The sequence below is a fragment of the Streptomyces sp. NPDC047061 genome, assembly GCF_040643955.1.
Taxonomy (GTDB): domain Bacteria; phylum Actinomycetota; class Actinomycetes; order Streptomycetales; family Streptomycetaceae; genus Streptomyces.
Genome location: NZ_JBEYVI010000034.1, coordinates 87,237 through 133,216 on the forward strand (window position 1 = coordinate 87,237; position 45,980 = coordinate 133,216).

Consider the following 45,980-nt stretch of genomic DNA (forward strand, 5'->3'; position numbering starts at 1 on the left):
CCGTGCCGCCGCCGGCGGTCGTCGTGGTGGTGGCGCCCGTTGTCGTGGCGCCGGTCGTGCTGGTGGCGCCCGTTGTCGTGGTGGTGGCGCCGGTGGTGGTGGCGCCGGTGCTGCCTCCGCCGCCCGTGGTTCCTCCGGTACCGCCTCCGACTCCGAAATTGCAGAACTTCGAGCTCACCTGTTTCCCGGTCTTCACGTCCACCACGACGAGCTTGCCGTCCCGTATGACAACTCTGCAGAGCAAGGCCGGCGCAAGATTCGGTGACACTGCTGGAGCATTCGCTGCCTCTGGTGTCGTCCCGACGGCCATCACGCCGGCCGTTCCGACGAGGGCAGCCGCCAGATACGTGGCCCCGATGACCCGCGGTACATGCCTCCACTTGCGCGCAGCCATGATCCCTCCTCAAGACTCGGTTCAGTGCCTTCCCCCAACCTGGCGCAGCCGCCATGACCGTGGCGTTGATCCGGCGTGACCCCGGCGTGACGGCAGCACCCCATTCAGTCGAACAGAAGAACCTGTTCGGCAATACGAGTGCTTAGGCTGGCCTCGAAATACTTCACCCACAGCAAGTCATTCACCCGCGCGGCTGCCGCATGTCCAAAACGCCAGACCAGAGGAGCATCGTGGAGCCAGAAAAGGCTGCGGACGAGCCTGCCCTGGAAGATGCGCCAACCCGGGGAAAGCCCTCGACCGACGTGCTGCCCTCCGGGCCGAACGGGCCCTTGTCGCTGCCCTCGCGCCTTGTCCTCGCGGTGGTGGTCGTGGTGGTGACCATGACGGTCGCAGTCCACCTGCTCCTGGTATTCCTCTACCTGGCCCCGTCGAACACCATCAGCAACCGGCACCGGGAACTGGTCAACGGCTATATATACCCGGAGTTCGACCAGAATTGGAAACTGTTCGCCCCGAATCCCCTCCAGGGGAACATCACCGTACACGCGCGCGCGGACGTGCTGTTGGCAAACGGCTCTCAGCACATAACGAACTGGGTGTCCCTGACCGCGCAGGACATCGCGAGAATCCAGGACAATCCGGCACCCAGCCATGCCTACCAGAACCTGCTGCGCCAGGCCTGGGACTTCTACACCAGAACACATGACGACAAAGGCATGGCCATCGGTTTGCAGGGCCAACTGTCGGAGATCTACGTTCGTCGCATCGCGGCAAGCCGCCTGGGCTCCGGGCGGTTCGGACAGTTCGGCGGCCAGGTGGTCCGGGTGCAGATCTCCGCGAAGTACACCCCCATCACTCCACCCAGATGGAGCGACGAGATCGCCGATACGAAGACCACCGACCAGACGCTGCCGTGGTGGCCGGTCTCCAAGGAGGACTTCCGTTGACCGTCGACACGGAAACAGCCCCGGCCCCATCACCTTTCAAAGGCATAGGCAAGAAACTCGACACAGAGATCGTCAGATCTCTGAACAACATTACCGGCAGGGCACTTTTTCCCTACCAGGCGGCAGTGGTCAGGATCGGCTTCTCGCTGACCTTCATGCTCTACCTCGTCCGTGAGTGGCCGCACCGGCTGGAACTCTATGGCACCACCAGCCCGTGGTCCTTCGATCTCGCCCAGCGTCTGATCGCCTGGAACGGGGCGTTCACCGTACTGACCTGGTCGGACAGCAGGCTGTGGTTCGAACTCGTCTACCACGGTGCGATCGCCGCGAGTCTGGGGATGCTCCTGGGATGGCACACGCGCACCATGTCCCTGCTGTTCATGGTCGGTGTGCTGTCGCTGTTGAACCGGAACGTGCTCCTGGGGGACGGCGGCGACACCCTCATGCATCTGATCGCCAGCTACCTTGTGTTCACCCGGTGCGGGAAGGTCTGGTCCCTGGACGCCCGGCACAGCGACCGCTCGGCTGCCCCGAACCCGCGTGCGGGCGATCCCGTGGCCGTCGGCCTCTGGGTGTTTCTCGGCGTGGCCCTCGCCGTCGCACAGGCCACCGGATTCGGGCGGCTTTCCTGGGGCTGGGCGCTGTTCCTCTGGGGAATGTGGTGTACCCAGGCCATCTGGTTCTGGACAGGGCGGCGAGGTGATTCCGAGGTGCGGACCCTGCTGGACACGACGGCCAACCTGGTCCACAACGCGGCGATGCTGGTCATCGCCGCGCAGGTGTGCATCCTTTACGCGGCGGCGGGCTGGTACAAGATCCAGGGGCCACGCTGGCAGGATGGAACCGCCCTGCACTACCCCCTCAATCTGGCTTACTTCAGGCCGTGGGCCCCGCTCTCCCAGGTCCTCGACAGCAGCGGGCTGATGGTGACGGCCATCACCTACGGCACAGTGATCCTGCAGGTCGCCTTCCCCTTCACACTCCTCAACCGCCGGGTGAAGAACGTGCTGCTCCCCGTTCTGATGGCGGAGCACGTATCGATCGCGGTGATCTGCGGCCTGCCGTTCTTCTCGTTGGCCATGGTGTTCGCCGATGCTGTTTTCCTGCCCACGAGCTTCCTGCGATGGGTGGGCTCGAAGACTTTCACGGCATGGGCCGCTGCATGGCGGCCACGAGCTTGAGCAGGCGCCGGGAGGGACGCAGGCCCAGGTCGTCGCGAAGGCGTTGAGCATAGCTGTCGAAGTGGTGCACGGCCTCGGACCGGTTGCCCTCCGCCAAGTAGGCCCGGATCAGAGTCGCTTGACCGCTCTCCCGCAGAGGATCTGCCTGAACGGCCGCCTGGGCGGCGGAGACTGCCCCGGCGAACTCCCTGGTCGCGATGAACGCCTCCGATAGGGCCTCCAGAGCGTGGAGTCGCAACTGTCGCCAGTGCTCCGCTTCTTGCACCACCCATTCCTCGTACCAGCCGGGCAGCAGGTCCGCGGACAACTGGTCGACGGTCGCCGTGCTGACGTGCAGCGACTCGTGCGGTACACACGGGTCGAGGATGCGCTGGGCCAGGGACCGGGCCTGGTAGAAGTCCACCGCGACGTCACGTGCGAGGCGCACCTCGGCAGGAGAGACGTCAAGGGCCCTCCTGCCGAGGCCGCGCAGCCGGGACAACGCCGCTCGCAGGTTCGTGTACGCGCACTGTTCCGAGGCCCTGGACCAGAGACTGCCTGCAATGAGAGCGCGCGGAACGGAGGCGCGGCAATTGAGGGCGATGAATGCCAGGAGTCGCTTCGAACCCACCGGAACCAGTACCGGAGTGTCGTTCACCACGAGGTCGAAGCCGCCCAGAAGGGCGATGTGCACGGAAGCTGTGGTCTTCACGTTCGGGGATTTGAAGGCGAGATCAGGTGCGGTCATATCTGCCTCAACGCTTGGGTGGATCAGTCGCGTCAACGGTCGGCCGACTGCGCTGTCGTTGCCCAGAGGCCCACATTGTGCAAGATCCCTCTGGAACCATGCTGCTTGGCCGTCCGAGGTTTGTCGAATCAGACGCATCTCGTTGAATGCCGGAAGGCACGGCCCTTCGTGCCGACGCCGCCGCACCGGTCTGCCGACGTCGCTTCGAACACCACCGAACATCCGGGAATATCGCCCGCAGATCGGCCACACCCCTTGGCTCCGCCCGCCGCGTGCCCAACACTGAGCCGATGACGCAGCGTGTGGAGCTCGCGACCGTGATGGACCGGCTGGCCGTGGACGAGGTGGTCACCGAGTACGCGGCGGCCGTCGACGACGGCGACTGGACGGCGTACCGGGAGCTGTTCGCGGCGGGCGGACGGGCCGACTACCGCTCCGCCGGCGGGATCGAGGGCGATGCCGGGCAGGTGGCCGGGTGGCTCGCGGAGAACCTGACGCTCTTCTCGATGCGGCAGCATCTGATCGTCAACCGCCGGGTGCGGTTCGGGATCCTGGACCACGACACCGGCGACACCGCCCACCTGCGGGCCGACTACGTCAACCCGATGCGTTTCGCCGGCGGCGACGGCACCTCCACCGCCCCGGACTTCGTGTGCGGCGGCCGCTACTCCTTTGCGTTCCTGCGCACCCGGGACGGCTGGCGGCTGCGCCAGGTGGTCGTCGAGGAGAGGTGGCGCCGACTGCCGGACCCGCGTGCGGTGGCCGTCCCCGACTGAGCCCGCTCCCGTACCCCCTGTCGGAGATCCCGCCCGGTCCCGCACACTGGAAGGACCCGCGGGCAGGAGGCGATGGATGAGGACCGTCGAACGCTGGCTCACCTCCCCGTGGCGGCGTTCCTGCGTCGGGGCGCTGGCCGGCGCCCTGCCGGTGCTGGCCTTCCCGGCGCCGTCGCTGTGGTGGCTCGCCTATGTCGCGCTGGTCCCCTGGCTGCTGCTGGCACGCTCGGCGCCGACCGGGCGGCGGGCGGCGTTCGACGGCTGGTGCGGCGGGTTCGGGTTCATGGTCGCCGTGCACCACTGGCTGCTGCCGAGCCTGCACGTCTTCATCTTCCTGATCGCCGGGCTGCTGAGCGTGCTCTGGGCGCCCTGGGGCTGGGTGACCCGCCGGCTGCTGGGCGGGGTGCCGTCGCCGGGGCGGGCCGCGGTCGCGGTGCTTGTGCTGCCGTCGGGCTGGCTGATGGTGGAGCTGGCGCGGTCCTGGCAGGGGCTCGGCGGGCCGTGGGGCATGCTCGGCGCGACTCAATGGCAGGTGACGCCGGCGCTGCGGCTGGCCTCGGTCGGCGGGGTGTGGCTGCTGAGCTTCCTGGTGGTGGCCGTCAATGTCGCGATCGCCGTGCTCATATCCGTGCGGGAGGCACGCATGCCCGCGGTGGCCTCGCTGGTGGCCACGGCCGCCGCGACCTCCGCGGCCTGGGTGTGGTCGCCGCGCCCGGACGTCGACGGCCACGTCCGGATCGCGATCGTGCAACCCGGCATCGTCGACGGCGGCGACAGCGGCGACCGGCGCTTCGACCGGGAGGAGCAGCTGACCCGGCAGCTGGCCGGCCAGCATCCGGACCTGATCGTCTGGGGCGAGAGCAGCGTGGGGTACGACCTCGGGGACCGGCCCGATCTCGCGCGGCGGATCGCCGCCCTCTCCCGGGAGACCGGCGCGGACATCCTGGTCAACGTCGACGCCCGGCGCTCCGACCGGCCCGGCATCTACAAGAGCTCCCTCCTGGTGGGCGCCGACGGCCCGACCGGGCAGCGGTACGACAAGATGCGCCTGGTCCCGTTCGGCGAGTACATACCGGCCCGCTCCCTGCTCGGCTGGGCCACCTCGGTCGGCAAGGCGGCCGGCGAGGACCGGCGGCGCGGCACCGAGCAGGTGGTGATGGACGTCGGCCACGGCCTGCGGGTCGGCCCGATGGTCTGCTTCGAGACGGCGTTCCCCGACATGAGCCGGCATCTCGCCCAGGACGGTGCGCAGGTGCTGATCGGCCAGTCGTCGACCTCCACCTTCCAGGACAGCTGGGCCCCCGAGCAGCACGCCTCGCTGGCCGCGCTCCGGGCCGCCGAGACCGGCCGCACCATGGTCCACGCCACGCTCACCGGGGTCTCCGCCGTCTACGGCCCGGGCGGCGAGCGCATCGGGCCCTGGCTCGGCACCGACGCGAGCACCGCCCGGGTCTACGAGGTGCCGGTCGCCCGCGGTGTCACCCCGTTCGTGCGGTACGGCGACTGGCCGGTGGACGGCGCGCTGCTGGTGCTGGCCGCCTACTGCCTGACCGAGGGGCTGCGGACGGTCAGGCTGCGCCGGGGTGCCGGAGAACCTCTCGTACCACCTGCTCGCACAGCTCATGGGTCGCCAGTGCGTCCCGGGCGCTGAGCACCTTCCCGGCGCGGGCAGCGTCGAGGAAGGCGAGGACGGCCTGCTCGATGCCGCGCTGCCGGGCGACCGGCACCCAGTCGCCGCGCCGCCGCACCGTCGGCTGCCCCCTGTGGTCGATCACCTCGGCGAGGTTGAGGACCTGGCGCTTGGTGTCCTGCCCGGAGACCTCCAGGATCTCCTCGGCCGAGCCGCTGAGCCTGTTCATCACGCCGAGCGCGGTGAAGCCGTCCCCGGCGAGCTGGAGCACCACGTGGTGCAGCAGTCCGTCGACGACCCGGGCGCGGACGGTCACGTCCTCGACCGGGCCGGGGGCGAGGAAGCGCAGGGTGTCGACGACGTGGATGAAGTCGTCGAGGATCATCGTGCGGGGTTCCTCGGGCAGCCCGATGCGGTTCTTCTGCATCAGGATCAGCTCGCGCGGGTGGTCGGCGCACTGCACGTAGCCGGGGGCGTGGCGCCGGTTGAAGCCGACGGACAGCGACACGTTCCGCGCCTCGGCCAGGGTCACGAGGCGCGCGGAGTCTTCCAGTCGGTAGGCGAGGGGCTTGTCGACGTACGTCGGTACGCCCGCCTCCAGCAGCCGGGTGACGATCTCGGGGTGGGCGACGGTGGCCGCGTGCACGAAGGCGGCGTCGAGATCCTGGGCGAGGAGGTCGTCGAGGGTCGCGTGCCGGTGGCCGGCGGGCAGGCGGAGGCTGTCGGCGACCCTGGCGAGGGTGGCGGGGGTACGGGTCTGCAGGTGGAGTTCGAGTCCCGGCTGGGTGGCCAGCACCGGCAGGTACGCCTTCTGCGCGATGTCGCCGAGTCCGATGCAGCCGACCTTCACTGGCGCTCCCCTAGCGGTTGCCTACGCGTGCCTGTGCGGAAGCATACGGGCCGATAATCCGTGGTGGGATCGGCCGGGGTGGGCCAGGATGCCGGGCATGACGACCGAACGCCGTGCACCCGACGTCTACGCCGACGAACGCACCATGCTGGAGGGCTGGTTGGAGTTCCACCGGCAGACCCTGGCGGTGAAGTGCGAGGGCCTGACCGACGCCCAGCTGCGGACCGCCTCCGTGGAGCCCTCCCCGCTGTCCCTGATGGGGCTGGTGCGGCACATGGCGGACGTGGAGCGGCACTGGTACCGCAGGATCCTCTCCGGTGAGGAGGCGCCGCCGCGCTACTGGAGCGACGAGGACCCGGACGGCGATTTCCACCTCGCCGAGGCGGACACCTGGCAGGAGGCGTACGCGGCCTGGCAGGCCGAGATCGAGACCGCCCGGCGCGCCGCGGCCGGCTTCGGTCTCGACGACCTCTCCAAGGGTCGCCACCGCCGTACCGGCGAGCAGTTCAACCTGCGCTGGATCCACACCCACCTGATCGAGGAGTACGCCCGGCACAACGGCCACGCCGATCTGATCCGGGAGCGGATCGACGGCGCGACCGGCGACTGACGTCAGCCTCGCACCCGCCTGCCCCTCGTACGGGGCACGAGATCACCCGTGCGGGGCACCAAAGTCCTGTCAACAGTGTCAACGCCCGCGCCGAGCCAGCAGAGTTGCGCGGGTGCATCGAACGACGACCACCGCAGCGCTCCTGGTCACCGTGACCGTCTCGGCCCTCTCCGGCTGCGTGACGGTCCAGCGTCCGGCGGCGCCCGGCCCGCCTCCGGGTGCGGCGCCCTCGCTGCCGTCGGTGCCCCGCCCGGACGGCAGCTCCGAGCCGCGGGTGGTGCAGGCGCCGGCCAAGGAGGCCCTGGAGATGGTCGGCCCGTCCCGGCCGGCCCACCAGGCCGCACCGGCCGCTCCGCATGCCCCCGCGCCCCCTCCCCCGGCCCAGCACCGCGCCCCGGCGGGCCCACGCGCCGCCACCCCGCACCAGCACAGCGCACAGCGGCCGCACCGTTCGGAGAGCGGCCTCCCCGACCTCTCCCACTCCGTCCCGAAGGCCCCGGACGTGTGCGCCCTCGGCAAGCAGTACGGCGGCTGGACCGCGGACAGCCCGCAGGCCCGGATCTGCGAACAGACGTACGGGCGGTGAGACACCGGCCGGGGCGGACCGGTTGTCCGGGCCGGACCGCCTCCTACTCCCGCTCCTACTCCGGGCGCTGTCGCGGCGGGCCCCAGGATTCGCCGCCCGGACCGCCCGGACCGCCCGGACCGCCCGCGTCACCCCCGTCGTCGCCGAGTCGCAGTTCCAGGCGGCTGATCGCGGCCCGGACCCCGTCGCCGTACCCGTCGTCGCCGAGTGCGGCGGCCGCGCCGCGGGCCCGCCGCAGATGGCTGCGGGCGGCCTCGGTGCGGCCGAGCTTCACGTAGTCGGCGGCGAGGTTCAGATGCAGCGAGGGGTAGAAGCCGCGCAGACCCACGGCTCCCTCCGCCTCGTCGGCCGCCGACAACGCCCTCAGGTCCCAGGCGAGTTCGTCGGACGGGTCGTCCTGGGTGTCGGCCAGGTAGTGGGCCAGGGTGCAGCGGTGCAGCGGCCGGCCGTGCTCGCCGATCTCCGTCCACAGGTCGAGCAGGCGCCGGCGGGCCTCCTCACGGTCCCCGGCGTGGTGCAGCATCACGACCTGCCCGATCCGCGTGAGCACGGCATCGGGCGCCGTACGCTCCTGTCGCTCCGCCACGGGGCCCTCCGGGCTGTAAGCCGTTGTGTGGTGCCGACGCTAGACGGCGCCGCCGGATTTCCTCGTCAGGCGGCGCCGTGGGACCACGGGCCGGCGGCGGACCGCCGGCCGGTGGGGGCTGGTGGCGCCCTCTGTATGTGCTCAGCCCAGGTCGGGGATCGTCCAGTCGATCGCCTCGTGGCCCTGTGCCGCGACCGCCTCGTTGATCTTGGTGAACGGACGGGTGCCGAAGAACTTCGCGGCGGAGAGCGGGGACGGGTGCGCGCTCTGGATGACCACGTGCCGGGTCTCGTCGATCAGCCGGGCCTTCTTCTGCGCGTAGCCGCCCCAGAGGACGAAGACCGCCGGGTCGGGCCGCTCGGCGACGGCGCGGATCACCGCGTCCGTGAACTTCTCCCAGCCCTTGTTCTTGTGCGAGTTGGCCTCACCGGCGCGGACCGTGAGGACCGCGTTGAGCAGCAGCACGCCCTGCCTGGCCCACGGCATCAGGTAGCCGTTGTCGGGCGCCTTCTCCCAGCCCAGCTCCTCGCGCATCTCCTTGTAGATGTTCCGCAGGGACGGCGGGATCTTCACCCCGGGGCGAACGGAGAAGCACAGGCCGTGGCCCTGGCCCTCGCCGTGGTAGGGGTCCTGGCCGAGGATGAACACCTTGACCTGGTCGTACGGCGTGGCCTCCAGCGCGGCGAAGACCTCCTCGCGCGGCGGGTAGACGGGGCCCTTCGCCCGCTCCTCCTCGACGAACTCGGTCAGCTCCTTGAAGTAGGGCTGCTGCAGCTCGTCGCCCAGAACCCCGCGCCAGGACTCGGGCAGCATGGCGGTGTCGGTCACGTCAACGTCCTCACGAATTGTGGTCACTTGCAGATCCTGCTGGTACCGAAAAACCTACAGGCGACCACTGACAACCGGTGCCGGACGGCGGTTTCACCAGCTGGTCTTGCGGTGCAGCTCCCACATCATCATGATCGTCGACGGGTCGAGGGCCTTTTCGCCGCCGGAGACGTCGTCGCTGGCCGCGACGTACTGCCGCCCCTGCCACAGCGGGATCAGCCGGGCGTCGTTGACGAGGATCTGCTGGGCCTCCTCGAAGTCCTTGACGACCTCGCCGCGGTCGCTCTCGCTGCGGGAGTGCGGCAGCAGCTTGCCGGTGATCACGTGTGACGGGTAGGGCGTGCCTAGGGCGTTCTGCTCGCCGACGAAGGGGGCGATGAAGTTGTCGGCGTCGGGGAAGTCCGGGAACCAGCCGCGGCCGAACACCGGGTACTCGCCCTTCTGGTAGCCGACGACGTAGGTCTTCCAGGGCCGGCTCTTCAGGGTGATCGTGAACAGCCCGGAGTCGTCCAGCTGCTGCTTGAGCTCCTGGAACATCTGGCCGGTCTCGGACCCGTAGCGGTCGGTGGTGTACCAGAAGGTGAGCGGGACACGCTGGGTGATGCCGGCGTCGGCGAGGATCTTGCGGGCCTTGGAGGTGCTGGGGTCGCCGTAGTCGTCGAAGAAGCCGGTGGTGTGGCCGGTCAGGCCCGCCGGGACCATGGAGTACAGCGGGTCGACGGTGTCCTTGTAGACGGTGTGGGCGATCGCGGAGCGGTCGACGAGCTGGGCGACGGCCTTGCGCACGGCGGGCAGCTTGGCCCACGGGTCCGCGGGGTTGAACACCAGGTAGCTGATGTCGGTGCCGGTGCCGTCGATCAGCTGCAGGCCGGAGGTGTTGGTGTGCGCCTGCAGGGCGACGATGTCGGAGGCGGCGAGTCCGCGGTAGGTGACGTCGATGTCCCCGGAGCGCAGCGCCTTGACCATGGTGGCCGAGTCCTGGAAGTAGCGGATGGTCACCGCGTCGTTCTGCCGGTCGGCGTAGCCCTGGTAGTTGTCGTTGCGGACCAGCTCGGCCCGCTTGCCGTCGTCGTAGGACCTGAGGGTGTACGGCCCGGAGCCGTGCACGGAGTCGTCCTTGCGCAGCGAGTGGGCGGGGTAGTCGTCGGGGTCGACGATCGACATGGCGGGGGTCGCGAGCACGAACGGGAAGGTGGTGTCGGCCTTGTTGAGGTGGAAGACCACCTCGTGGTCGCCTACGGCCTGCACCCGGTCGAGGCTGCCGAGCAGTCCGGCCGGGCCGCTGGGCGCGTTGATGTTCCGGATCCGGTCGATGGAGTACTTGACGGCCTCGGCGTCGAGTGTGTCGCCGTCGGCGAACTTCAGGCCGGAGCGCAGTTCGCAGCGGTAGGTGCGGTCGCCGGAGTCCGTGAAGGCACACTTCCGGGCGGCGTCGGGCTGGGGGGTGGTGGCGCCGTCGGGGTAGGCGAGCAGGGTCTGGTACACGTTCCGGAACAGCTCCCAGGAGCCGTCCCACGATCCCGCCGGGTCAAGGGTGCTGGGGGCGCTGGTCGTTCCGACGACGATCGGCCCGCTGTTGCCGGTACTGCTGCTGGAGAACACACCGCACCCGGCCACCAGGGATATGGACGCGACCGCGGCAACTCTTCGCAGCCCTCGGTTCCGGTTGAACACGCGCGCACTCCTCGATCCGCCATACCAGGGGTCGGCGGCAGACCTTACCGCAGCGTTGCGCGCCTTGAAGCACCCCGGAAACACGGGCGTTGATCGAATGTGCTATGACGACGTTGTCAAATGGCTGTGCGGATCCCGTACGACCGCGCGGGCGCCGTTTTCCTCACACATGTGGCAAATATCTGTGACGAAAACGACGCCCGAGGGTCCGTCAGGCCATGCCGGCGTTGAGGAAGATGCCGCCGTCGACGACGAGCGTCTGGCCGGTGATCCAGTCGGACTGCTCCGAGGTGAGGAATGCGGCGGCGCCACCGATGTCGGAGGGCACGCCGAGCCGCTTGAGCGGGTAGCCCGCGGCGGCCTCCGCCTCCCGGCCCTCGTACAGGGCCTCGGCGAACTTGGTCTTGACGACCGCGGGGGCTATCGCGTTGACCCGGACGCCGGGGGCGAACTCGTGCGCCAGCTGCTGGGTCAGGTTGATCATCGCGGCCTTGCTGATGCCGTACGCGCCGATGAACGGCGAGGCCGACAGACCGGCGACGGAGGCGATGTTGACGATGGCGCCACCGTTGTCCTTCTGCCAGGCGTGCCAGGTCTTCTGGGCGAAGCCGAGGGCCGAGACCACGTTGGTCTCGAACACCTTGCGGGCCACGTCCAGGTCGACGTCGGCGATCGGGCCGAACACCGGGTTGGTACCGGCGTTGTTGACCAGGTAGTCGACGCGGCCGAAGGCCGCCATGGTGCGCTCGACGACCTCGCTCTGGTGGGCCAGGTCGTGGGCCTTGCCGGCGATGCCGATGACGCGCTCGGCGCCGAGGCTCTCGACGGCCTCCTTGAGGGCGTCCTCGTTGCGGCCGGTGATGGCGACCCGGTCGCCACGGGCGACCAGCGCCTCGGCGACGCCGTAGCCGATGCCGCGGCTCGCGCCGGTGATGACGGCGACCTTGCCGGACAGCTCGGGCAGTTCAGTCATGTCAGTGTTCCTCAGGTTCCCCGGTGGTCTGCTAGTCGAGCGGTCCGCCGGCCACGTACAGGACCTGGCCGGAGACGAAGCCGGCGGCCTCGTTCGTGAAGAAGGCGATGGCGTTGGCGATGTCCTCGGGCTCGCCGACGCGCTGCACGGGGATCTGGGTGGCGGCGGCGGCCTTGAACTCCTCGAAGCCCATCTTGACGCGGTCGGCGGTGGCCTTGGTCATCTCGGTGGCGATGAAGCCGGGGGCGACGGCGTTGGCGGTGATGCCGAACTTGCCGAGCTCGATGGCGAGGGTCTTGGTGAAGCCCTGCAGACCGGCCTTGGCGGCGGAGTAGTTGGCCTGGCCGCGGTTGCCGAGCGCCGAGGAGGAGGACAGGTTGACCACGCGCCCCCAGCCGGCCTCGACCATGTGCTGCTGGACGGCCTTGGTCATCAGGAAGGAGCCGCGCAGGTGCACGTTCAGGACCGTGTCCCAGTCCGACGCGGACATCTTGAACAGCAGGTTGTCGCGGAGCACGCCGGCGTTGTTGACCAGGATGGTCGGGGCGCCCAGCTCCTCGACGACCCGCGTGATCGCGGCGGCGACCTGGGCCTCGTCGGAGACGTCGGCGCCGACCGCGATCGCCCTGCCGCCGGCCGCGGTGATCTTCTCGACGGTGTCCTTGCAGGCGGCCTCGTCGAGATCGATCACGGCGACCGCGCGCCCCTCGGCGGCCAGTCGTACGGCGGTGGCGGCGCCGATACCCCGCGCGGCACCGGTGACGACGGCCACCCGCTGCTCAGTGCTGGACATTGCTGTTTCTCCTCGCCCTTGAGAACACCTGATCGAGAACCCGGCCGGACAGTGAGCGACCGCTTAGTACCTTCGACAGACGTGACGCTAGAAGCCCTGGCACGCGGTGTCAACGCTGCACCGCGCGGTGTGATCCATTACCTCACCAGGAGGTCCAGCAACCGCTCCGTCTCGGCGGCCGGATCGAGGGTGAGCCCGGTGTGCACGGGGCCCGGCTGTACGACGGTGGAGCGGGGCGCGACCAGCCAGCGGAAGCGCCGCCCCGGGTCGTCGCCGGCCGCGTGCCCCGCCGCCGCCCCGCCCGCGCAGACGTCCTCCACCGCCCCGAGCGCGGCCCGCACCCCGGCCACGTCCGCGTCCGGGTCCAGGGCCAGCAGCCGGGCCTCGTCGAGATGGGTGCGGGCGCCGACGTAGGTCTTGGCCCGGCAGTACACGATCACGCCGGCGTTGATGCGCTCGCCGCGCTCCACTCGGGGTACGACGTGCAGCAGGGCGTACTCGAAGACGTCGCGGTCGCCGCCCTGGCCGGCCCGGGTGATGTGGCGCTCGGTCACATGTCCGGCCATGTAGATATGGGTCTCGCTCACTTGGCCCCCTCGATGCCGGTGATGCGTTCGTGGATGACGGCGGCCCGGGCGAGCAGCGGCCGCGCGTAGGTGCGCCGCAGTTCGTCGGGGGTGTCGAAGCCCGGCTCGGCGGCGAGCCAGACGTCCGGGATCTCGGCGGTGACCTCGGCGAGCAGGTCCTCGGTGACCCGGGGCGCCAGCTCGGCGGCGGCCGCACGGACATCGGGGCCGAACCGGCTCAGCGCGTGGTCGGCGGCGTCGTACGGGCGGGCGGCGGAGGCCTCGGCCGACGGCCAGTTGTGCTGCCAGATCATGGTGGCGCCGTGGTCGATGAGCCACAGGTCGCCGCGGTGGACCAGCAGGTTGGGGTTGCGCCAGGAGCGGTCGACGTTGTTGATCAGCGCGTCGAACCAGACGATCCGCCCGGCCTCCTCGGGGCTCACCGCGAAGGCGAGCGGGTCGAACCCGAGGGCGCCGGACAGGAAGTCCATGCCGAGGTTGGTGCCGCCGCTGCCCCGCAGCAGGTCCTGCACCTGCTGCTCGGGTTCGCCGAGCCCCAGCACCGGATCCAGTGCGACGGTGACCAGCCGGGGCATCCGGAGCCCGAGCCGGCGCGCGAGTTCACCGCAGACGACCTCGGCGACCAGCGTCTTGCGGCCCTGCCCCGCGCCCGTGAACTTCAGGACGTACGTCCCGAAGTCGTCGGCCTCGACGAGCCCCGGCAGCGAGCCACCCTCGCGCAGGGGCGTGATGTAGCGGGTCGCGGTGACTTCTCGCAGCATTTTCCCAGGCCATCCAGCTTCTCAACCAGGCAGTCGGCGACCGGGGTGTTCTCCGGTCCGAAGTGAGCATAGTGACCGAGCGTGACAGCAGGCCGGGAACCCCCGGTCCACGCCGTGCGGGCGACCGCACACAGCCGGTGGTCGCGCGGGTCCCGTCCATGACGTCAGCGCATACCACCTGTTCCCAAGTCTCGTTGGCGTCATGGTCATCGAGGCTCCTACGGTGAGTGGGAGGAACCACCGCATCAAGAGGAGTTCGGCATGATCACCACCCCCTTCGGCTTCTCCAGCACCGCGGCCGAGGCGGCCGCCGGCATCGACCTCTCCGGGCGCCGGGCACTGGTCACCGGGGCGTCCTCCGGGCTCGGGGCGGAGACGGGCATCACCGCCAACGCCCTCATGCCGGGGGCCGTCGTGACCAGCCTCCAGCGGCACATCGGGGGCAGCGGCGGGCGGGTGGCGGCCGACCGGATGAAGACGGTGGAGCAGGGCGCCGCCACCTCGGTGCTCCTCGCGGTCTCGCCGCTGCTGGAGGGGGTGGGCGGGCGCTACTTCGACGACTGCGCCGAGGCCGGGGTGGTCGACCGGCGCACCGGCACACTGCACGGCGTCGCCCGGTACGCCGTCGACCCGGAGAACGCCCGCCGGCTGTGGGACGTGTCCGAGGCCCTGCTCGCCGATGCCGCCGGTGCCTCATGACCGACCTGGTCCAGCGCGACGAACTCGGCGCCTTCCTCCGCGCCCGCCGGGAGGCGACCGACCCTGCGGCGGCGGGCTTCCGGTCCGGGCCGCGACGCCGCACCCCGGGACTGCGCCGCGAGGAGCTGGCACAGCTCGCCGGGCTGAGCGTCACCTGGTACACGTGGCTGGAACAGGGCCGCGACATCAGCGTGAGCAGGCAGGTCATCGAAAGCCTGGCCCGCGCACTGCGCCTGTCCGGGCCGCAGCGCACGCACCTGTTCACCCTGGCCGCCCTGCTGCCGCCGCCGACGGGTCCGGCACCCGCGAAGGTCGATCCCCTCCTGGAGCGGCTGGTGCGGGAGCTTTCCCCGAAGCCCGCCTACGTGATGAACCCGTGGTGGGACCTGCTGGCGTACAACGACGCGTACGCCGAACTGCTCGGCGGCCTCGACCAGCGGACGGCGGACGAGCGGAACATCCTCTGGATCACCTTCGCCCAGTCGCGCGGCTCCGGACTGTTCGTCGACTGGCCCGGCGAGGCGCGGTCCCTCGTCGGCCAGTTCCGGGTGGCCCTCGCCCGGTATCCGGACGATCCGCGCGGCCCCGCGCTCCTGGAGTCGCTGCTGGACTCCTCCGAGGCGTTCCGCGAACTGTGGGACGAGCGCAGCGTCAGCGGATTCACCGCCACCCGCAAGGAGCTGCGGCACCCGCGGCTCGGCCACATCGACCTGGACTGTCTGAAACTGGCGGACGCCCAGGACGAGAAGCTGTCCCTGATGGTCCTCCTGCCCGTCCGGGAGAGCGGTTCCGAGTAACCGAACGCGGCAGCGACGGCAGACAGGTCGGCAGACAGGTCGGCGCACGGTGCCGTGGCGCGCCTGTCCCGCTGCGCCGCAGGTCAAGACCGACAGCGAACCGACAGCGCCGTTTTACCGAAGCCTCATGTCCAGGTGGTCACTATCTGGATGCCGTCTGAACAGGTGGTGCGCGAAGACCGTACCCCTGGACAGATCAACGAGAAGCTCCGCGGAAGGGAACCCCTCACATGACCAGCGCACCGCTCAACCCCTCAGCCGGACCGGGCCGCCGTACCGTCATGGCGGCGGCCGGAGCGGCGGGGCTCGCCGCCGCGCTGACTGCCTGCGGGTCGTCCGACGACTCGTCGAGCACGACCACCACGAACAACAACGCGGGTGGCTCCACCACCCAGGACAGCAACGGCTCGGCGGGCGGCTCCACGGCCGCGGCCGGCGGCACCGCGCTCGCCAAGACCACGGACATCCCCGAGGGCGGCGGCACGATCTACAAGGACCAGGCCGTGGTCGTGACCCAGCCGACGGCGGGCACGTACAAGGCGTTCTCGACGAAGTGCCCGCACGCCGGCTGCGCGGTGACGAGCATCGCGAGCGGCGAGATCGTCTGCCCCTGTCACGGCAGCAAGTTCGCCATCGCGGACGGCAGCGTGAAGCAGGGCCCGGCGACCACGGGTCTGACGGCCGCGAACATCACGGTCTCCGGCGACCAGATAACGCTGGCCTGATCCTCAGGACCGCCGGCGCGGTTGTTTGAGGCAGCCGAGCACCTCGTCCGTGGTCGCGACCGTAGCGACCAATGCGAGGGTGTTGCGGACCATCGCGGGGGTGTACTCGGAGGGCACTCCCGCGATGGCGTCGGCCGGGACGACGGCCGTGTAGCCCCGGTTGACCGCGTCGAACACCGTGTTCGGGATGGCCACGTTGGCCGAGACACCGGTGACGACCAGGGTGCGGCAGCCGAGGTTGCGCAGCAGCGGGTCGACGTCGGTGCCCTGGATCGGCGACAGGCCGTGCAGCCGTCGTACGACGAGGTCCTCCTCCGAGACCTCGATGGGGGGCGCGACGCGGACCGCGGCCGTGCCGGACAGCTGCTGGACGGGCAGCCGTTCGGCGGCGCGGAACAGGCGGGCGTTGCGGTTCGCGCCCCGGCCGTCCGGGCGGCGTTCGGCGATCGCGTGGATCACCTGGACACCGGTGTCGTGCGCGGCGGCGACGAGGCGGGCGATGTTGCCCAGCGCCCCCGACGTCCTTGCCTCACGGGCGAGTTCGGGCAGCGCGCTGTCCGGGCCCACCACACCCTGCTGGCACTCGACGGTGAGCAGCACGGTGCTCACGGGGTCGAGGAGTTCCGAGAGCCGTTCGGACGACGACGGCATGACGCCCCCTTCCGCCTTGGTGCGGGGCGGGTGACACTAACCGCCATCGCGCGGGAACGGAAGAAGAGACGAGGGGGCCGCATGACCGTCACTCAGCGCCGGGGCCGGAAGATCATGATGACGCCCGGTGAGCTGGACGAGTTCCTCACCACACAACGCACCTGCCGGGTCGCGACCGTATCGGCGTCCGGTGCCCCGCACGTCAGCGCCCTGTGGTTCGCCTGGGACGGCACGTCCCTGTGGCTGTACTCGGTGGTGCGCAGCCAGCGCTGGAAGGACCTCAGCCGCGATCCGCGGGTGGCCGTCGTGGTCGACTCCGGGGAGGAGTACGACCAGTTGCGCGGCGTGGAGCTGAGAGGGACCGTCGAGTTCGTGGGCGAGGTCCCGCGCACCGGCGAACTGGTCGCCGAACTCGACTACGTCGAGACGGTGTTCGCCCGTAAGAACTTCGGCCTGGACGAGATGCCGCACGACGGCCGGCACGCCTGGGCGCGGCTGACCCCGACAAAGATCGCCTCCTGGGACTTCCGCAAGCTGGGCTCCGCGTAAGGCGGTTCGGGGGGGCAGGTCCGGGGCCGGTTCAGGCGATCGCCTCGGCCGCGCCGCGCAGGGCCTCCACCGCCGCCCGGATCGACGGGCGGCGGTCGGCGTCGGCCCGCCAGACGACGTACACGTGGCGGCGCACCCGCTGCTTCAGCGGCACCATGACAATGCCGTCCGGCACCGGGTGGCGGCCCAGCAGCGGGGCGATGCAGACCCCCAACCCGGCCGCGACCAGGTTGAGCTGGGTGTGGGTCTCGGCCGCGCGGTGTCCGACGATGGGTTCGATGCCGCGCGAGCGGAGCGTGAACATCAGCCACTCGTGGCAGAACTCGCCCTCGCCCCAGGTGATCCACTCGTCCTCGGCGAACTCCCCCAGGTCCACCTCCTCGCGGCCGGCGAGCCGGTGCCCGGCCGGCAGCGCCACCTCGGCGGGGTCGTCCAGCAGGGGCGCCTTGACCAGCCCGTCGGGCACCGGCATCGGCTTGTTGTACCAGTCCAGGACGACGGCGAGGTCGAGGTCGCCGCGGACGACCCCGGCGATGCCGTTCTCCGGTTCCAGTTCGCTGGAGCGGACGCGCAGCGCCGGGTGCCGGGTGCGCAGGGCGGAGAGTGCGGTCGGGAACAGGCCTCGGGCGGCCGTCGGGAACGCGGACAGCCTGAGCTCGCCGACGACCTGGCCCCGGTGTGCCTCCAGGTCGGACTGGGCCAGCTCGACCTGGGAGAGGATCCGGGCCGCGTGCTCGGCGAGCAGCCGGCCGGCGTCGGTGAGCCGGATGCCCCGGCCGTTCTTCGCGAGGAGCTGCTGGTCCACCTCGCGTTCCAGCTTGCCCATCTGCTGCGACACCGCCGACGTCGTGACGTGCAGGGCCTCGGCGGCGCCGCTGACCGAGCCGTGCCGGGCGAGGGCGTCGAGGGTGCGCAGGCGCTCCAGGTTCAACATGTAAGCGATTCTAAGAGGTACCCGGGGGGAAGTCTCGATTGTGCTACGAGGTCGGCTCCCGCATGGTGGAGGGCATGAGCACCGTCACCACCACCGCGACCAGCGAGCCGGCCCTGGCCGCCGGCCCCGCCCGCCCCCGCCTCGACTGGCGCCTGCGCTTCGGCGCCCTGTCGCTGATCTGGGGCTTCAGCTTCCTCTTCATCAAGGTGGGGACGGAGGGCTACGCCCCCTTCCAGGTCACCCTGGGACGCCTGGTGTTCGGTACGGCGGTGCTCGCGGCGGCGATGGCCGTGAAGCGGCAGCGGCTGCCGCGCGGGGCCCGCACCTGGGGTCACCTGGCGGTCGCCGCGTTCCTGCTCAACGCGCTGCCCTTCTCCCTCTTCGCCTACTCGGAGCTGACGATCCCCTCCACACTCGCGGGGATCTGCAACGCGACCTCGCCACTGTGGGGGATGGTGCTGTCGCTGGTGGCCCTGTCGGAGGACCGCCCGACGAGGGTGCGCTTCGCCGGACTCGGACTGGGGTTCATCGGGGTGCTGACGGTGCTGGGAGCCTGGGAGGGTTTCCACGGCCTGGACGTCACGGGGACCGCGATGGCGCTCCTGGCCTCGCTGAGCTATCCGATCGGCTGGATCTACGTCCGGCGGACGCTGGCCGGGACGGGTGACTCGCATCTGGCGATGACCGGGGCGCAGCTGCTGCTGGCGACGGTTCAACTGGCCGTGGTGACACCGGTGTTCACATCCTTCCCGGCGCACTTCGCGCTGGTCCCGTTGCTGGCGATCGCCGCACTGGGTGCGCTGGGGACGGGGCTGGCGGTACTCGTGCAGTACGGGCTGGTGGCGGAGGTGGGGCCGACCACCGCCCAGATGGTCACGTACTTCATCCCGGTCATCGCCGCCGCGGCGGGGGTCGCGGTGCTGGGCGAGTCGCTGCGCTGGAGCACGCCGGTGGGAGCGGTGATCGTCCTCGCGGGAGCGGCCCTCACGCAGGTGAAGCCGCGCGCCCGGGAGGGCGCGGGGCGCGGCTGAGCGGCAGCGCCCCGTAAGGGGCGCGGGGAACTGCGCGACCAGCCCCCACCGGCCCGCGGTGAACGCACGGCCTCACCAGCGGAGCCCTCAGGCCTGGATCCGGCCCTTCGCCGGTGTCACCGCCCTCGCCACCGCCGCCGCCAGCGGACCGGCCTCCTCAGGCGTCAGCGTCGAGACGGTGATGCGGATGCCCGGCGGGGTCGCCAGGCGGTAGCGCGCGCCCGGGGCCACCGCCCACCCCTCGTGCAGCAGCCGGGACACCGCGCCCGTCTCGTCGGGAACCGGGACCCACACGTTCATGCCGCTGCGGCCGTGGGCCTCGACGCCGTGGTCCGCCAGCGCGTCGATGAGCAGTGCACGGCGGGCCCGGTACGCCGCAGCCACCTCGGGGCCGTCCACCGCGCCGTCGGCCCACATCCGCACCACCGTGCGCTGCAGCAGCCGGCTCACCCAGCCGGGGCCCAGGCGCTGGCGCCCCCGCACCCGGTCGACCGTGACCTCGTCGCCGGTCAGGGTGGCCAGGCGCAGGTCGGGGCCGTAGGCCTTGGCCACCGAGCGGACGAAGGCCCAGTGGTGGGTGACGTCCGCCAGGGGATGCAGCGGGAGGTCGACGATGCCGTGGCCGTGGTCGTCCTCGATCAGCAGGGTGTGCGGGTGGGCGCGCAGGACGGCCCGCAGGGCACGCGCGCGGGCGGCGGTCACCGCGGCACCGGTGGGGTTGTGCGCCCGGGCCGTGACGATCAGGGCGCGCGCCCCCGACTCCAGGGCCCGGCGCAGGGCGTCGGCCCGCGGCCCCTCGTCGTCGACGGCCACCGGGACGGTGCGCAGACCCAGCGCGGGGATCAGGTCGAGGGTGCGGCCCCAGCCGGGGTCCTCGACGGCCACCGGGTCGCCGGGCTTGAGGTGCGCCAGCAGGACGCGTTCGGCGGCGTCCAGGGAGCCCGAGGTGACGGTGAGCGGTCCCTCGGGCACACCGTCGGCGGCCAGTTCGGCGCGCGCCATCCGCTCCAGCTCCGGCTCGACGGGGTCCGCGCCGTAGAGGACGGGGTCGCGGTCGCCCTCGGCCGCCACCGCCGCCAGGGCCGCCGCGAGGCCGGGCAGCAGCGCGGGGTCCGGGTTGCCGGAGGACAGGTCGCGCACCCCGGCCGGGACGTCGACGCGGATCCCCTCCCGCCCGGTCGTGGCGGGCTTCGGCCGGACACGACTCCCGCGCCGGCCGGCGGTCTCGATGACCCCGCGCTCGCGCAGGGTGCGGTACGCGGCCGCGACCGTATTGGGATTCACCCCGAGCCTGCTCGCCAACTCCCGCATCGGGGGCAGCAGTTGCCCCGGCTCCAGCTTCCCGGAACCCACCGCGCGCTCGACGCTGGCCGCAATCTCCGCTGCGCCGCGCCCTTCGATCGGATATTCTCCTAGCACAAACAGCATTATGCACTAGTGCAATGGAGAAAAGCAATGGAGACAGCCGTACAGGGGACCGTCCCGGCCCAGCCCGCCGCCTACCCGAAGACCGACCGCACCGTTCCCACCCGCTCCGCCGACCGGGCGTCGTACGACAGGGAAGTGGTGCATGCGATCCTCGACGAGGGCTACCTCTGCCACCTCGGCTTCGTGCGCGACGGCGCGCCGGTGGTGCTGCCGACGCTGTACGGACGGGTCGGCGAGGTCCTGTACCTGCACGGCTCGACGGGCTCGCGGCCGCTGCGGATGACCGGCCAGGCCGACCCCGGACTCGCGGTGTGCGTGACGGTCACCCACGTCGACGGACTGGTGCTGGCCCGCTCGGCCTTCCACCACTCGGTCAACTACCGCTCCGTGGTGGTGCACGGCATCGCCCACCAGGTCACCGACCCCGAGGAGAAGTGCCGCGCGCTGGACGCCCTGGTCGACCACGTGGTGCCGGGCCGGGCCGCCGACTCCCGGCCCGCCGACAAGAAGGAACTGGCCGCGACCGCGGTGATCCGCCTCGACCTGAACGAGGTCTCCGCCAAGACCCGCACGGGCGGCGCGAACGACGAGCCGGAGGACATGGACCTCCCCTACTGGGCGGGCGTGCTGCCGCTGCGGAAGGGGTACGACGCCCCGGTCGCGAACGGGGACCTGGCGGCGGGCGTCGCGGTGCCGCAGTACCTGAAGACCCGCTGATGTGCGGCGCCCCCCTCGGGGGCGCCGGGCCGTGTCCGATGTGCGGCTCCGCCGCATGGGCACGACCGGCCACCACCGGCGACCACCGACCGGCGCCCGACGGCGCTCAGACCGCCGGCTCCCGGACCACACCCTCACCACGCGCCAAGGGTTCGGCGGAGCCCTTGGCGGGCGCGGAGGACTGCGCGATGAACGCCCCGGCCAGTACGACAACCCCGCCCACCACCTGCGGCACACCCAGCCGCTCCCCCAGCAGCACCCACGCCAGCACGGTCGCCACCACCGCCTCCAGACAGGCCACCACGCCCGCCACCTGCGGAGACAACCGCCTTACCGACACCACACCCGTGACGTACGCGACGACCGTCGCGACCAGCACGATCCACCCCAGCAGGACCACCGCCGGCACGGCCGCCCCGTTCATCCGCGCGGAGCCGGCCAGCACCGACCAGTCCATCTCCCACGGCCGGGCCACCACGGTGAGCAGGCCCGCCCCGACCAGCAGCCCGTAGGCGATCACCCCCAGCGGATCCGCCCCCTCGCCGCCGCCGTGGTCCCCGTCGCCCCCGCCGTGGTCGGCGAGCACGAAGTACCCCACCTGGCAGCACGCCGCCCCCAGAGCCAGCACCAGCCCCAGGGCGTCGAACCGCAGCCCCGACCAGACCTCCACCACAGACGCGAGGCCGCCCGCCGCGAGGACCACACCGAGCGCGGCGGCGCGGGTGACCGGCCGGCGCTGCACGAACCGGACCCAGCCGAGCACCAGCGCGGGAGCGAGGTACTCCACGAGCAGCGCCACGCCCACCGGTATCCGGGAGATGGCGGCGAAGTAGCAGGCCTGGACCCCGGCCACGGCGAGCAGGCCGAACCCGGCGAGCAGCGCCGGCCGGCGGCGCGGCAGGTCACGGTGGCGGACGGCGAGCGGGAGCATCACCAGCGCGGCACCGGCGACCCGCAGCCACACCACGTCCAGCGGCGCGAGCCCGGCCTCGATCAGGGGCTTGGCCGCGACGCCGGAGCCGCCGAAGGCGAGCGCCGACCCGAGGGCGAGGGAGAGCCCGAGGCTCTTTCCGTGGCTGCTGTCAGTGGTGTGCACCGGGACATGATGCCAGCGGGCGACATGAGCGTCACCCCCTATGACACCTGTCTCAACGGCTGGACGTGCGGCGTTCCGCCCCCGGGTTCCGCCCCGGCGTCCCGGTGTCCCGGATCGCCCCGTCCCCGTCTATCCGCAGGACCAGCGCCCGGGCGGCCACCCCGGCCCGCTCCAGCACCTCCACGGCCCGGGACTCCGGGTCGAGGACCAGGCCCGCGAGCAGGTCGATGCCGTCGGCGTGGACCTCGCCACGGCGCCGGGCGCGGCTGCGGGCGTACTCCAGGGCGGCGGCGGCCACCGGCGACCAGGCGCCGTCGCCCCTGCCCTCGGCCCTTCCCGCTGCCTGCGGAAGGGCCGGCAGCGCGCCGGAGTCCTCGACCCCGCCCTGCCAGCGCAGGCCGTAGCCGATGCTGCGCTGCACGAGGTAGCCGAGCAGCCGGGCGAGCTGCGGGGCGTCGCCGATGGCGGCCCGCACCTCGGGGTCGTACTCGATCAGCGAGTGCAGCAGATGGGCGGTGTCGACCTGACGGTCCCCGTCCCGTACGGCCCGGCGGCGGGCACCGGCGACCACCGCCGCCAGCTCCGCACCGAGCCCGGCGTCGTCGTCCGCGTGGATACCGCCCTGGTCCTGGGCGGGCTGGCGGGGAATACGGGGTTGCACATCCCCTACCTCATCAATCCCAGGGACCAGAGTCATCGGCGGGGGGAAGCATTTTCGCGTCCCACGCAGAGTGGACGCGGATGGCCGGAATCTCCTCCTTACGGATGAGATCAGACCGATTCCGGCCACAGCGGCGCGCGCCGTCTTGCCGTGCGCCCCACGCGCAACCGTCGCGCACCAGTCGTACGTCTCTCACTGACGTGGAGAGCGCGTGCTGTTGCTGGCTGGTCGCCCTGCCGGCGGTCGACGGCAGGCAGTACGTGTACCGGGTGTACGCCCCGCCGGACGCGCTGCCCGCGGACCTGTTCTGGGACGCCTGGCACTGCCATGACGAGAGCGCGCTCCCGCGTGCGTGGGACCTGTTCGACGCGGCGCTGATACGGCGGGTCGGCTGACCGGCCGGGGCGGCCCTCGCCGCCCCGGATCCGCACATTTCCTGACGGTTAATCAGTATTGAATGTTCGAGGCCCTGCGGCTACGTTCCGCGACACCGTAGCCCGACACGAAGGGGTGGCCCGATGGCCGAAGTCAGCGCGGAGGCACGCATCCAGGCACCGGCCGAGAAGGTGTGGGCACAGCTCACCGACTGGTCGGCGTACGGCGAGTGGAACGCGACCCACACCAACTTTCCCAAGGGCGGCCCCGAGACCCTGGCCGTGGGCGGCACCTTCCAGGAGAACATGAAGCTGATGGGCTTCCCGGCAGAGGTCGAGTGGACCATCGAGGAGCTGGAGCCGGCGCGGGTGATGGCGATCCGCGGCAAGGGGCCGATGGCGGTGACCGTCGCCACCCGCTACACACTGACCCCGGACGGGGACGCGACGGGCGTGCGGATCGACGGCGAGTTCACGGGCGCGGCCGTGTCGCTGATGGCGGGCAAGCTCAAGGACTCGGCGACGGCGGCCCTGAACGAGTCGCTGCGCAAGCTGGGCGGACTGGTGGCCTGAACCGCCCGGCCCGCCGGACGGACCGGACCCACCCGCCAGACCGGACACCCCGGACACGCCGGACGCGCCGGGGCGCCCCGCGGATCGTTCCGCGGGGCGCCCGGTCTCACCTCGTGCCCGAGGGTCAGTCCTCGTCGGCGAGGATGAGGTACAGCTTCTTGCGGGTCTCGTTGATGACGGCCAGCGCCTTCTCGCGCTGCTCCTTGCTGCCGGTCTTCCAGACCTGCCCGAAGGCCTCCATCAGACCGAAGCCGGCCTGCCGGATCTCGCTCAGGGCCTCGAAGTCGACCCCGCGGGAAGCCTCTTCCCAGGGGGCGTCCGGCCCCTCGTCGGCGGCGGTGCGGCCGCTGTCGGTGAGGGCGAACAGCTTCTTGCCGCCCTCGCTCTCGCTGGCGATCAGGCCCTCGTCCTCCAGCAGCTGAAGGGTGGGGTAGACCGAGCCGGGGCTGGGCTTCCACGCGCCGCCGCTGCGCTCGGCGATCTCCTGGATCATCTCGTAACCGTGCATCGGGCGGTCCTTCAGCAGGGCCAGGATCGAGGCCCGTACGTCACCGCGCCGCGCCCTTCCCCTGGGACCACCGCGCCCTCGCGGCCCCCAGGGCCCCGGTCCGAAACCGGGTCCGCCGGGACCGAAGCCGGGGCCACCCGGGCCGAAGGGCCCGAACGCCGCACGCCGGCCGTCACGTCCACCGAAGCCGCCCCGCCCGCGAGAGCCGCTCTGACCATGTCCACGCTCGAATCCGTGGGTACGCATGGCAATCACTCCATTCATCGTTGATCTGTCGCGTATCGTTCGCGATGCTTCGACGATATATCGGAAGCATTCGGATGGCAAGCCCCTTCGGTCGCCACCGCGGCCGAGTTCACGCGGCCGTACAGGGACGTTGCATGACCATGCGTTCTCATGCATAATCTTCCTATGTCCAAGGTCCTCACCTCCCTTCCCGCCGGCGAGCGCGTCGGCATCGCCTTCTCCGGCGGGCTCGACACCTCGGTGGCGGTCGCGTGGATGCGCGACAAGGGCGCCGTCCCGTGCACCTACACCGCCGACATCGGCCAGTACGACGAGCCCGACATCGCCTCGGTGCCCGGCCGTGCGCACACCTACGGTGCCGAGATCGCGCGCCTGGTCGACTGCCGGGCCGCGCTGGTCGAGGAGGGCCTGGCCGCGCTCACCTGCGGCGCGTTCCACATCCGCTCGGGCGGGAGGGCGTACTTCAACACCACGCCGCTCGGCCGGGCCGTCACCGGCACGCTGCTGGTGCGGGCCATGCTGGAGGACGACGTCCAGATCTGGGGCGACGGGTCGACCTTCAAGGGCAACGACATCGAGCGGTTCTACCGGTACGGGCTGCTCGCCAACCCGCACCTGCGCATCTACAAGCCGTGGCTGGACGCGGACTTCGTGACCGAGCTCGGCGGCCGCAAGGAGATGTCCGAGTGGCTGGTGGCCCACGGGCTGCCGTACCGGGACAGCACGGAGAAGGCGTACTCCACCGACGCCAACATCTGGGGTGCCACGCACGAGGCGAAGACCCTGGAGCACCTGGACAACGGCATCGAGACCGTCGAGCCGATCATGGGTGTGCGGTTCTGGGACCCCGAGGTCGAGATCCTCCCCGAGGACGTGACGATCGGCTTCGACCAGGGCCGCCCGGTCACGATCAACGGCAAGGAGTTCGAGACCGCCGTCGAGCTGGTCATGGAGGCCAACGCGATCGGCGGCCGGCACGGGCTCGGCATGTCCGACCAGATCGAGAACCGGATCATCGAGGCCAAGAGCCGGGGCATCTACGAGGCACCGGGCATGGCGCTGCTGCACGCGGCGTACGAGCGCCTCGTCAACGCGATCCACAACGAGGACACGGTCGCGCAGTACCACAACGAGGGCCGGCGGCTCGGCCGGCTGATGTACGAGGGCCGGTGGCTGGACCCGCAGGCGCTGATGATCCGCGAGTCGCTGCAGCGGTGGGTCGGCGCGGCCGTCACCGGCGAGGTGACGCTGCGGCTGCGGCGCGGCGAGGACTACTCGATCCTCGACACGACGGGGCCGGCGTTCAGCTACCACCCGGACAAGCTGTCGATGGAGCGCACCGAGGACGCGGCGTTCGGTCCGGTGGACCGGATCGGCCAGCTCACCATGCGGAACCTCGACATCGCCGACTCCCGCGCGAAGCTGGAGCAGTACGCGGGGCTGGGCCTGATCGGGTCCGCCAACCCGGCGATCGGTGCGGCGCAGGCGGCGGCGACCGGTCTGATCGGCAGCATGCCGGAGGGGGGCGCCGAGGCGATCGCGTCCCGCGGGGAGGCCGCGACGGACGCCGACGAGCTGCTGGACCGGGCGGCGATGGAACTCGGCACGGACTGAGCGTTCCGCTCAGGGGGGCCGACTCGGCGACGGGTCGGCCCTCCTTTTTTCGTTGCCGGGGCGCGAAGGGGCATCGGCGCCGTGGGAGCTGACGGTCGGTCGGCCGGTGCGGCGCCGTCGTGGTTGCTCGCGCAGTTCCCCGCGCCCCTGACGGGGCGCTTCACAGTTACCCAGCTGCGGGCAGGCGTGCCGCAGGGCGGCACGGTGGGCGCAGCGGCACCCTGCCAGCGCCGGTAAGCGTCCCCCCTCCCCCCATTTGGCCGCACCTCGTGAAAACCGGGCCAGGGTTGCGGGATTGGCCTTGGGCGGGGGCGGTGGGCTGGGCCTAGCGTCTGGGGCATGCGGATTCGAATCGTTGACGCCTTCGCCGAGCGGCCCTTCGCCGGGAATCCGGCCGGAGTCGTGCTGCTGGACGGCTTTCCCGAGGACGGGTGGATGCAGAACGTCGCCATGGAGGTGAACCACGCCGAGACCGCGTTCGCGCACCCGCTGCCCCAAGGCGGCGACGCCGACTGGGCGTTGCGGTGGTTCACGCCGGTCACGGAGGTCGCGATGTGCGGGCATGCCACCCTCGCCACGGCTCACGTGCTGCACACCACGGGGGCGCACCCGGGACCCGTGCGGTTCGCCACCCGGAGCGGGGTGCTGATCGCCTCGACCGGTCCGGACGGGGCCGTCACCCTGGACTTCCCGACCGCACCGCTCACCCGGGTCGACGCGCCCGACGGTGTCGCCGAGGCGCTCGGGGCGGAGCCCGTCGCCGTGTTCGACACCGGGGCGAACATCGGCGACCTGCTCGTCGAGGTCGCCGACGAGAAGACGGTCCTCGGCCTCTCCCCGGACCACAGGAAGCTCGGCGCCCACTCCGCGCGCGGGATCATCGCCACCGCCCGCGCCGAGGACCCGGCCAAGGGGTACGACTACGTCTCCCGCTGCTTCTTCCCGAACGTCGGCATCGACGAGGACCCGGTGACGGGAAGTGCGCACACCGCCCTCGCGCCGCACTGGTCCGGGCGGCTGGGCAGGACCGATCTCACGGGGCTCCAGGCCTCCCGTCGTACCGGGTTCGTCCGCACCGCGCTGCGCGGCGAGCGCGTCCTGCTGACCGGGCGCGCGGTCACCGTCATCGACGGCGAACTGCTCACGCCGTAGGCAGCCAGCCCACCTTGCCTGCGAGCAGCGCGTAGCCGACGAACGCGCCGATGTCGAGCAGGGAGTGCGCGACCACCAGGGGGCCGACCCGGCCCCACCGCCGGTACAGGTAGACGAAGACGACGCCCATCACCATGTTGCCGACGAAGCCGCCGATCCCCTGGTAGAGGTGATACGAGCCGCGCAGCACGGAGCTCGCCACCAGCGCCGTGCCGGCGGTCCAGCCCAGCTGGTCAAGACGGCGCAGCAGGTAACCGACGACGATGACCTCTTCGAGGATCGCGTTCTGCATCGCGGAGAGGATCAGTACGGGGTACTTCCACCACACGTCCGGCAGCGCCTCGGGGACCACCGTGAGGTTGAAGCCGAGGCCGCGGGCGGCCAGGTAGAAGGCGATTCCCGCGCTGCCGATCACCGAGGCGATCGCCGCGCCGCGCCCGAGGTCGGGCCAGGGGCGGGTGCGGTCGAAGCCGAGGGTGCGCAGGCTCGCGCCCTCACGCAGGAGGAGGTGGGCGACGAGGAGGACGGGGACGAGTGCCGTCGCGATGCCGAAGAGCTGCCAGGCCAGGTCCAGCCAGGGGCGGCCGGGCGCGGCCGACGCGTTGAGGGTCGCGGCCTGGTCCTTGAGGCCGCCCGGTTTGGTGACCGAGCCGACGAAGCTGATCAGGGCGGACACTCCGCTCGCACCGAGCGACAGCCCCAGCACGAGCAGCGTCTCGTCCCTGAACATGCGCTGCGAGGGCCGCTCCACCGGGTAAGCACCGGCCACCTGATCCGCCTCCACCTGCACCCCTGCCTCCAGTCGAGCAATCCCGCCGCCCCATGGGACGTCCCAGCTTGCCCGATCAACCTGAAGCAGGCACGACCGACCCCCGCTGCAGCGCCCCGAAAGGGGCGCGGGGCCGTATCGACATGCGGCTCCGCCGCGTGGGCGCGACCAGCCACAACGAACCGGCACCCGGCAACCCACCGCACCCCCACGGCGCGCCCCCGTCGGCCTCACCCCAACGGCACCGGCTCCAATAACCCCACCGGCCACGTATGCACCGGCTCCCCCTCGTTCATCAGCTCCGCATAGCGCCGCGTCATCGCCGCCAGCGCCGCATCCCTCGGCAGGCCCCGCTCCAGGGCCCGGTGGAACGTGGCCGCCTGCCAGGACGCCCCGTTGACCCGCCTGCGGCACCGCTCCTCGATCACGCCGAGGTAGAAGTCCCGGTCGGCGGGCTCCACCCCCCACGCGTCCAGCCCCGCCTCCGCCAGCGGCAGCAGCTCGTCGCGGACCAGGGTGACCGCGTCGACCTCCGCCGTACCGCCGCCGTAGCGCGCCCGCCTCGGCCAGACCAGACGTGCGTCGATCCCGTACCGGCACGCCGTGTCGAAGTTCGCCTCGGCCGCGGCGAACGGCAGCCGCGTCCACACCGGGCGGGACTCCTCCGCGAGGGCGCGGACCAGGCCGTAGTAGAACGCCGCGTTGGCGACGACGTCGGTGACGGTGGGGCCGGCCGGCAGCACGCGGTTCTCGACGCGCAGGTGGGGGACGCCGTCGGCGATGCCGTAGACCGGCCGGTTCCAGCGGTACACCGTCCCGTTGTGCAGGACGAGTTCCGCGAGCTTCGGCACCCCGCCCGCGTCGAGGACGGACAGGGGGTCCTCCTCGTCGCAGATCGGGAGGAGGGCGGGGAAGAAGCGCAGGTTCTCCTCGAACAGCTCGAACGCCGAGCTGATCCAGCGTTCGCCGAACCAGGTGCGCGGCCGCACGCCCTGCGCCTGGAGCTCCGGCGGCCGGGTGTCGGTGGCCTGCATGAACAGCGGGGGGCGGGACTCCCGCCACAGTTCGCGGCCGAAGAGGAACGGGGAGTTCGCGCCCACGGCGATCTGCGCGGCGACCGCCGCCTGCGCCGCGTTCCACACGTCGGCGAAGCGGGCCGGGGTGACCTGGAGGTGCAGTTGCACGGAGGTGCAGGCGGCCTCCGGGACGATCGACTTCGAGGTGCACACGAGGTGCTCGACGCCCTCGATGTCGAGCAGGAAGTCCTCGCCGCGGGCGGCCACGATCTGGTCGTTGAGCAGGGTGTACCGGTCCACCTCGGAGAGGTTCGCGGAGACCAGGTCGTCCCGCTCCAGGGTGGGCAGGATGCCGGTCATCACGATCCCGGCGTCCACCTCGCCCGCCTTCCGGTCGGCATATGCGAGCGAGGTCCGGAGTTCCTCCGCGAGCCGGTCGAAAACCCGGCCGGCGAGCCGGTGTGGAGCTATGTTCACTTCCAGATTGAACATGGCGAGTTCTGTTTGGAAATCACGGCTCGCGATACGTTCCAGAACCTGACCGTTCAACATTCTCGGCAAGCCGTCGGCGCCGGCCAGATTCAATTCGATCTCGACGCCCATGAGGTTCTTGGGGCGGTCGAACCGCTTCTCCACCAGCAGCCGCTCCAGCCCCGCGAGACAGTCGTGGAGCTTTTCGCGGTAGCGCCGGCGATCGGACAGGTCGAACCGGCCCGCCGCGACCTTCTCCCCCATCGAAGCGTCCCTCCTCGAATGGGCGGGCCGGGCTTCCGGCCGCCGGTGTCCCGAGTCCAGGTGGGATGATGCCCAGCGGAGGCGATCGATAACGTCGCGCGGGGCACCGGCCACCCGCTACTCTGTTGGAATGTGTCCCGCGGCACATTCACGAGGCATGGAGCCGCATGCAACTTCGGGTTCCCCGTTCCCCTCGTGAAAAACGCCGACTACATCCGGCCTACCGCGACAGCCTCGTAATCCGAGGTCAGCGGGGTTTCGACGGGCAGGAAACCGGGAGGATTCCGCACGAATCAACGGCCGAATTGGGCCTTGTTCGGTTGTATGAAACATCCCGGTGAAACACCACCTGAACAGGCGTCGTATAAACTCCGCGAACAAGGCAGAAGGCTGGCGCCCTCGGTCCTGGTTCCTGCCGCCTGAGTGACGTGCGGCGGGCAACGCCCGCACCTCTCTTCACCGAACCGGGCCCCCGCCTCTCTGACCCCCCGTGAGCTGACAGCGCCGTCCGCCCCTGCCCTCGCGCCGTCGCGCCTGTCGAATGAGAGGCGACCCACCATGCCGCTGCAAGTCCCTCCTGCCCCCGCGCCCGCACTGCGATCCGTCCTCACCGCCCTCGGTTCCCCCACCGCGGTCCGCGAGGCCCGGACCCCCTCCCTGCGCACCGCCCAGGGACCCGCGACCCCCGAACTCCCGCTTCCCGTGCACGTACTGGACCGGATCACCCCGGAGGGCGTGTCCGCCACCCGGCTGGCCGGCTGGCGCTTCCTGATCCGCTGCGGCGACCGGGCGGTGGCCGCGGCCGACACGATGCTCACCCCGGACGGCTGGGCCTTCTCGCACTTCTTCGAGGGCCCCTACATCACCTCCACCGAGCGGGCCCTGCACCAGGCCGAGGCCCTGCAACAGACCTACCAGCCGCGACTGTTGTCCCTGCCCGGCCTCTACATGCTGACCCTGTGGCTGCACGGCGACTGCACGGCGGACGGCGCCGAGGGCCACCCGGCCGCCACCGACCTGCTCGTACCGCTGGCACCCGCGCCGCCCGGCATCGCGGCCCACCGGCCGCACCTGGTCGCCGAACTGCTCCCGGTGCTGACCCACCGGATCACCCCGGCCCCCCTGCTCATCACGCCCGCCTGACAGACACCGTCGCGCACACCCCGCCGCCACCGGTCGAGCGGCGGGGTACGCGCGCGTTGCCGGGTACCGGCGTACTTTTGTAGGGCACGGCCGGAGACACCGGATTCCGCTCGTACGAGCAATTCACCGCTCCTAAGAGCCGGAATAGCCCTCGTCTCGGTATGACACGTCGTCCGGACTAGCCCCATCCGGCCATGTGAAACCATCCGAATCGGCAGCCCGGCCGGGATGAACCGTCCGCGCGGGTGACGCGTCTCCAATCTGTGAGAAGCGGTGCCGCGAAATCCCTGCGGAGCAACGCCCGAAAGGCAACACTGGATTCTGACCGACTCATCAGCACGGGGGACCGACATGATCACGACCGAGCGAGAGACCCTATCCATGTGCCAGCACCAGCCGCCGTGTCCGACCGCCGAATCCGCCGACCGGGAGTCCGCCCGCCTCACGGCGCACCACCCGGAGCAGGGCTGGAGCCTGCTGTGCAACGGCGTTCTGCTCTTCGAGGACACCGGTGAGCTCCTGCCCGACGGCCAGATCATCGCGCCGCACCGCCCGCTCGGTGCCGGCCGCGTGGTGACCGCCGCCTGAGAGACCACCGCACCACCGCATCACCCCGGGCGGCCCCGCCGCTCCGCCCGGTGACCAGCAGGGGCCGGACGCACACGCATGGTGCGCACCGGCCCCGACGTGCGTCCGGGGTCGGTCACCCCGAGTAGCCGAGAGCTGTGCGCAGCGCGAAGTAGGCCGGTTTGGGGGCGAGTTGCTCGTCCCAGGGCAGGGCCGCGCCCTCACCGGGGAAGAACGCCGGGATCCACGAGTACTTGTCCGTGTAGTCCCAGACCGTGATGCCGACGCACCTGCGCACGGCGAGACACGCCGTGGTCAGATCGGCGTACCAGGTCGCCTGCTCGGCCAGCTTCTCGTCGGTGGCCGGCAGCTGCATCCGTACGTCCACCTCGGTGAGCGCGGTGTCCAGGCCGAGGCGGGAGAAGCGGCGGAGGTTGTCCTCCAGGGTGGCCGGATAGCCGTACTGCAGGGCGAGGTGGGCCTGGAGGCCGATGCCGTCCAGCGGGACGCCCGCGGCCTTCAGCTGCTGGGCGAGCGCGTAGTAGGCGTCGCTCTTCGCCCCGAGGCCCTCGATGTTGTAGTCGTTGAGGTAGAGCTTCGCGTGCGGGTCGGCCTGGTGGGCCCAGCGCAGCGCGTCCGCGATGTAGCCGGGGCCGAGCGTCTTGTACCAGAGGGTCTCGCGGTAGCTGCCGTCCTCGTTGAACGCCTCGTTGACGACGTCCCAGGAGTAGACCCTGCCCCGGTAGTGCCGTACCTCGGTCTGGATGTGCTTCTTCAGGACCGCCCGCAGTTCGGTGGCCGTCCAGTCGCGGGAGGTGAGCCAGGCGGGCAGCTGGCTGTGCCAGACCAGGGTGTGGGCGCGGACCTTCTGGTGGTTCTCGCGGGCGAGGTTCACGATCTGGTCGCCGTTGGTCCAGTCGAAGACGCCCTGCTGGGGCTCGGTGGCGTACCACTTCATGCCGTTGCCGGGCGTGATCATGTCGAACTCGGTGCCGAGGAGCTTCGTGTAGGCGGTGTCGGTGAGTTCGGGGTTGTCGGTGGCGCTGCCGAAGTAACGGCCGTGGCGCTGGGCCAGTTCGGCGAGGGTGGGCTGCCGGTCGTGGGCCTGCGCGGCCGGGCCGGTGGCCACTCCGGCCGCCACGAGAACGGCCGCGAGGGCACCGGCGAGTCTGAGCCGGGTACGGGACATCGTGCGACTCCTGTCCGTGAAGGGGCGTGAAGGGGGTGTTCAGCCCTTGGTGGCGCCGGCGGTGAGGCCGCCGACCAGCTGGCGTTCGGCGACCGAGTAGAAGGCCAGGGCGGGGACCATGGCGAGGACCAGGTACGCGAAGACCCGGGCGGTGTCGGTGGCGTACTGGCCCTGGAACTGCTGCACGCCGACCGGGATCGTCCACCACTTCGGATCGGTGAAGACCAGCAGCGGCAGGAAGAAGTTGTTCCAGCTGGTGACGACCGCGAGCACGGAGACCGTGCCGAGCGCCGGCCGGGCCATCGGCAGCAGGATCCGCCAGAAGAAGCCGAACGGCCCGCAGCCGTCGAGCGTGGCCGCCTCCTCCAGCTCGCCGGGGATCTCCCGGAAGAAGCCGCGCAGGATGATGATGGTCATCGGCAGCCCGAACGCGGCCTGCGGGAGGATCACGCCCAGCGGATTGTCCAGCAGGTTCATCGAGCGCAGCAGCAGGAAGAGCGGCAGGGCGGCCACCGCGAAGGGGAACATCAGGCCCATCGTGAACACGGTGAACAGGACTTCCCGCCCGCGGAACGCGAACCGTGCGAAGGAGAAGGCGGCGAGTGCCGAGACCGCGACCACCAGGACGGTGGTGGCGATCGCGATCAGCGTGCTGTTGCCGACCAGCCGCCAGAACGCGCCGGAGCCGAGGATCCCGGTGTAGTTGGCGGTGACCCAGGACTCGGGCAGCCCGACCGGGTTGCGGGACAGCTCGCTGGTCGTCTTGAACCCGGAGAGCAGGGCGTACAGCAGGGGCACGACCATCAGCGCGCCGACCACGACGAGGACCAGGTGCAGCGGCAGGGTCCGTACGGTCTTGCGGTCGCCGCTCATGCGCCGTCCCCCCGCATGTTGGTGGTGGCGCCGGCCAGGTCGCGGCGGAGCACGAACCGCTGGTAGGCGAGGGCGAAGACGAGGCTGACGGCGAACATGGCCACGCTGATCGCGCTGGCGTAGCCGACCTGGTAGCGCTTGAAGCCGTACTGGAACATGGTCACGGCCATGGTCTCCGAGTGGTGGTCGGGGCCGCCCGCGGTGACCACCCACACCAGGTCGAAGAGCTGGATGGAGCCGATCACCGACAGGAAGACGCTGATCCGCAGGGTGGGGGCGAGCAGCGGCAGGGTGACGTGCCGGAAGCGCTGCCAGGGCGAGGCGCCGTCGACGGTCGCGGCCTCCGTCAACTCGGCCGGGATGGACTGGAGTCCGGCCAGGTAGAGCATCATGTGGAAGCCGAAGTACTTCCAGGTCATGACCAGGAAGAGGGTGGCCATGACGGTGGAGGGGTCGGCGAACCACTTCCCGCCGAGCGCGCCGAGGCCGAGGTCGCCGAGGAGGTGGTCGGCGAGACCGTCGCCGGGGGCGAAGATCATCCCGAACAGGATGCCGGTGATCGCCTCGGAGAGCACGTACGGCGCGAAGAACAGCATCCGGTAGACGGCCCGGCCGCGGATCCGCTGGTTGAGCAGGACCGCCATGGCGAGCGCGAACGGCAGTTGCAGCGCCAGCGACAGCACCACCAGGAGCAGGCAGCGCCACAGGTCGCCGAGGAAGACGTCGTCCTGGAAGAGCCGGGTGAAGTTGTCGGTGCCGGTGTAGTCGGAGGGCATGCCGAAGCCGCCCCAGCGGAAGAACGAGGCGTACAGCGCGAACAGGATCGGCAGCAGCACGAGGACGCCGAACAGGACGAGGGCGGGCAGCTGGAAGCCCATCGCGGTGAGCCAGTGCAGCAGCCGACGCCGGGAGCGCGCGCGGCCCGCGGGCGGGAGCGGCTGCGGCACGGCGTCCGGTCCCGACCGGGTGCCGGGCAGGTAGGTCGAGGTCATCGGGCGGCCTACTGCTCTTCCTTCGCGGTCTTGGTGATCGCCTGGGTGACGTCCTCGGGCGACTTGGACCCGGCTATCAACCCGGCCACGCTGTCGTTGACCTGCTGGCCGACGGCGGGCGCGTAGGCCTGGTCGAGGTAGAGCTGGAATCCGGTGGCGGCCTTCAACTGGGCCTGTACGAGCTTGAGGTTGGTGTCGGTCAGTGCGCTCTCGGCGGCGGGTACGACAGGCAGCACGCTGGTCTTCTTCACCAGTTCCAGGTCCGTCGTCTCGGAGGCGAAGAACTTCAGGAAGTCGACGGCGGCCTGCGGGGCGTCGGCGCGCAGTGCGTGTCCGCCGCCGCCTCCGAAGACCTCGGTGACGGTGCCCTTGCCGCCCTCGACGGCCGGGAACGGGAAGAAGCCGAGGTCGGCGCCGATGCCCTTGCCGGCGTCGGCCTCGACGCTGGGGGCCCACTGACCCATCAGCTCCATCGCGGCCTTGGCGTTGCCGACGGTGGCGGCCTGGCCGGTCGGGGTGGAGTAGGCGGCGCCCAGGAACCCCTTCTGGAAGGGCTGGAGGGCGACCAGGTCCTTCAGGTGCTGTCCGGCCTCGACGAACCCGGCACCGGTGAAGTCCTTGTCGTCGTTCGCCTTCTTGAGGGCGTCGATGCCGGCGGTGCGCATCGCGAGGTAGGCCCAGTAGTACATCCCGGTCCAGCTCTCCTTGCCGGCCAGGGCGAGCGGGGTGACACCGGCGGTCTTCAGCTTCCTCACGGCGTCGAGGAAGCCGCTCCAGGTGGTCGGGGGCGTGCTGATGCCGGCCTTCTTGAAGAGCGCCTTGTTGTACCAGAAGCCGATCATGCCGATGTCGAACGGGATGCCGTACGTCTTGTCGTCGAGGATGTACGGCTGCTTGGCGACCGAGAGCAGGCCGTCGGCCCAGGACCTGGTGGGGTCGGTGAGGTCCTTGACGAGGCCGGCGTCGACCTGCTGCTGGAGGACGCCGCCGCCCCAGGTGTGGAAGATGTCGGGGAGCTTCCCGGAGGCGGTCAGGGCCGTCATCTTCGTCTTGTAGGCGTCGTTCTCCAGCTGGACGATCTTTATCTTGACCTTGGGGTTCTGCGCCTCGAACTTCTTGGCGAGAGCCGCCCAGACGCCCTTCGCCGGGTTGGTCGTGGAGATGTTCCACCACTCGATGGTGGTCGTTCCCCCCGACGATCCCGAGTCCGAGCCGCCGCAGCCGCTGAGGGCGGTCATGCCCAGACCGGCGGCCGCGGTGGCCGCCAGGAAACCGCGACGGGACAGTGCCGGGTCGCCCATGATGCGCTCCTTGGGGTACGGGACGACCGACGCCGTCCTGGTTCGGTGGTGCTCTGGGGCCGCCGTTTTCGAAACATTCGGTGTTTTCACCGAACGTTCCGAACGGCGACTCTAGAAAGGCGCATCAGGAGCGTCAAGGTGTCGCGCATCAGCTCATCGGCATGTACGCGAACCAGTCGAAGGCGGCGCGGCCCTCGGTGACGTACATGCCGATGACCCGTCCGGTGAACCCGCCCGCCACCTCGGTGGAGAGATAGCGGCCGTCGAGTTCGGCCAGTCGAACGACACCGTCGGACGTTTCGATCGAAAGGGTCACGGCGTCGGGCCCGGCGGGGCGGACACCGGTCGCGTTCCCGTCCGCCCCGGGCGCGGTGGCGGTGGGCACCGGAACCCGGCTGGTACGGATCTCGATCACCAGGGTCAACGGCCCCGGCGGCACCGCGCGTTCGGCGATCCGCTGCCGAACCGGCCCGATCCGTACGACCGCGCTCACCGCTCCCCCGGCCACCTCCAGGTCGTAGTGGTGGGCCTCGTCGATACGGACCGTCAGGCCCCCGCGTCCCGCGCCCGGGTCGAGCAGTGCGGCGGCCCGGCAGTCGGCGTGCTGCTGGCGCCGGCCGACGAAGGTGTGCCCGGGGCGGTCGAGGGTGTCCCCGGTGGCTGTGAGCGTCAGCCATCCGGGTCGTTCGGCCAGCGACCAGGACCCGGCCGGCCGGCTGCGCGGGGAGATCCAGTGCGGCGCGAGGGCGGGGGCCGTGAAGTCGTCCCGTGCGGGCGGCTGTTCGACCGGGTGCCAGGCGGCCGGCGCCTCCTCCCGCTCCCGCACCGGGCCCATGCGCGGCCAGCCGTCCACCCAGGCGACCGGGGCGAGGAAGGTCTCCCGGCCGAGCACATGGAACTCGGGGAACCAGCCGCGCGGCCGGGTGCCGAGCAGCACCGCCCACCAACTGCCGTCGGCCGCCCGGACCAGGTCGGCGTGCCCGGTGCACTGGACGGGTTCCCGGGTGCCCCGGTGCGAGACCAGCGGATTGCCGGGCGCGGGTTCCCAGGGCCCGCGCGGCGAGCGGGCGCGGGCCACGGACACCCCGTGCCCGAGCGCGGTGCCGCCCTCGGCGACCAGCAGGTACCACCACCCGTCGACCCGGTGGAGGTGCGGCGCCTCGGGGTCGCGCAGCCCGGTCCCGGACCACATCGGCAGCGGCCCCTCCAGCACCTTCCCGGTCCGCGTGTCGATCCGGGCGACCGCGACGCCCGCCACGGCGCACCAGCAGTCGCCGTTCTCGTCCCAGGCGAGGTCGGGGTCGATGCCGGGGACGTCGATCCACACCGGGTCGGACCAGGGGCCCTCGGGCCGCTCGGCGGTGACGAGGAAGTTGCCCCCGGCGCTCACGTTGGTCGTGATGACGTGGAAGAGCCCGTCGTGGTGCCGGATCGTCGGGGCGTACACACCGCCCGAGGCCGGCGTGTCGTCCGGCAGCGTCAACTGCCCCGGCCGGTCCAGGACGTTGCCGAGCTGCCGCCAGTGCACCAGGTCCCGGCTGTGGAAGAGCGGGACGCCGGGGAAGTACTCGAAGCTGGAACAGACGAGGTAGTAGTCGTCCCCGACCCGGCACACGCTCGGGTCGGGGTGGAAGCCGGGGATGACCGGGTTGCCGTAGGTCCGCATGTGTGTGCCCCTCCCGGGCCGCGCCGAAAGTTTCGGCGCGGTCGGCGAACATTACGGGGCGCACTGTAGGAGCCCGCTCAAGGGGCCGACAAGGCGGCCGTCAGAGCTTCAACCGGTACGGCAGCAGGCACACCACGACGTCGGTACGGGCCCGCAGCACGGTGGCGAGGAGCAGGCCGCGCTGGTTCTGGAGGATCTCGTAGCGCCGGTGCCGGGGTTCCACCTCGGGGATGAGCACGGCCACTTGACGGCCGTCCGCCGCCGCCCGTTGCACGTAGTCGACGACCGGCTGCACCAGCGAGCGGTGCGGGCTGTCGATGATGTCGAGACGCACGCCCGGGTTCCAGCGCGCCCAGGCCTCCTCCAGCGCCCGGGACCTGGCCGGGTCGCCGTGCACCGCGACCGCGACCACCTCGTCGCCGAGGGCGAGGGCGGCCCCGAGGGCGTGCCGGGCAAGCTTGCTGACCTCGCCGATCGGCACGATCACCAGGCTGGCGGTGCGCCGGGCCGGCGGCTCCGGGACCCGGCCGAGGCCCAGCTCCTCGCCCACCTCGGTGTAGTAGCGCTGGATGCGGGCGAACAGCAGCATCATCAGCGGGACGGCGATCACGACCACCCAGGCGCCGGAGAGGAACTTGGTGAACAGCAGGATGACGCCGGCGAGGGTGGTGAGCACGGCGCCGGTGCCGTTGATGAGGGCGCGGCGCTTCCAGCCGGCCGGGCGCTGCCTCGCCCAGTGCCGGACCAGGCCGGTCTGGCTGAGGGTGAAGCCGATGAAGACCCCGATGGCGAAGAGCGGCAGCAGCCGGTGGGTGTCGGCGTCGGTGGCGAGCAGGAGGAACGCGGCGAGCAGGGCGAGGGCGACCACGCCGTAGCGGTAGACCGGGCGTTCGGCGCGCAGGCCGAAGAGGTGGGGCAGCCGGTGGTCGCGGGCGAGCAGGCTCATCAGCACCGGCAGGCCGCCGAAGCTGGTGTTGGCGGCAAGACCGAGGACGAGGGTGACGATCAGGTTGGTTGCGTAGTAGGGCCAGCCGGTGCCGTAGGCGCCCGCGGTGAGCTGGGCGAGGACGGTCACCCCGCCGCGCGGCGCCACGTGGTCGCGGTGGATGAGGACGGCCAGCCCGATCAGCATGATCCCGAGCAGCGCGCCGAGCATCAGTTCGGTGCGCTGGGCGCGCTTGACGCTGGGGGTGCGGAAGGTCGGTACGGCGTTGGCGATGGCTTCGACGCCGGTCAGGGCCGAGCAGCCGGACGAGAACGCCTTCAGGATCACCAGCGCGGTCAGTGCCTCGGTCGCGTGCACGGGCCGGGCGGTGCCGACGACCGCGACCGGATGCCCGCGCAGCAGGCTGAGCAGGATGACACCGAGGATCGCGACAACGAACAGGAGCGTGGGCAGCATCAGCACCCGGGCGCTCTCGGTGACGCCGCGCAGGTTGACGGCCGCCAGCAGGGCCAGGCCGATCAGGCAGACGAGCAGCTTGTCGTGGGCGAGGGCCGGGAAGGCGGAGACGAGCGCGTCGGCGCCCGCGGCGAGGCTGACCGCGACGGTGAGCACGTAGTCGACGACCAGGCTGGCGGCGGCCAGCAGGCTCGCGGTGGCACCGAGGTCGGTCTTGGCGACGGCGTAGGCGCCACCGCCGTCCGGGTGAACGGCGATGACCTGCCCGTACGACACGACGAGCGCCGCGAGCAGGAAGGTGATCGCGAGGGTGATGGGCAGGGTGGCGGCGAGCGCCCCGGTGCCGGCGACCACCAGGGCCAGCACGATCGCCTCGGGTCCGTACGCCACCGAGCTGAGCGCGTCCAGGGAGAGCGCGGCCAGGCCTTCCAGGCTGGTCAGACGGTGCTTCTCGCCCTCACCCGGGCGCAGCGGAACCCTCGGTCTCAGTTCGCGGCGTGCCAGGCCATACGCCATCGGTACCTCATCACGGCCGGTGGGACGGTCGGCAACAGTGTCCTCTGAGCCGCCGGTGTCCGCCCGACCGCGGGCGGGTCCCGCGTCGGGTGGTCGTACCTCGCCCGCGGGCCTCTCTCTCACGGGGGCGGGGAGGTCATCAGAAGCGCTCCGGTTTGATCAGGGCCACCACGAGACGTCAGGCAGGCACATGCGGACACGGGTATGGATCACCTCCGGGCGGGGGCCGGGCAGTCTCCCGCCCGGAGGTGGGCATGGGGCGCGCGGGACGCGCGCTCGGCGGGGGCGGCGGCCGGACGCCGGGTGGACCAGGGGGCTTCCCCCTAGAGCCCCACGTCCCGGCGGCGGATGTCGTCCAGGGACTCCCGGCGTACCAGGAGCCGGGCCTGGCCGTCGTGCACGGCGGTGACCGGCGGGCGGCCGACCAGGTTGTAGCCGGAGGCCATGGACAGCTGGTAGGCACCGGCGACGGGCACCGCGAGCAGGTCGCCGGGGCGTACGTCGGCGGGCAGTTCGACATCGGCGGCGAGGACGTCGCCCGCCTCGCAGTGCCGGCCCACCACGGTCACCGGGGCCATGGGCCCGGTGCTCGCGCGGCCGATGAGGCGGGGCGCGTAGCGGACGCCGTACAGCGCGGGACGCGGGTTGTCGCTCATGCCGCCGTCGACGGCGACGAACGTGGTCGTGCCGGTGCGCTTGACTGCGAGCACGTGGTAGACGGCGATGCCCGCGGGACCCGCCACGGCCCGGCCCGGCTCGATGATCATCCGGGGCACGGGGAGCCCGGCGGCCGTGCAGGACTCGGTCAGTTCCGCGCGGACCCTGCGGGCCAGCATGGTCAGGTCGAGTGCCTCCTCACCGGGGCGGTAGGCGATGCCGTGGCCGCCGCCCAGGTCGAGTTCGGGCAGCAGCAGTCCGTGCTGCTCGTGGAGGCGTGCCATCAGACCGACCAGGCGGCGCACGGCCGCCAGGTACGGCTTGACGCTGGTGATCTGCGAGCCCAGGTGGCAGTGCAGGCCGGTGAGTTCGAGCTGCGGCTGGTCGAGTATGCGGGCGATGGCGTGCTGGGCGTAGCCGTCGCGGATGGACAGTCCGAACTTCTGGTCCTCGGTGCCGGTGCGGATCTTGTCGTGGCCGCCGGCGCTGATGCCGGGCACCACCCGGACCATGACCTTCTGCCGGCCCCCGGGGCCGACGGCGGCGGCGAGCCGGGCGATCTCGGAGGGGCTGTCGATCACGATCCGGCCCACGCCGAGCCGCAGTGCGGCCTCCAGGTCGCGCGGCGACTTGGCGTTGCCGTGCAGCACGATCCTCTCGGGCGGGAACCCGGTGGTGACGGCGAGCTCCAGCTCGCCGGCCGAGCAGACGTCCAGGCCGAGGCCCTCCTCGTCCATCCAGTGCACCATGGCCCGGCACAGGAACGCCTTGGCGGCGTAGAGGACTTCGGCGTCGGGGAAGGCGTTGCGGTAGGTACGGCAGCGCTCCCGGATCTCGTCCTCGTCGAGCACGTAGACGGGGGTGCCGAAGCGGTCGGCGACCTCGGCGAGCGGGACTCCGCCCACGGCCAGGTCACCGGGCCGGGGCTCGGTGGTGGAGGCGGGCCACACCGAAAGGTCGGCGGGCGTGGTGGTGACGACGGGTTCGTGCAGGGTGGTCATCGATCGCTCCCCTCCTTATGCGATTCTTATGCGATCCGCAGGGACACGGCGACGGGCGCGACGGGCCGCACCGGCCCGGGGGCCGGGGCCGGATGCGGAGCCGGGGCCGTGAGTTGGGGGTCGACCGTGACGATGGTGACGCCCAGCGGTGCGGTCAGGGCACGCAGCGCGGGTTCGGCGAGCCGGATCCAGGCCTGGTCGGGGCCGAGCGTGGCGGCGAGTCTGCTGGGCGAGGTGAAGCCGACGGCGGTGCGCTCGCCCAGGGGGGTGCGGAAGAGACGGGCCGCACACCCCGCGGGTCCCGGCCGGACCGGTACGAACAGGGGACCGGCCGGGAAGCGTTCGGAAGGCTCCGGATCGTCACCGCACAAGAGTTCTGGCATGGAATGCCTCCTGGGTCGGAAGGTGCTGAGCGCCCCGGGAGCGGGGAGACCGGCCGGGGCTCTGTCCAGACGCTATGCCCGCCCCGGGCACCCCGCCGATGCCTCATGACGCGACGCTGACGGTGATCCGGGCGACGTTGACGGGACGCTGACGGAGGGGTCGTCGGTGCTGGTCGCGGGTGTCAGAGGCGTGCCAAGAAGCGGCTGCGGGACTGGCCGTGCCCCGCCCCGGGGAGTGTCATGGCGGCGGTACGTCCCCGGGACACGCCCGGGGGCCGCTGACGAAGTACGGTGGATACATGTCCGGTTACGACACCTGCACATCCGGTCGGGTCGTCGTCGGTGTGAGCGGTTCGCTGGGCAGCGTCACGGCCCTGTGCCGGGCGGCGGCGGAGTGGCAGCAGACGGCCCGCGAGCGGCTGCTCGACGTCCTCGACCAGGTCTTCGGCGACGCCCGTCCCGACCTTGTGCTGCACGGCATGGTGGTGCGCGCGACCCCGGGCCTGGCCCTGGTGGAGACGGCGGACCGGGAGGACGACATCCTGGTCGTCGGCGCGGGTCGGCGCGGCTGGCACCGGCCGTTCTCCGGCCGCGTCACCCGCTACTGCCTGACCCACGCGCACTGTCCGGTCCTCGCGGTACCGCCGTCCCCGCTGGAGGACACGCTGGCGTCGGCGCACCGCCGCAACAGCTGGCATCTGCCGCTGGACGTACGGCAGTTGTCGTCCTGAGGCGTGACGACGCGCCGGCGGGCGGCACGGCTCACCACGTCGCAGCGGCTACGACTACATCGTCACTGCGGCTACGGCTACGGCGTCGCCGCGGCCGAGAGATCCGGCCGCCCCGGTCTCCGTCCCGGCGCCAGCGGCAGGCTCAGCACCATGGTGAGCCCACCGCCCGGCGTGTCCTCGGCGGTCAGCGTGCCGCCCATCGCCTCGGCGAAGCCCCGGGCCACGGCCAGGCCGAGGCCGACCCCGGCACCGCGCGGCGAGTCGCCGTACCGCTGGAAGGGCTCGAAGATGCGTTCCTTGGCCTCGTCCGGGACACCGGGTCCGCGGTCCACGACCCGCATCTCCACCCGGTCGGCTATGGAACTGGCCTTCACCAGGACGGGGGTTTCCGCGGGGCTGTACTTGACGGCGTTCTCCACCACGTTGGCGACGACCCGCTCCAGCAGCCCGGATCCCGCCGAGCGCCATCGGCACCACCTCGTCCAGATCGGCCTCGCGGACGATCGACGTGACGGTACCGGTCTGCAGGCGGGACATGTCGAGCAGGTTGCCGACGAGGTGGTCGAGCCGGTCGGCGCCCGCCTCTATGGCCTCCAGGAGCTCCGCCCGGTCCTGCTCGGACCACTCGACGTCGTCCGAACGCAGCGACGACACCGAGGCCTTGATGCCGGCCAGCGGGGTGCGCAGGTCGTGGCTGACGGCGGCGAGCAGCGCGGTGCGGATGCGGTTGCCCTCGGCCAACTCCTTGGCCTGGTCGGCCTCGTGCTGAAGCCGCTGCCGTTCCAGCACGACGACCGCCTGCGCGGCGAAGGCCGCCAGCACGCGCCGGTCGGAGGCGGGCAGCACCCGTCCGGACAGGGCGAGGGTCATGTGCTCGCCCACCGGCATGTCCACGTCCGCCTGTTCGGGCGCCTGGCACGGCCGCGGGCCCACGCTGCCCGCGCAGGTCCAGGGCTCGACGTCACTCGCCCGCTCCAACAGGGCCACGGACTCCATGCCGAAGGTCTCCCGGACCCGTTCCAGCAGGGCTTCCAGGCCGGTCTCGCCGCGCAGCACGCTGCCCGCGAGGAACGACAGGATCTCCGACTCGGCGCGCAGCCGGGCGGCTTGGTGGGTGCGCCTGGCGGCAAGGTCCACGACGGACGCCACCGAGACAGCCACCCCGATGAAGATCACGATCGCGACGATGTTCTCCGGGTCGGCTATCGTCAGCGTGTGAACCGGCGGGGTGAAGTACCAGTTGAGCAGCAGCGAGCCCACCACCGCCGAGGTGAGGGCCGGCAGCAGACCCCCGAGCAGGGCCGCGGCGACCGTCAGTGACAGGTACAGCAGCATGTCGTTGGCGAGGCCGACGGAGGGTGCCGTGCTGGTGAGCAGGAGCGTGAGCAGCGCGGGGCCGAGCACACCGACCAGCCAGCCCCACAGGATCCGGGGCCGGCTGAGCCGGCTGTGGGCGACGGGCAGTCCGCGCCCCTTGCCTGCCTCGTCGTGGGTGATGAGGTGGACGTCGAGGTCGGGCCCCGACTCCCGGGCCACCGTGGCGCCGACGCCGGGTCCGAGGACGTACTGCCAGCTCTTGCGCCGGGAGACGCCGAGCACGATCTGGGTGGCGTTGACGCCGCGCGAGAAGTCCAGCAGGGCGGCGGGGACGTCGTCGCCGACGACGTGGTGGAAGGTGCCGCCGAGGTCCTCCACGAGCGTGCGCTGGACGGCGAGTTCCTTCGGGGAGGCAGAGGTCAGGCCGTCGCTGCGGGAGATGTAGACGGCGAGCACCTCGCCGCCGGCGCCCTTCTCGGCGAGCCGTGCGGCCCGCCGGATCAGCGTCCGTCCCTCGGGCCCGCCGGTGAGGCCGACCACGATCCGCTCGCGCGAGCCCCAGATGGTCGAGACCCGGTGCTCGCGGCGGTACTCGTTGAGGTACTCGTCGACCCGGTCGGCGACCCAGAGCAGGGCCAGCTCCCGCAGGGCGGTGAGGTTGCCCGGCCGGAAGTAGTTGGACAGGGCCGCGTCGACCTTGTCCGGCTGGTAGATGTTCCCGTGCGCCATCCGGCGGCGCAGCGCCTGCGGGGACATGTCGACCAGCTCGATCTGGTCGGCCCGGCGCACCACCTCGTCCGGCACGGTCTCCTGCTGCCGTACGCCCGTGATGGACTCCACCACGTCGCCCAGCGACTCCAGGTGCTGGATGTTGACGGTCGAGACGACGTCGATGCCGGCCGCGAGCAGCTCCTCCACATCCTGCCAGCGCTTGGTGTTGCGCGAACCCGGGACATTGGTGTGCGGCAGCTCGTCGACGAGGGCGACCTGGGGGCGGCGGGCGAGGACGGCGTCGACGTCCATCTCGGTGAACACCGCGCCGCGGTACTCCAGTTCCTTGCGCGGGATCTCCTCCAGACCGTGCAGCATCACCTCGGTGCGCGGCCGGCTGTGGTGTTCCACGAAGGCGACGACGCAGTCGGTCCCCCGCTCCACGCGGCGGTGCGCCTCGGACAGCATCGAGTAGGTCTTGCCGACGCCGGGGGCGGCGCCCAGGTAGATCCGAAGCCTGCCGCGTGCCATGTCATCCTTCGAAGCGGTAGCCCATACCGGGCTCGGTGATCAGATAGCGGGGGTGAGCGGGGTCCGCCTCCAGCTTGCGGCGGAGCTGGGCCATGTAGACCCGCAGGTAGTTGGTCTTGTTGCTCTGCGAGACGCCCCACACCTCACGCAGCAGGTGCTTCTGCGTGACGAGGCGCCCCGGATTGGTCACCAGTATCTCCAGGAGGTGCCATTCGGTGGGTGTGAGCCGCACGTCGCGGTCGCCCCGGACGACCCGCTTCGCGAGCAGGTCGATGGTGAACTCGTCCGTCTCCACCCGTGTGGTCTCGGGAGCGAGGGGCGTGTCCTCGGTGCGGCGGACGGCGGCCCGCAGCCGGGCCATGAGCTCGTCCATGCTGAACGGTTTGGTGATGTAGTCGTCGGCCCCCGCGTCGAGCGCGGCGACCTTCTCGTCGGACGCCTGACGGGCCGACAGCACCAGGATCGGTACGCGGGTCCAGCCGCGCAGTGCCTTGATGACGTCGACCCCGTCCATGTCGGGCAGTCCGAGGTCGAGCATCACCACGTCCGGCTGACGCGCGGCCGCCAGCCGGAGGGCCGTGGCGCCGTCGGGCGCCGCGTCCACTCCGTACTGGCGTGCCTGCATGTTGATCACGAGTGCCCGTACGAGCTGTGGGTCGTCTTCCACGACCAGCACTCGGGTCATCAGTCGCCCTTGATCAGTTCCTTCAGCGCGATGTTGAGTTCCAGGACGTTCACACGCGGTTCGCCGATGAAGCCGAGGGTGCGGCCGTCGGTGTGGTCGTCGACCAGCTTCTGGACCTGGGCGACGGACAGGCCGTT

The 45,980-nt window shown here is 71.3% G+C and carries 47 protein-coding genes and 1 pseudogene; 19 read left to right on the plus strand and 29 right to left on the minus strand.

What is annotated here, in order from left to right:
• The coding region (locus ABZ887_RS36700; protein ID WP_361299484.1) for a hypothetical protein at positions 1 to 394 on the minus strand (394 nt) is incomplete at its 3' end.
• Between the two features lie 230 nt (positions 395 to 624).
• Here ABZ887_RS36700 and ABZ887_RS36705 point away from each other — a divergent pair.
• On the plus strand, positions 625 to 1,341 hold the full coding sequence (locus ABZ887_RS36705; RefSeq protein WP_361299486.1) for a DUF5819 family protein: 717 nt from the start codon (positions 625 to 627) through the stop codon (positions 1,339 to 1,341).
• Positions 1,338 to 2,522, plus strand: coding sequence for an HTTM domain-containing protein (locus ABZ887_RS36710; protein WP_361299489.1), 1,185 nt, complete (start codon positions 1,338 to 1,340; stop codon positions 2,520 to 2,522). The genes ABZ887_RS36705 and ABZ887_RS36710 overlap by 4 nt, the downstream gene beginning before the upstream one ends.
• On the opposite strand, the gene ABZ887_RS36715 is transcribed toward ABZ887_RS36710, so the two are convergent.
• The gene (locus tag ABZ887_RS36715; protein ID WP_361299492.1) at positions 2,485 to 3,249 is read right to left on the minus strand and encodes a BTAD domain-containing putative transcriptional regulator; all 765 of its coding nucleotides are present in this window, start codon (positions 3,247 to 3,249) and stop codon (positions 2,485 to 2,487) included. The genes ABZ887_RS36710 and ABZ887_RS36715 overlap by 38 nt on opposite strands.
• Before the next feature lie 290 nt (positions 3,250 to 3,539).
• Here ABZ887_RS36715 and ABZ887_RS36720 point away from each other — a divergent pair, with 290 nt between their 5' ends.
• Both ABZ887_RS36720 and lnt read left to right on the plus strand, forming a co-directional pair.
• A complete protein-coding gene (locus ABZ887_RS36720) occupies positions 3,540 to 4,025 on the plus strand; it encodes a nuclear transport factor 2 family protein (protein ID WP_361299495.1) in 486 nt (161 codons plus the stop codon).
• 76 nt (positions 4,026 to 4,101) lie between these two features.
• Positions 4,102 to 5,676: an apolipoprotein N-acyltransferase gene (gene lnt / locus ABZ887_RS36725; RefSeq protein WP_361299498.1), complete on the plus strand. Its 1,575-nt coding sequence runs from the start codon at positions 4,102 to 4,104 to the stop codon at positions 5,674 to 5,676.
• Here the strand turns inward: lnt and ABZ887_RS36730 are convergent.
• Positions 5,594 to 6,505 (minus strand): Gfo/Idh/MocA family oxidoreductase, encoded by a 912-nt coding sequence (locus ABZ887_RS36730; protein ID WP_361299501.1) that lies wholly within the window; start codon positions 6,503 to 6,505, stop codon positions 5,594 to 5,596. The genes lnt and ABZ887_RS36730 overlap by 83 nt on opposite strands.
• A gap of 97 nt (positions 6,506 to 6,602) precedes the next feature.
• On the opposite strand from ABZ887_RS36730, the gene ABZ887_RS36735 reads away from it, so the two are divergent.
• The gene (locus ABZ887_RS36735; RefSeq protein ID WP_361299504.1) at positions 6,603 to 7,115 is read left to right on the plus strand and encodes a DinB family protein; all 513 of its coding nucleotides are present in this window, start codon (positions 6,603 to 6,605) and stop codon (positions 7,113 to 7,115) included.
• Positions 7,116 to 7,227: 112 nt separating this feature from the next.
• The gene (locus ABZ887_RS36740; protein WP_361299507.1) at positions 7,228 to 7,701 is read left to right on the plus strand and encodes a hypothetical protein; all 474 of its coding nucleotides are present in this window, start codon (positions 7,228 to 7,230) and stop codon (positions 7,699 to 7,701) included.
• Between the two features lie 55 nt (positions 7,702 to 7,756).
• Here the strand turns inward: ABZ887_RS36740 and ABZ887_RS36745 are convergent, their stop codons facing one another.
• The 7 genes from ABZ887_RS36745 to ABZ887_RS36775 form a co-directional block, all read right to left on the minus strand.
• Entirely contained in the window at positions 7,757 to 8,287 is a 531-nt protein-coding gene (locus tag ABZ887_RS36745) for a hypothetical protein (protein ID WP_361299510.1), read from the minus strand.
• 141 nt (positions 8,288 to 8,428) lie between these two features.
• A complete protein-coding gene (ung, locus tag ABZ887_RS36750; protein WP_361299513.1) occupies positions 8,429 to 9,115 on the minus strand; it encodes a uracil-DNA glycosylase in 687 nt (228 codons plus the stop codon).
• Between the two features lie 93 nt (positions 9,116 to 9,208).
• Positions 9,209 to 10,789 carry an ABC transporter substrate-binding protein gene (locus ABZ887_RS36755; RefSeq protein ID WP_361299516.1) on the minus strand — a complete coding sequence of 527 codons (1,581 nt, stop codon included), beginning with the start codon at positions 10,787 to 10,789 and terminating at the stop codon, positions 9,209 to 9,211.
• Positions 10,790 to 11,000: 211 nt separating this feature from the next.
• Positions 11,001 to 11,762 carry an SDR family oxidoreductase gene (locus tag ABZ887_RS36760; protein ID WP_361299520.1) on the minus strand — a complete coding sequence of 254 codons (762 nt, stop codon included), beginning with the start codon at positions 11,760 to 11,762 and terminating at the stop codon, positions 11,001 to 11,003.
• Between the two features lie 31 nt (positions 11,763 to 11,793).
• Positions 11,794 to 12,555 carry a 3-oxoacyl-ACP reductase FabG gene (gene fabG / locus ABZ887_RS36765; protein WP_360251140.1) on the minus strand — a complete coding sequence of 254 codons (762 nt, stop codon included), beginning with the start codon at positions 12,553 to 12,555 and terminating at the stop codon, positions 11,794 to 11,796.
• Positions 12,556 to 12,692: 137 nt separating this feature from the next.
• Positions 12,693 to 13,142: a DUF3037 domain-containing protein gene (locus ABZ887_RS36770; RefSeq protein WP_361299523.1), complete on the minus strand. Its 450-nt coding sequence runs from the start codon at positions 13,140 to 13,142 to the stop codon at positions 12,693 to 12,695.
• A complete protein-coding gene (locus ABZ887_RS36775) occupies positions 13,139 to 13,903 on the minus strand; it encodes a HipA family kinase (protein WP_361299526.1) in 765 nt (254 codons plus the stop codon). The genes ABZ887_RS36770 and ABZ887_RS36775 overlap by 4 nt, the downstream gene beginning before the upstream one ends.
• Before the next feature lie 261 nt (positions 13,904 to 14,164).
• Here ABZ887_RS36775 and ABZ887_RS36780 point away from each other — a divergent pair, with 261 nt between their 5' ends.
• The 3 genes from ABZ887_RS36780 (at position 14,165) to ABZ887_RS36790 (ending at position 16,124) form a co-directional block, all read left to right on the plus strand.
• Positions 14,165 to 14,602 (plus strand): hypothetical protein, encoded by a 438-nt coding sequence (locus ABZ887_RS36780; RefSeq protein WP_361299529.1) that lies wholly within the window; start codon positions 14,165 to 14,167, stop codon positions 14,600 to 14,602.
• Entirely contained in the window at positions 14,599 to 15,399 is an 801-nt protein-coding gene (locus ABZ887_RS36785; protein ID WP_361299532.1) for a helix-turn-helix transcriptional regulator, read from the plus strand. The genes ABZ887_RS36780 and ABZ887_RS36785 overlap by 4 nt, the downstream gene beginning before the upstream one ends.
• A gap of 230 nt (positions 15,400 to 15,629) precedes the next feature.
• Positions 15,630 to 16,124 carry a Rieske (2Fe-2S) protein gene (locus ABZ887_RS36790; protein ID WP_361299535.1) on the plus strand — a complete coding sequence of 165 codons (495 nt, stop codon included), beginning with the start codon at positions 15,630 to 15,632 and terminating at the stop codon, positions 16,122 to 16,124.
• Positions 16,125 to 16,127: 3 nt separating this feature from the next.
• On the opposite strand, the gene ABZ887_RS36795 is transcribed toward ABZ887_RS36790, so the two are convergent.
• Positions 16,128 to 16,775 (minus strand): cysteine hydrolase, encoded by a 648-nt coding sequence (locus ABZ887_RS36795; protein ID WP_361299538.1) that lies wholly within the window; start codon positions 16,773 to 16,775, stop codon positions 16,128 to 16,130.
• 81 nt (positions 16,776 to 16,856) lie between these two features.
• On the opposite strand from ABZ887_RS36795, the gene ABZ887_RS36800 reads away from it, so the two are divergent.
• Positions 16,857 to 17,324, plus strand: a complete 468-nt coding sequence (locus tag ABZ887_RS36800) for a pyridoxamine 5'-phosphate oxidase family protein (protein ID WP_361299541.1) — start codon at positions 16,857 to 16,859, stop codon at positions 17,322 to 17,324.
• 31 nt (positions 17,325 to 17,355) lie between these two features.
• Here the strand turns inward: ABZ887_RS36800 and ABZ887_RS36805 are convergent, their stop codons facing one another.
• Positions 17,356 to 18,258 carry a LysR family transcriptional regulator gene (locus ABZ887_RS36805; RefSeq protein ID WP_361299544.1) on the minus strand — a complete coding sequence of 301 codons (903 nt, stop codon included), beginning with the start codon at positions 18,256 to 18,258 and terminating at the stop codon, positions 17,356 to 17,358.
• A 38-nt stretch (positions 18,259 to 18,296) separates the two neighbouring features.
• Here ABZ887_RS36805 and ABZ887_RS36810 point away from each other — a divergent pair, with 38 nt between their 5' ends.
• Entirely contained in the window at positions 18,297 to 19,289 is a 993-nt protein-coding gene (locus ABZ887_RS36810; RefSeq protein WP_361299547.1) for a DMT family transporter, read from the plus strand.
• A gap of 87 nt (positions 19,290 to 19,376) precedes the next feature.
• Here the strand turns inward: ABZ887_RS36810 and ABZ887_RS36815 are convergent, their stop codons facing one another.
• The gene (locus ABZ887_RS36815) at positions 19,377 to 20,708 is read right to left on the minus strand and encodes an aminotransferase class I/II-fold pyridoxal phosphate-dependent enzyme (RefSeq protein WP_361299550.1); all 1,332 of its coding nucleotides are present in this window, start codon (positions 20,706 to 20,708) and stop codon (positions 19,377 to 19,379) included.
• A 36-nt stretch (positions 20,709 to 20,744) separates the two neighbouring features.
• Here ABZ887_RS36815 and ABZ887_RS36820 point away from each other — a divergent pair, with 36 nt between their 5' ends.
• Positions 20,745 to 21,434, plus strand: a complete 690-nt coding sequence (locus ABZ887_RS36820) for a pyridoxamine 5'-phosphate oxidase family protein (protein WP_361299553.1) — start codon at positions 20,745 to 20,747, stop codon at positions 21,432 to 21,434.
• A gap of 106 nt (positions 21,435 to 21,540) precedes the next feature.
• Here ABZ887_RS36820 and ABZ887_RS36825 read toward each other — a convergent pair whose 3' ends face one another.
• Together ABZ887_RS36825 and ABZ887_RS36830 are read right to left on the minus strand one after the other, a co-directional pair.
• Complete coding sequence (locus ABZ887_RS36825; protein ID WP_361299556.1) at positions 21,541 to 22,530, minus strand: EamA family transporter; 990 nt, start codon at positions 22,528 to 22,530, stop codon at positions 21,541 to 21,543.
• A 52-nt stretch (positions 22,531 to 22,582) separates the two neighbouring features.
• Positions 22,583 to 23,191, minus strand: coding sequence for a Clp protease N-terminal domain-containing protein (locus ABZ887_RS36830; protein WP_361299559.1), 609 nt, complete (start codon positions 23,189 to 23,191; stop codon positions 22,583 to 22,585).
• 200 nt (positions 23,192 to 23,391) lie between these two features.
• On the opposite strand from ABZ887_RS36830, the gene ABZ887_RS36835 reads away from it, so the two are divergent.
• Positions 23,392 to 23,586, plus strand: coding sequence for a hypothetical protein (locus tag ABZ887_RS36835; RefSeq protein WP_361299562.1), 195 nt, complete (start codon positions 23,392 to 23,394; stop codon positions 23,584 to 23,586).
• Positions 23,587 to 23,709: 123 nt separating this feature from the next.
• Positions 23,710 to 24,138, plus strand: coding sequence for an SRPBCC family protein (locus ABZ887_RS36840; RefSeq protein WP_361299565.1), 429 nt, complete (start codon positions 23,710 to 23,712; stop codon positions 24,136 to 24,138).
• Positions 24,139 to 24,262: 124 nt separating this feature from the next.
• Here the strand turns inward: ABZ887_RS36840 and ABZ887_RS36845 are convergent, their stop codons facing one another.
• Positions 24,263 to 24,892, minus strand: coding sequence for a PadR family transcriptional regulator (locus tag ABZ887_RS36845; RefSeq protein ID WP_361299568.1), 630 nt, complete (start codon positions 24,890 to 24,892; stop codon positions 24,263 to 24,265).
• A 165-nt stretch (positions 24,893 to 25,057) separates the two neighbouring features.
• On the opposite strand from ABZ887_RS36845, the gene argG reads away from it, so the two are divergent.
• Both argG and ABZ887_RS36855 read left to right on the plus strand, forming a co-directional pair.
• On the plus strand, positions 25,058 to 26,506 hold the full coding sequence (gene argG / locus ABZ887_RS36850; protein ID WP_361299571.1) for an argininosuccinate synthase: 1,449 nt from the start codon (positions 25,058 to 25,060) through the stop codon (positions 26,504 to 26,506).
• Positions 26,507 to 26,845: 339 nt separating this feature from the next.
• Complete coding sequence (locus tag ABZ887_RS36855; protein ID WP_361299574.1) at positions 26,846 to 27,658, plus strand: PhzF family phenazine biosynthesis protein; 813 nt, start codon at positions 26,846 to 26,848, stop codon at positions 27,656 to 27,658.
• Here ABZ887_RS36855 and ABZ887_RS36860 read toward each other — a convergent pair.
• Positions 27,648 to 28,388, minus strand: a complete 741-nt coding sequence (locus ABZ887_RS36860; protein WP_361299619.1) for a type II CAAX endopeptidase family protein — start codon at positions 28,386 to 28,388, stop codon at positions 27,648 to 27,650. The two genes, ABZ887_RS36855 and ABZ887_RS36860, sit on opposite strands and share 11 nt — an antisense overlap.
• A 269-nt stretch (positions 28,389 to 28,657) precedes the next feature.
• Positions 28,658 to 30,178: a glutamate--cysteine ligase gene (locus ABZ887_RS36865; RefSeq protein WP_361299577.1), complete on the minus strand. Its 1,521-nt coding sequence runs from the start codon at positions 30,176 to 30,178 to the stop codon at positions 28,658 to 28,660.
• Between the two features lie 558 nt (positions 30,179 to 30,736).
• Here ABZ887_RS36865 and ABZ887_RS36870 point away from each other — a divergent pair.
• Both ABZ887_RS36870 and ABZ887_RS36875 read left to right on the plus strand, forming a co-directional pair.
• Positions 30,737 to 31,321: a hypothetical protein gene (locus tag ABZ887_RS36870; RefSeq protein ID WP_361299580.1), complete on the plus strand. Its 585-nt coding sequence runs from the start codon at positions 30,737 to 30,739 to the stop codon at positions 31,319 to 31,321.
• A gap of 381 nt (positions 31,322 to 31,702) precedes the next feature.
• Positions 31,703 to 31,909, plus strand: coding sequence for a DUF5999 family protein (locus ABZ887_RS36875; RefSeq protein ID WP_089105610.1), 207 nt, complete (start codon positions 31,703 to 31,705; stop codon positions 31,907 to 31,909).
• Between the two features lie 115 nt (positions 31,910 to 32,024).
• Here ABZ887_RS36875 and ABZ887_RS36880 read toward each other — a convergent pair whose 3' ends face one another.
• The 8 genes from ABZ887_RS36880 to ABZ887_RS36915 form a co-directional block, all read right to left on the minus strand.
• Entirely contained in the window at positions 32,025 to 33,077 is a 1,053-nt protein-coding gene (locus tag ABZ887_RS36880) for an endo-1,4-beta-xylanase (RefSeq protein WP_361299583.1), read from the minus strand.
• Between the two features lie 39 nt (positions 33,078 to 33,116).
• A complete protein-coding gene (locus ABZ887_RS36885; RefSeq protein ID WP_361299586.1) occupies positions 33,117 to 33,950 on the minus strand; it encodes a carbohydrate ABC transporter permease in 834 nt (277 codons plus the stop codon).
• Positions 33,947 to 34,942 carry a sugar ABC transporter permease gene (locus ABZ887_RS36890; protein WP_361299589.1) on the minus strand — a complete coding sequence of 332 codons (996 nt, stop codon included), beginning with the start codon at positions 34,940 to 34,942 and terminating at the stop codon, positions 33,947 to 33,949. The genes ABZ887_RS36885 and ABZ887_RS36890 overlap by 4 nt, the downstream gene beginning before the upstream one ends.
• A gap of 8 nt (positions 34,943 to 34,950) precedes the next feature.
• Positions 34,951 to 36,243, minus strand: coding sequence for an extracellular solute-binding protein (locus tag ABZ887_RS36895; protein ID WP_361299592.1), 1,293 nt, complete (start codon positions 36,241 to 36,243; stop codon positions 34,951 to 34,953).
• Between the two features lie 148 nt (positions 36,244 to 36,391).
• Positions 36,392 to 37,909, minus strand: a complete 1,518-nt coding sequence (locus tag ABZ887_RS36900; protein WP_361299595.1) for a glycoside hydrolase family 43 protein — start codon at positions 37,907 to 37,909, stop codon at positions 36,392 to 36,394.
• A 100-nt stretch (positions 37,910 to 38,009) separates the two neighbouring features.
• Positions 38,010 to 39,827, minus strand: coding sequence for an APC family permease (locus ABZ887_RS36905; protein WP_361299598.1), 1,818 nt, complete (start codon positions 39,825 to 39,827; stop codon positions 38,010 to 38,012).
• Positions 39,828 to 40,150: 323 nt separating this feature from the next.
• Positions 40,151 to 41,485, minus strand: a complete 1,335-nt coding sequence (gene lysA / locus ABZ887_RS36910) for a diaminopimelate decarboxylase (RefSeq protein WP_361299601.1) — start codon at positions 41,483 to 41,485, stop codon at positions 40,151 to 40,153.
• A 26-nt stretch (positions 41,486 to 41,511) separates the two neighbouring features.
• Positions 41,512 to 41,868 carry an SAV_915 family protein gene (locus tag ABZ887_RS36915; RefSeq protein ID WP_361299604.1) on the minus strand — a complete coding sequence of 119 codons (357 nt, stop codon included), beginning with the start codon at positions 41,866 to 41,868 and terminating at the stop codon, positions 41,512 to 41,514.
• A 299-nt stretch (positions 41,869 to 42,167) separates the two neighbouring features.
• Here ABZ887_RS36915 and ABZ887_RS36920 point away from each other — a divergent pair, with 299 nt between their 5' ends.
• Positions 42,168 to 42,599: a universal stress protein gene (locus tag ABZ887_RS36920; protein WP_361299607.1), complete on the plus strand. Its 432-nt coding sequence runs from the start codon at positions 42,168 to 42,170 to the stop codon at positions 42,597 to 42,599.
• A 77-nt stretch (positions 42,600 to 42,676) separates the two neighbouring features.
• On the opposite strand, the pseudogene ABZ887_RS36925 reads toward ABZ887_RS36920, so the two are convergent.
• From ABZ887_RS36925 to ABZ887_RS36935, 3 genes and pseudogenes are all read right to left on the minus strand, one after another.
• Positions 42,677 to 45,158: pseudogene (locus tag ABZ887_RS36925) on the minus strand (ATP-binding protein).
• Position 45,159: 1 nt separating this feature from the next.
• Positions 45,160 to 45,843 (minus strand): response regulator, encoded by a 684-nt coding sequence (locus ABZ887_RS36930; protein WP_361299610.1) that lies wholly within the window; start codon positions 45,841 to 45,843, stop codon positions 45,160 to 45,162.
• Positions 45,843 to 45,980, minus strand: a 138-nt coding sequence (locus tag ABZ887_RS36935; RefSeq protein ID WP_361299622.1) for a potassium-transporting ATPase subunit C, incomplete at its 5' end; no start/stop codon positions are given. The genes ABZ887_RS36930 and ABZ887_RS36935, both read right to left, overlap by 1 nt.

Bases quoted from the DNA above. Each gene is read 5' to 3' on its own strand.
- ABZ887_RS36920 (WP_361299607.1), top strand. From the start codon at position 42,168: ATGTCCGGTTACGACACCTGCACATCCGGTCGGGTCGTCGTCGGTGTG.
- ABZ887_RS36860 (WP_361299619.1), bottom strand. From the start codon at position 28,388: ATGTTCAGGGACGAGACGCTGCTCGTGCTGGGGCTGTCGCTCGGTGCG.
- ABZ887_RS36875 (WP_089105610.1), top strand. From the start codon at position 31,703: ATGTGCCAGCACCAGCCGCCGTGTCCGACCGCCGAATCCGCCGACCGG.
- ABZ887_RS36820 (WP_361299553.1), top strand. From the start codon at position 20,745: ATGGAGACAGCCGTACAGGGGACCGTCCCGGCCCAGCCCGCCGCCTAC.
- ABZ887_RS36795 (WP_361299538.1), bottom strand. From the start codon at position 16,775: ATGCCGTCGTCGTCCGAACGGCTCTCGGAACTCCTCGACCCCGTGAGC.
- fabG (WP_360251140.1), bottom strand. From the start codon at position 12,555: ATGTCCAGCACTGAGCAGCGGGTGGCCGTCGTCACCGGTGCCGCGCGG.
- lnt (WP_361299498.1), top strand. From the start codon at position 4,102: ATGAGGACCGTCGAACGCTGGCTCACCTCCCCGTGGCGGCGTTCCTGC.
- ABZ887_RS36880 (WP_361299583.1), bottom strand. From the start codon at position 33,077: ATGTCCCGTACCCGGCTCAGACTCGCCGGTGCCCTCGCGGCCGTTCTC.
- ABZ887_RS36800 (WP_361299541.1), top strand. From the start codon at position 16,857: ATGACCGTCACTCAGCGCCGGGGCCGGAAGATCATGATGACGCCCGGT.
- ABZ887_RS36870 (WP_361299580.1), top strand. From the start codon at position 30,737: ATGCCGCTGCAAGTCCCTCCTGCCCCCGCGCCCGCACTGCGATCCGTC.
- ABZ887_RS36890 (WP_361299589.1), bottom strand. From the start codon at position 34,942: ATGACCTCGACCTACCTGCCCGGCACCCGGTCGGGACCGGACGCCGTG.
- ABZ887_RS36845 (WP_361299568.1), bottom strand. From the start codon at position 24,892: ATGCGTACCCACGGATTCGAGCGTGGACATGGTCAGAGCGGCTCTCGC.
- ABZ887_RS36760 (WP_361299520.1), bottom strand. From the start codon at position 11,762: ATGACTGAACTGCCCGAGCTGTCCGGCAAGGTCGCCGTCATCACCGGC.
- ABZ887_RS36790 (WP_361299535.1), top strand. From the start codon at position 15,630: ATGACCAGCGCACCGCTCAACCCCTCAGCCGGACCGGGCCGCCGTACC.
- ABZ887_RS36905 (WP_361299598.1), bottom strand. From the start codon at position 39,827: ATGGCGTATGGCCTGGCACGCCGCGAACTGAGACCGAGGGTTCCGCTG.
- ABZ887_RS36805 (WP_361299544.1), bottom strand. From the start codon at position 18,258: ATGTTGAACCTGGAGCGCCTGCGCACCCTCGACGCCCTCGCCCGGCAC.
- ABZ887_RS36780 (WP_361299529.1), top strand. From the start codon at position 14,165: ATGATCACCACCCCCTTCGGCTTCTCCAGCACCGCGGCCGAGGCGGCC.
- ABZ887_RS36915 (WP_361299604.1), bottom strand. From the start codon at position 41,868: ATGCCAGAACTCTTGTGCGGTGACGATCCGGAGCCTTCCGAACGCTTC.
- argG (WP_361299571.1), top strand. From the start codon at position 25,058: ATGTCCAAGGTCCTCACCTCCCTTCCCGCCGGCGAGCGCGTCGGCATC.
- ABZ887_RS36785 (WP_361299532.1), top strand. From the start codon at position 14,599: ATGACCGACCTGGTCCAGCGCGACGAACTCGGCGCCTTCCTCCGCGCC.
- ABZ887_RS36865 (WP_361299577.1), bottom strand. From the start codon at position 30,178: ATGGGGGAGAAGGTCGCGGCGGGCCGGTTCGACCTGTCCGATCGCCGG.
- ABZ887_RS36895 (WP_361299592.1), bottom strand. From the start codon at position 36,243: ATGGGCGACCCGGCACTGTCCCGTCGCGGTTTCCTGGCGGCCACCGCG.
- ABZ887_RS36855 (WP_361299574.1), top strand. From the start codon at position 26,846: ATGCGGATTCGAATCGTTGACGCCTTCGCCGAGCGGCCCTTCGCCGGG.
- ABZ887_RS36775 (WP_361299526.1), bottom strand. From the start codon at position 13,903: ATGCTGCGAGAAGTCACCGCGACCCGCTACATCACGCCCCTGCGCGAG.
- ABZ887_RS36885 (WP_361299586.1), bottom strand. From the start codon at position 33,950: ATGAGCGGCGACCGCAAGACCGTACGGACCCTGCCGCTGCACCTGGTC.
- ABZ887_RS36735 (WP_361299504.1), top strand. From the start codon at position 6,603: ATGACGACCGAACGCCGTGCACCCGACGTCTACGCCGACGAACGCACC.
- ABZ887_RS36715 (WP_361299492.1), bottom strand. From the start codon at position 3,249: ATGACCGCACCTGATCTCGCCTTCAAATCCCCGAACGTGAAGACCACA.
- ABZ887_RS36720 (WP_361299495.1), top strand. From the start codon at position 3,540: ATGACGCAGCGTGTGGAGCTCGCGACCGTGATGGACCGGCTGGCCGTG.
- ABZ887_RS36900 (WP_361299595.1), bottom strand. From the start codon at position 37,909: ATGCGGACCTACGGCAACCCGGTCATCCCCGGCTTCCACCCCGACCCG.
- ABZ887_RS36930 (WP_361299610.1), bottom strand. From the start codon at position 45,843: ATGACCCGAGTGCTGGTCGTGGAAGACGACCCACAGCTCGTACGGGCA.
- lysA (WP_361299601.1), bottom strand. From the start codon at position 41,485: ATGACCACCCTGCACGAACCCGTCGTCACCACCACGCCCGCCGACCTT.
- ABZ887_RS36840 (WP_361299565.1), top strand. From the start codon at position 23,710: ATGGCCGAAGTCAGCGCGGAGGCACGCATCCAGGCACCGGCCGAGAAG.